At 72.5% G+C, this 57,531-nt stretch carries 49 protein-coding genes (2 of these 49 only partly in view); 29 read left to right on the top strand and 20 right to left on the bottom strand.

Annotated elements, in window-relative coordinates; genetic code table 11:
• The 10 genes from recN to ABZ860_RS19700 form a co-directional block, all read left to right on the top strand.
• Positions 1-1,388: the 3' portion of a DNA repair protein RecN gene (gene recN / locus ABZ860_RS19745; RefSeq protein ID WP_357222019.1), read on the top strand. It extends 382 nt beyond the left edge of the window; only the last 1,388 of its 1,770 coding nucleotides appear in the window; its start codon lies off the left edge, out of view; it ends in the stop codon at positions 1,386-1,388.
• A gap of 412 nt (positions 1,389-1,800) precedes the next feature.
• Positions 1,801-2,997 (top strand): putative cytokinetic ring protein SteA, encoded by a 1,197-nt coding sequence (gene steA / locus ABZ860_RS19740; RefSeq protein WP_357222058.1) that lies wholly within the window; start codon positions 1,801-1,803, stop codon positions 2,995-2,997.
• On the top strand, positions 2,994-3,971 hold the full coding sequence (locus tag ABZ860_RS19735) for a copper transporter (RefSeq protein WP_357222017.1): 978 nt from the start codon (positions 2,994-2,996) through the stop codon (positions 3,969-3,971). The genes steA and ABZ860_RS19735 overlap by 4 nt, the downstream gene beginning before the upstream one ends.
• 72 nt (positions 3,972-4,043) lie before the next feature.
• A complete protein-coding gene (locus ABZ860_RS19730; RefSeq protein WP_357222015.1) occupies positions 4,044-4,997 on the top strand; it encodes a hypothetical protein in 954 nt (317 codons plus the stop codon).
• Positions 4,998-5,055: 58 nt separating this feature from the next.
• Positions 5,056-6,759: a lipid II flippase MurJ gene (locus ABZ860_RS19725; protein WP_357222013.1), complete on the top strand. Its 1,704-nt coding sequence runs from the start codon at positions 5,056-5,058 to the stop codon at positions 6,757-6,759.
• On the top strand, positions 6,756-7,868 hold the full coding sequence (locus ABZ860_RS19720) for a glycosyltransferase family 4 protein (RefSeq protein WP_357222011.1): 1,113 nt from the start codon (positions 6,756-6,758) through the stop codon (positions 7,866-7,868). Before ABZ860_RS19725 ends, ABZ860_RS19720 begins: the two co-directional genes overlap by 4 nt.
• 295 nt (positions 7,869-8,163) lie before the next feature.
• Positions 8,164-9,177: a TerC family protein gene (locus ABZ860_RS19715; RefSeq protein WP_357222009.1), complete on the top strand. Its 1,014-nt coding sequence runs from the start codon at positions 8,164-8,166 to the stop codon at positions 9,175-9,177.
• Between the two features lie 138 nt (positions 9,178-9,315).
• A complete protein-coding gene (locus ABZ860_RS19710) occupies positions 9,316-9,975 on the top strand; it encodes a phosphatidylserine decarboxylase (protein WP_357222056.1) in 660 nt (219 codons plus the stop codon).
• Positions 9,962-10,801 (top strand): CDP-diacylglycerol--serine O-phosphatidyltransferase, encoded by an 840-nt coding sequence (pssA, locus tag ABZ860_RS19705; RefSeq protein WP_357222007.1) that lies wholly within the window; start codon positions 9,962-9,964, stop codon positions 10,799-10,801. Before ABZ860_RS19710 ends, pssA begins: the two co-directional genes overlap by 14 nt.
• 101 nt (positions 10,802-10,902) lie before the next feature.
• Complete coding sequence (locus tag ABZ860_RS19700; protein ID WP_030507339.1) at positions 10,903-11,199, top strand: hypothetical protein; 297 nt, start codon at positions 10,903-10,905, stop codon at positions 11,197-11,199.
• Positions 11,200-11,213: 14 nt separating this feature from the next.
• Here the strand turns inward: ABZ860_RS19700 and menC are convergent, their stop codons facing one another.
• The 4 genes from menC to ABZ860_RS19680 form a co-directional block, all read right to left on the bottom strand.
• Positions 11,214-12,314, bottom strand: a complete 1,101-nt coding sequence (gene menC / locus ABZ860_RS19695; RefSeq protein ID WP_357222005.1) for an o-succinylbenzoate synthase — start codon at positions 12,312-12,314, stop codon at positions 11,214-11,216.
• A gap of 66 nt (positions 12,315-12,380) precedes the next feature.
• Complete coding sequence (locus ABZ860_RS19690; RefSeq protein WP_357222003.1) at positions 12,381-13,775, bottom strand: gluconate:H+ symporter; 1,395 nt, start codon at positions 13,773-13,775, stop codon at positions 12,381-12,383.
• A 181-nt stretch (positions 13,776-13,956) separates the two neighbouring features.
• On the bottom strand, positions 13,957-14,601 hold the full coding sequence (locus ABZ860_RS19685; protein WP_357222002.1) for an MBL fold metallo-hydrolase: 645 nt from the start codon (positions 14,599-14,601) through the stop codon (positions 13,957-13,959).
• A gap of 12 nt (positions 14,602-14,613) precedes the next feature.
• Entirely contained in the window at positions 14,614-15,414 is an 801-nt protein-coding gene (locus ABZ860_RS19680; protein WP_357222000.1) for a maleylpyruvate isomerase family mycothiol-dependent enzyme, read from the bottom strand.
• A 272-nt stretch (positions 15,415-15,686) separates the two neighbouring features.
• On the opposite strand from ABZ860_RS19680, the gene uvrA reads away from it, so the two are divergent.
• Both uvrA and ABZ860_RS19670 read left to right on the top strand, forming a co-directional pair.
• Positions 15,687-18,527: an excinuclease ABC subunit UvrA gene (gene uvrA / locus ABZ860_RS19675; RefSeq protein ID WP_357221998.1), complete on the top strand. Its 2,841-nt coding sequence runs from the start codon at positions 15,687-15,689 to the stop codon at positions 18,525-18,527.
• Positions 18,528-18,692: 165 nt separating this feature from the next.
• Positions 18,693-19,136 carry a Rieske (2Fe-2S) protein gene (locus tag ABZ860_RS19670; RefSeq protein ID WP_357221997.1) on the top strand — a complete coding sequence of 148 codons (444 nt, stop codon included), beginning with the start codon at positions 18,693-18,695 and terminating at the stop codon, positions 19,134-19,136.
• Positions 19,137-19,276: 140 nt separating this feature from the next.
• Here ABZ860_RS19670 and ABZ860_RS19665 read toward each other — a convergent pair whose 3' ends face one another.
• Complete coding sequence (locus ABZ860_RS19665) at positions 19,277-19,969, bottom strand: TetR/AcrR family transcriptional regulator C-terminal domain-containing protein (RefSeq protein ID WP_357221995.1); 693 nt, start codon at positions 19,967-19,969, stop codon at positions 19,277-19,279.
• A 54-nt stretch (positions 19,970-20,023) separates the two neighbouring features.
• Here ABZ860_RS19665 and ABZ860_RS19660 point away from each other — a divergent pair, with 54 nt between their 5' ends.
• The 10 genes from ABZ860_RS19660 to ABZ860_RS19615 all read left to right on the top strand — a co-directional run bounded on the left by ABZ860_RS19660 (position 20,024) and on the right by ABZ860_RS19615 (position 30,748).
• Positions 20,024-21,220: an NAD(P)/FAD-dependent oxidoreductase gene (locus ABZ860_RS19660; RefSeq protein WP_357221993.1), complete on the top strand. Its 1,197-nt coding sequence runs from the start codon at positions 20,024-20,026 to the stop codon at positions 21,218-21,220.
• 122 nt (positions 21,221-21,342) lie between these two features.
• A complete protein-coding gene (gene uvrC, locus ABZ860_RS19655) occupies positions 21,343-23,361 on the top strand; it encodes an excinuclease ABC subunit UvrC (protein WP_357221991.1) in 2,019 nt (672 codons plus the stop codon).
• Positions 23,362-23,612: 251 nt separating this feature from the next.
• Complete coding sequence (rapZ, locus tag ABZ860_RS19650; RefSeq protein WP_079319418.1) at positions 23,613-24,482, top strand: RNase adapter RapZ; 870 nt, start codon at positions 23,613-23,615, stop codon at positions 24,480-24,482.
• A gap of 222 nt (positions 24,483-24,704) precedes the next feature.
• Positions 24,705-25,661 (top strand): uridine diphosphate-N-acetylglucosamine-binding protein YvcK, encoded by a 957-nt coding sequence (gene yvcK, locus ABZ860_RS19645; RefSeq protein ID WP_357221989.1) that lies wholly within the window; start codon positions 24,705-24,707, stop codon positions 25,659-25,661.
• A gap of 63 nt (positions 25,662-25,724) precedes the next feature.
• On the top strand, positions 25,725-26,705 hold the full coding sequence (gene whiA / locus ABZ860_RS19640) for a DNA-binding protein WhiA (protein ID WP_030507327.1): 981 nt from the start codon (positions 25,725-25,727) through the stop codon (positions 26,703-26,705).
• A gap of 293 nt (positions 26,706-26,998) precedes the next feature.
• Positions 26,999-28,003 carry a type I glyceraldehyde-3-phosphate dehydrogenase gene (gap, locus tag ABZ860_RS19635; protein WP_142559504.1) on the top strand — a complete coding sequence of 335 codons (1,005 nt, stop codon included), beginning with the start codon at positions 26,999-27,001 and terminating at the stop codon, positions 28,001-28,003.
• Positions 28,003-29,190: a phosphoglycerate kinase gene (locus tag ABZ860_RS19630; protein ID WP_357221986.1), complete on the top strand. Its 1,188-nt coding sequence runs from the start codon at positions 28,003-28,005 to the stop codon at positions 29,188-29,190. The genes gap and ABZ860_RS19630 overlap by 1 nt, the downstream gene beginning before the upstream one ends.
• Positions 29,191-29,970 (top strand): triose-phosphate isomerase, encoded by a 780-nt coding sequence (tpiA, locus tag ABZ860_RS19625; protein ID WP_357221984.1) that lies wholly within the window; start codon positions 29,191-29,193, stop codon positions 29,968-29,970.
• 124 nt (positions 29,971-30,094) lie between these two features.
• Entirely contained in the window at positions 30,095-30,325 is a 231-nt protein-coding gene (secG, locus tag ABZ860_RS19620; RefSeq protein WP_076441471.1) for a preprotein translocase subunit SecG, read from the top strand.
• 75 nt (positions 30,326-30,400) lie between these two features.
• On the top strand, positions 30,401-30,748 hold the full coding sequence (locus ABZ860_RS19615; RefSeq protein ID WP_079319880.1) for an RNA polymerase-binding protein RbpA: 348 nt from the start codon (positions 30,401-30,403) through the stop codon (positions 30,746-30,748).
• 138 nt (positions 30,749-30,886) lie between these two features.
• Here the strand turns inward: ABZ860_RS19615 and ABZ860_RS19610 are convergent, their stop codons facing one another.
• The 3 genes from ABZ860_RS19610 to ABZ860_RS19600 form a co-directional block, all read right to left on the bottom strand.
• The gene (locus ABZ860_RS19610; RefSeq protein WP_357221982.1) at positions 30,887-32,596 is read right to left on the bottom strand and encodes a hypothetical protein; all 1,710 of its coding nucleotides are present in this window, start codon (positions 32,594-32,596) and stop codon (positions 30,887-30,889) included.
• Positions 32,589-33,323 carry a hypothetical protein gene (locus ABZ860_RS19605; RefSeq protein ID WP_357221980.1) on the bottom strand — a complete coding sequence of 245 codons (735 nt, stop codon included), beginning with the start codon at positions 33,321-33,323 and terminating at the stop codon, positions 32,589-32,591. Before ABZ860_RS19605 ends, ABZ860_RS19610 begins: the two co-directional genes overlap by 8 nt.
• A 151-nt stretch (positions 33,324-33,474) precedes the next feature.
• A complete protein-coding gene (locus ABZ860_RS19600) occupies positions 33,475-34,362 on the bottom strand; it encodes a LysR family transcriptional regulator (protein WP_357221978.1) in 888 nt (295 codons plus the stop codon).
• 116 nt (positions 34,363-34,478) lie between these two features.
• Here ABZ860_RS19600 and ABZ860_RS19595 point away from each other — a divergent pair, with 116 nt between their 5' ends.
• Positions 34,479-35,372: an MBL fold metallo-hydrolase gene (locus tag ABZ860_RS19595; protein ID WP_357221976.1), complete on the top strand. Its 894-nt coding sequence runs from the start codon at positions 34,479-34,481 to the stop codon at positions 35,370-35,372.
• Positions 35,373-35,390: 18 nt separating this feature from the next.
• Here ABZ860_RS19595 and ABZ860_RS19590 read toward each other — a convergent pair whose 3' ends face one another.
• The gene (locus ABZ860_RS19590; RefSeq protein ID WP_357221974.1) at positions 35,391-36,032 is read right to left on the bottom strand and encodes a response regulator transcription factor; all 642 of its coding nucleotides are present in this window, start codon (positions 36,030-36,032) and stop codon (positions 35,391-35,393) included.
• A complete protein-coding gene (locus ABZ860_RS19585) occupies positions 36,029-37,942 on the bottom strand; it encodes a histidine kinase (protein ID WP_357221972.1) in 1,914 nt (637 codons plus the stop codon). The genes ABZ860_RS19590 and ABZ860_RS19585 overlap by 4 nt, the downstream gene beginning before the upstream one ends.
• Before the next feature lie 167 nt (positions 37,943-38,109).
• On the opposite strand from ABZ860_RS19585, the gene ABZ860_RS19580 reads away from it, so the two are divergent.
• Positions 38,110-38,712, top strand: a complete 603-nt coding sequence (locus ABZ860_RS19580) for a hypothetical protein (protein ID WP_357221970.1) — start codon at positions 38,110-38,112, stop codon at positions 38,710-38,712.
• A gap of 13 nt (positions 38,713-38,725) precedes the next feature.
• On the opposite strand, the gene ABZ860_RS19575 is transcribed toward ABZ860_RS19580, so the two are convergent.
• Both ABZ860_RS19575 and ABZ860_RS19570 read right to left on the bottom strand, forming a co-directional pair.
• Positions 38,726-40,330 (bottom strand): amidohydrolase, encoded by a 1,605-nt coding sequence (locus ABZ860_RS19575; protein WP_357221969.1) that lies wholly within the window; start codon positions 40,328-40,330, stop codon positions 38,726-38,728.
• Between the two features lie 10 nt (positions 40,331-40,340).
• Positions 40,341-41,738, bottom strand: a complete 1,398-nt coding sequence (locus ABZ860_RS19570; protein ID WP_357221967.1) for an FAD-binding oxidoreductase — start codon at positions 41,736-41,738, stop codon at positions 40,341-40,343.
• A gap of 196 nt (positions 41,739-41,934) precedes the next feature.
• On the opposite strand from ABZ860_RS19570, the gene ABZ860_RS19565 reads away from it, so the two are divergent.
• Entirely contained in the window at positions 41,935-43,011 is a 1,077-nt protein-coding gene (locus ABZ860_RS19565; protein WP_357221965.1) for a GNAT family N-acetyltransferase, read from the top strand.
• A gap of 71 nt (positions 43,012-43,082) precedes the next feature.
• Here the strand turns inward: ABZ860_RS19565 and ABZ860_RS19560 are convergent, their stop codons facing one another.
• The gene (locus ABZ860_RS19560) at positions 43,083-43,304 is read right to left on the bottom strand and encodes a hypothetical protein (RefSeq protein ID WP_357221963.1); all 222 of its coding nucleotides are present in this window, start codon (positions 43,302-43,304) and stop codon (positions 43,083-43,085) included.
• 57 nt (positions 43,305-43,361) lie between these two features.
• Between ABZ860_RS19560 and ABZ860_RS19555 the strand changes: the two genes are divergently transcribed.
• Complete coding sequence (locus tag ABZ860_RS19555; protein ID WP_357221961.1) at positions 43,362-44,243, top strand: hypothetical protein; 882 nt, start codon at positions 43,362-43,364, stop codon at positions 44,241-44,243.
• 85 nt (positions 44,244-44,328) lie between these two features.
• On the opposite strand, the gene pgl is transcribed toward ABZ860_RS19555, so the two are convergent.
• Genes pgl through tkt form a run of 6 tightly spaced genes read right to left on the bottom strand, consistent with a single transcriptional unit; the run spans position 44,329 to position 52,653 of the window.
• Complete coding sequence (pgl, locus tag ABZ860_RS19550; RefSeq protein WP_357221959.1) at positions 44,329-45,108, bottom strand: 6-phosphogluconolactonase; 780 nt, start codon at positions 45,106-45,108, stop codon at positions 44,329-44,331.
• The gene (locus tag ABZ860_RS19545) at positions 45,105-46,028 is read right to left on the bottom strand and encodes a glucose-6-phosphate dehydrogenase assembly protein OpcA (RefSeq protein ID WP_357221957.1); all 924 of its coding nucleotides are present in this window, start codon (positions 46,026-46,028) and stop codon (positions 45,105-45,107) included. The genes pgl and ABZ860_RS19545 overlap by 4 nt, the downstream gene beginning before the upstream one ends.
• Before the next feature lie 37 nt (positions 46,029-46,065).
• Positions 46,066-47,748, bottom strand: coding sequence for a glucose-6-phosphate dehydrogenase (gene zwf / locus ABZ860_RS19540; RefSeq protein ID WP_357221955.1), 1,683 nt, complete (start codon positions 47,746-47,748; stop codon positions 46,066-46,068).
• A gap of 46 nt (positions 47,749-47,794) precedes the next feature.
• Entirely contained in the window at positions 47,795-49,420 is a 1,626-nt protein-coding gene (locus ABZ860_RS19535; protein ID WP_357221953.1) for a glucose-6-phosphate isomerase, read from the bottom strand.
• A 7-nt stretch (positions 49,421-49,427) separates the two neighbouring features.
• Entirely contained in the window at positions 49,428-50,531 is a 1,104-nt protein-coding gene (gene tal, locus ABZ860_RS19530) for a transaldolase (RefSeq protein WP_357221951.1), read from the bottom strand.
• 10 nt (positions 50,532-50,541) lie between these two features.
• Complete coding sequence (gene tkt / locus ABZ860_RS19525; protein WP_357222054.1) at positions 50,542-52,653, bottom strand: transketolase; 2,112 nt, start codon at positions 52,651-52,653, stop codon at positions 50,542-50,544.
• Positions 52,654-52,904: 251 nt separating this feature from the next.
• Here tkt and ABZ860_RS19520 point away from each other — a divergent pair, with 251 nt between their 5' ends.
• The 3 genes from ABZ860_RS19520 to ABZ860_RS19510 all read left to right on the top strand — a co-directional run bounded on the left by ABZ860_RS19520 (position 52,905) and on the right by ABZ860_RS19510 (position 55,813).
• Positions 52,905-53,849 (top strand): heme o synthase, encoded by a 945-nt coding sequence (locus ABZ860_RS19520; protein ID WP_357222052.1) that lies wholly within the window; start codon positions 52,905-52,907, stop codon positions 53,847-53,849.
• A 93-nt stretch (positions 53,850-53,942) separates the two neighbouring features.
• On the top strand, positions 53,943-55,130 hold the full coding sequence (locus tag ABZ860_RS19515; RefSeq protein WP_357221949.1) for a sensor histidine kinase: 1,188 nt from the start codon (positions 53,943-53,945) through the stop codon (positions 55,128-55,130).
• Positions 55,127-55,813, top strand: coding sequence for a response regulator transcription factor (locus ABZ860_RS19510; protein ID WP_357221947.1), 687 nt, complete (start codon positions 55,127-55,129; stop codon positions 55,811-55,813). Before ABZ860_RS19515 ends, ABZ860_RS19510 begins: the two co-directional genes overlap by 4 nt.
• Here ABZ860_RS19510 and ABZ860_RS19505 read toward each other — a convergent pair.
• Positions 55,783-57,531 carry the 3' portion of an MMPL family transporter gene (locus ABZ860_RS19505; protein WP_357221945.1) on the bottom strand. 351 nt of this gene lie beyond the right edge of the window, so 1,749 of the gene's 2,100 nt are visible here — the last part of the coding sequence; the start codon falls outside the window, past its right edge — the gene reads right to left on this strand; the stop codon is at positions 55,783-55,785. The genes ABZ860_RS19510 and ABZ860_RS19505 overlap by 31 nt on opposite strands.

Here is a 57,531-nt window from a genome sequence, read left to right as displayed (position 1 = left end):
TGGTGGCCGTGCACGGACAGATGGACCAGCAGCGGCTGCTGCAGCCCGGCAGGCAGCGTGCGGCGCTCGACCGCTACGCCGGCGACGAGCTGGTCAAGCCCCTGCGGGCCTACGAGCAGGCGTACAAGCGGCACAAGCAGGTGGGCGAGCTGCTCCACGAGCTGACCGTGAAGGCCAGGGAGCGGGCCCAGGAGGCCGACGTGCTGCGGTTCGGCCTCGAGGAGATCGAGAAGGTCGAGCCCAGGCCGGGGGAGGACGCCGAGCTGAAGGAGGAGGCCGAGCGGCTCTCCCACGCCGACGCGTTGCGCACCGCCGCCACGACCGCGCACGCCGCGCTGCTCGGCGATCCGATGTCGAGCGCGCAGGACGTGCAGGACGCCGTGTCGCTGCTCGGTCACGCCAAGACGGCCGTGGAGTCGGTACGCGACTTCGATCCCGCGCTCGCCGGGCTCGCCGATCGCCTGGCCGAAGCCGGTTACCTGGTCTCCGACGTGGCGACCGAACTGGCCGCCTACGCCGAGTCGGTCGAGGCCGACCCGGCGCGGCTCGCGGCCGTGCAGGAGCGCAGGGCGGCGCTGAACGGGCTCATGCGCAAGTACGGCGAGGACGTCACGGCCGTGCTCGCATGGGCGCAGCGGGCCGCCGAGAGGCTGACGGAGCTCGAAGGCGACGACGAGCGCATCGAGGAGCTGACGCGGGAGCACGGCGAGCTCACCGAGCGGCTGGGCGAGCTGGCCGGTGAACTGACGGCCATCCGCACCGCCGCCGCCGACCGGTTCGGCCAGGCGGTGACCGAGGAGCTGACCGCGCTCGCGATGCCGCACGCGCGGGTGAGCGTGGCGATCACGGCCACCGACGGCTTCGGCCCGCACGGCGTGGACGAGGTCGAGCTCCGGCTGGCATCCCACCCGGGCGCGCCGCCGTTGCCGCTGACCAAGGGCGCGTCCGGCGGCGAGCTGAGCCGGGTGATGCTCGCCATAGAGGTGGTCTTCGCCGGCGCCGACCCCGTTCCGACATTCGTGTTCGACGAGGTCGACGCGGGCGTGGGCGGCAAGGCGGCCGTGGAGATCGGCAGGCGGCTGGCCAAGCTCGCCAGGACGGCGCAGGTCATCGTGGTCACCCACCTGCCGCAGGTGGCGGCCTTCGCCGACCAGCACCTCGTGGTGGAGAAGGCGAGCGACGGCAGGGTCGTCCGCAGCGGCGTCGTGACGCTCGACCAGGAGGGCCGCGAGCGGGAGCTGTCGCGGATGCTCGCCGGGCTGGAGGACTCCGAGCTCGGCCGGGCGCACGCCGCCGAGCTGCTGTCCATCGCCGCCGCCGACAAGGCCGCCTGGGAGAAGGCGTCCTCGGGGGCGGCCAAGCGCTCAGGCCGGCGAGCCGCCGGCTGAGGGCCGCAGACCCGCCGGGGCCGAGGTCCCGGTCCAGCCGGGCTGGGCTCTCCGGTCCAGTCGATCGGGGGTCCCCGGGCCCGCCGTGCCGGCGTCCGCCGGGCTGAGGCTCTCCGGGATGGGGCCGCCGCGCCCGCGTCGCCGGGTGAGAGCCGTGCGGGCCCGGCGACGCGCGTACACTCGGCGGGGCGCGCGCGGGGGTGACGTTTGGATCAGGGCGCGCCGGGAAGCAGTCAAGCCCCGGCAACGAGGGGGCGGAGGAACGGGGGCGGACGGCGTCACGGAAGGTGTGCGTTGGCTCGGCTGCCCCCGGTCGGCGCACCTCGGCAACATCCCTGACTTGCAGTGACAATTCAGACGAGCCGTGGGGTGTGGAAGCGTGGCGGTCGCCGCCTCTGGCAGGATGGTCATGATGAAGGTCCCGAGCTTGAATGTTCCGGGCCTCCGCCGCAGGAAGGCCGACGGCCTTCCCGGGGTGACGGCAGTGGCGAGAATCGACAGGCGGACGAAGAGGCTGACCAAGCGCCTCAAGCCCGGGGAAATCGCGATTATCGATCACGTCGACATCGACCGGGTCAGCGGGGAGGCCCTCGTCGCGTGCGGCGTGGCGGCCGTGGTCAACGCCGCCGCGAGCATCAGCGGCCGTTACCCCAACCTCGGGCCGCAGATCCTGATCGACGCGGGCATCCCCCTGATCGACAACGCGTCGCCGGAACTGTTCGAGCGGATCGCCGACGGCGACGTGATCCGCGTCCACGACGGCATGGTCTACCTCGGCGAGGAACTGGTCGGCAAGGGGCAGCCGCAGACCGCCGAGAGCGTCGAGGCGGCGATGACCGAGGCCCGCGCGGGCCTCGCCGTCCAGATCGAGGCCTTCGCCGCGAACACGATGGAGTACGTCCGGCGCGAGCGCGACCTCCTGATCGACGGGGTCGGCGTGCCCGACATCCGCACCACCCTGGAGAACCGCCACGCCCTCATCGTGGTGCGGGGATACCACTACAAGGAGGACATCGCGACGCTCCGGCCGTACATCCGGGAGTACCGCCCGGTGCTCATCGGCGTGGACGGCGGGGCGGACGCGCTCCTGGAGGCCGGGTACGTGCCCGACATCATCGTGGGCGACTTCGACTCCGTCTCGGAGAAGGCGCTGTGCTGCGGCGCCGAACTGGTCGTCCACGCCTACCGCGACGGGCGGGCGCCGGGGCTCGAGCGGGTGCGCAAGCTGGGCCAGGAGGCGGTCGTGTTCCCCGCGACCGGGACGAGCGAGGACATCGCGATGCTCCTGGCCGACGACAAGGGCGCCACGCTGATCGTCGCGGTCGGCACCCACTGGACGCTCGACGAATTCCTGGACAAGGGCAGATCGGGCGCGGCGAGCACGTTCCTCACCCGCCTGCGGGTCGGCAGCAAGCTCGTGGACGCCAAGGGCGTGAGCAGGCTCTACCGCAGCCGGATCTCCACGCCCTCCCTGCTGCTGCTCGTGGCCACCACGCTGGTCACGATCGGTGTGGTCCTGTCGGTATCGCCGATCGGCCAGGTGTGGCTGAACGGCCTGCGCGTGGCCTGGAACGGCTTCATCTTCTGGCTGGTCGGACTCTTCTCGTGATCGATTTCCGTTATCACCTCGTCTCGATCGTGGCGATCTTCCTCGCGCTCACGGTCGGCATCGTGCTGGGCAGCACCGTGCTCGAGCCCACGTTCTTCAAGTCGGCCGAGGAGATGACCGCGTCGCTGCGGCAGGCCAACGAGAAGTACCTGACGCAGATCTCGGAGCTGCAGACGCGTGAGGAGGGCGGCGACTCGCTGGTCACGACCCACCTGCCCGAGCTCGTGCGCGGCCAGCTCGCGGGCGAGCGCGTCGTGCTCGTCGAGGCTCCCGGCGCGTCGGCCGCCCTGCGCGACCCGATCGAGAAGCTCGTCAGGAGCGCGGGCGCCGCCTACACCGGCAGGGTCAGCCTGACGGAGAAGTTCCTCGACGCCGAGCAGGCGAGCGTGGTGGACGGGCTCGCCACCAACCTCGCCCCGGCAGGCACCACCTTCCCCGACGGGGCCACGCCGTACGACAAGGCCGCCGCGATGCTCGCCGGGGCGATCGTGACCAACGACCGCGCGCAGGCGGGCCGGGCCAACCCCGCGGCGACCGGCGTGCTGGAGGCGTTCCAGGCCGGCGACTTCCTGACCCTCAACGGCGACCCCGAGCAGCGCGCGACGATGGCCGTCGTGCTCGCGCCGGCCCAGCCGTACGAGGGGGAGGACGCGGACCGGCAGACGAACGCGATGGTCTCGGTCGCGGCCGGCCTCGACGGCGGCGCTCTCGGCACCGTCCTGGCGGGCACCGTCACCGCCTCCGCCAACGGCGGCGCCATCGCGGCGCTGCACGACACCGGCGGCGTGGCCTCGGCGGTCTCCACGGTCGACACCGTCGATTTCGCCGCGGGCCGTGTCGTGGTGGTCTACGCTCTGCGGGAGCAACTGGCCGGCCGTTCGGGCTCGTACGGCATCGGCAGCGGCGCGACGGCGTTCGAGCCCACGGTGACCGCGCCCAGCCAGACCCCCACCCCGGCGGCGAGCCGGGGCTGAGCCGCCGGTCGGCACATCACGCCGGACGAACACATAGAGCGCCTGACGAACACGTAGAGAAGGGCAACAGCCGTGGCCAGACGTCCCCAGGCCGGCACCCGCGCCGCCGCGGCGCTCGGGGCCGCCGTCGGCGCCGCGCTCGGCGCGGCCGCCGCGCGCGCCGCCTTCGCCGCTTTCCGGCGCCGCCCGCCGATCGGCGACGAGAAGACCGCCGACGAGTACTGGACCCGGGTCAACCACCGGGGCGAGCCGGTCACGCTGCTGGAGGGCCCCGCGTTCGCCGCCGGCGCCGTGGCCGCCTCCGCCCTGGCCCCCGGACTCCCCGTACGGGCCCGTGCGGCCGCCGTGCTCGCCGGCGCGGGCAGCGGCGTCCTCGGCGCGTACGACGACCTGTTCGGCACGACCTCGTCGAAGGGGTTCAAGGGCCACCTGGCCGCGCTCGCACGCGGCGAGGTGACCAGCGGAGCGGTCAAGATCCTCGGCATCGGCGCGACCGGGCTCGCCGCGGCGGCGCTCGCCCCCCGCCACGGCCGGGGCGGGAGCGTGGTGGCGCGCTCCCTCGACACGCTCGTCGACGGGGCGCTGATCGCCGGCAGTGCCAATCTGGCCAACCTGTTCGACCTGCGGCCCGGCCGTGCGATCAAGGTGGGGCTGCTCGCCGGGGCTCCTCTGCTGGCCGCCTCGATCGCCGCGCCGTACGGCCCGCGCTCCCGCCAGGCCGCCGCGCTGACCGCCGTCCCGCTGGGCGCGGCGGCGGCGCTGCTGCCGGAGGACCTGGGCGAGCGCGCGATGCTCGGCGACGCCGGGGCGAACGCGCTCGGCGCGCTGCTCGGCCTGGCGGCCACGGCCCGGCTGGGCAGGCCCGGCCGGATCGCCGCCCTCGGTGTCGTCGCCGCTCTCACCGCCGCCTCGGAGAAGGTCAGCTTCACCAAGGTCATCGCCGGCAACCGGGTGCTCAACCGCCTGGACATGCTCGGCCGCCGCGCTCCGCAGACCGCTCCCGGCACGCCGGGGTCGCACGGGTGACCTGGACGACCGGCAGGGCCGTCCGCGGGGGCGCACGGCACCGGCATGGATAAGCGGCATGGCTAGACGGCTCGGGGCGGGAATCGCGGGGGCGGCGGTCCTCATCGGGGTCATCACGGTCTTGGCGCGGGTGACCGGCTTCGCCAAGCAGCTGGCGTTCGCGCGCACGGTCGGCACGAACTGCCTGGCGACCGCCTACTACACGGCCAACAACGTGCCGAACATCGTCTTCGAGGTCGTGGTGGGCGGCGCGCTCGCCGGGATGGTCGTCCCGGTGCTCGCCGGCGCCGCCGCCCGTTCGGACGGCGAGGCGCGTGCGGAGGTCGGCCGGATCGCCTCCGCGCTGCTGACCTGGGTGATCGTGCTGCTGGTGCCGCTCGCGGCGCTGACCGCGCTGCTCGCGGCGCCGGTGGCGCGGCTGCTCGTCGCCTTCGGGGTCGGAGAATGCGACGTCGGCCAGGTCGCCGCCGTCGCCGCGCGCATGCTGGTCGTGTTCGCGCCGCAGATCCCGTTGTACGGCCTGGCCGTGGTGCTCTACGGCGTGCTGCAGGCCCATCGCCGGTTCTCGGGGCCGGCGCTGGCGCCGCTGGTGTCGAGCGCGGTGGTCATCGTCGCCTACCTGGCCTTCGGGCCGCTCAGCGGCGGCCACAAGGACCCCGCCACGGTGCCGGGACCGGCCGAGATCACGCTGTCTGCGGGTACGACGCTCGGCGTGCTGGCTCTGGTCGTCACCGTGGTCGGACCGACGTGGCGGCTCGGCCTGAGGTGGCGGCCCACGCTCCGCTTTCCCGAGGGCGTCGCCGTACAGGTGCGGCGGCTCGCCCTGGCCGGGCTGAGCGCGCTGGTCGCCCAGCAGGCCGCCGCGGCGATCCTGATTCCGGTCGCCAACCGTGTCGGCGGGGGCGTGCTGCCCGCCTACAACTACGCGTGGGCGATCTACCAGGTGCCGTACGCCGTGCTCGCGGTGCCCATCGCGACCAGCGCGTTCCCCGCGCTCGCCGCGCGGGCGCAGGCCGAGGACGAGGGCTTCGCGGCGCTGGCGGCGCGGACGACGCGCGCGGTCGTGCTGGTCTGCGGCCTGGCGGCCGGCGCGCTCGCCGCGGTGGCGATGCCGGTCGCGCACGTCTTCCTCGCCCAGGCCGACACCGAGGTCGCCGCGGCGGAGTTCGCCCGGGGGATCGCGCTGTTCGCGCCGGGGCTCGTCGGGTATGGCCTGGTGGCCCACCTCAGCCGGGTGCTGTACGCCGCGGGACAGGGCAGGGCGGCGGCCCGGGGACAGGTCGCCGGGTGGCTGGTCGTGGCCGTGGCCCAGGTGGCGTTCGTCCTCGTGCTCCCGGACGGCTGGGGGCTGGGCGGGCTCGCGCTCGGCCAGGCGACCGGCATGACGGTGGGGGCCGGACTGCTGCTGGCCTCCGTCGTACGGGCGCGAGGGGCGCGGTCCGCGCAGGGCGTTCCGCGGGCCGGTCTGGCCGCCCTGCTGGGCGGGGGCGCGGGCTTCCTCGCCGGCGCGGCGGCCGCCCGGCTTCCCCTGTCGGGCGAGGGCCCGTGGGGTGGCCTCCTGACGGCCGCTCTGGCCGGTCTGACAGCCGTGGTCGCGGGGGTCCTCGTCGCCGGGCTCGTGGACCGCGGGGACCTGACCGCCGCCCTGTCCGGAGTGAGACGCGGGAGAGGCGCGAGCCCGGCGGAGCCACCGATCGAGGAGGCGGGTATGAGCGAGCGGATCAGCGGGCCAGGCCGAGCCGGAGGCGAGGAGAGGGCATGAGTCGGGTCGTGCTCGTGCTGGGATCGAGCGTGGGGGGCGTGGCGCGGCACGTGCGGATGCTCGCCGCCGGACTGGTCACGCGGGGGCACCGCGTGCTGGTCGCGGGTCCAGGCAGCACCGAGGAGGCGTTCTCCTTCACCGGCACCGGCGCGGGCTTCGCCGAGGTCGAGATCGCCGATCGGCCGCACCCCGCGCACGACCTTCGGACCGCCCTGCGCCTGCGCGGGCTCGCCCGCGGCGCGGACGTCGTCCACGCCCACGGCCTGCGGGCCGGCGCGCTGGCCGCGCTCGCTCTGACGGGGTCGCGGGGATGGCCGCGCCTCGTGGTCACCCTGCACAACGCGGTCACGGCGGGCGGCGCGATCGGCGCGGTCTACCGGCTGCTGGAACGGATCGTCGCCCGGCGTGCGGACCGCGTTCTGGCGATCTCGCCGGACGTCGCGGAGCGGATGCGGGCCAGGGGCGCCCGAGGGGTCGACCTCGCGGTGGTGCCCGCGCCGCCGCTGGCCGAACCCGCCCGGCCGGCCGAGGACGTGCGGGCCGAGATCGCCGCCCGGCTGTCCGGGGCGGCGGACGCGCCGCAGGCCGCGCGGGAACGGCCGATCCTGCTCACGGTCGCCCGGCTGGCCCAGCAGAAGGGCCTGGAGACGCTGCTCGACGCGGCGGCCGGGCCTTACAAGGGGGATCCGGTCTTCGTGATCGCGGGCGACGGACCGCTGCGCGAGGAGCTTCAGGCCCGCGTCGACGCCGAGGAACTGCCCGTGGTCCTGTACGGCTGGGCCGAGCCGGCCGACCTGCTCCAGGTCGCGACGGCGGTGATCGTGCCCAGCAGATGGGAAGGGCAGCCGCTGAGCGTCCAGGAGGCGTTGCGGGCGGGCAGGCCGATCATCGCGACCCGGGTGGGCGGCGTGCCCGGGATGGTGGGCGAGGCGGCCCTGCTGGTGCCGCCGCAGGACCCCGGCGCGCTGAGCCGGGAGATCGGCCGCCTGCTCGGCGATCCCGCCCTGGCCGCCCGCCTGGCGGAGGCGTCCGTACGGCGGGGCCGCGAGCTGCCCGACGAGGAGGCGGCGCTGCGGGCGGTGCTCGCGGCGTACGGGCTCGCGTCGTAGCGGCGACCGGTGTGGCGGCGACCGGTGTGGCGGGAGGGTGCGACCACCCTCTCGGTCCGGTGACACAAGAGCGTCTGCCTGGTGAGCTGTCGCCTGTTCTCGCCGACGAGCACCGACATTCCGGCAACGATTAGGTGAGGCTAAGTCTGATCCATATACTGGACGGGTTGGGGGGGAGTATCCCTTCGCGGCGGTCCCGTCATCACGGTGTCAGCACCCGGGGCCGTCGGTCCGCCGTGCGCGTGCGGGCGGGAGAGACCTCCGGCAGTGTGTTCAGCGCGCGCCGGAGGTAATCGTGGTACATGCGCCCCTGTGGTTGTGGGCCCTGGTCATCGTGGGTCTTCTTGTCGTGGTCGCCATCGACCTGGTGATCGTCGATCGTGGTGAACCACGCGAGTTCTCCATGCGGCAGGCCGGCATCTGGGTGGGCTTCTACGTCTGCCTGGCCGTGTTGTTCGGCATCGGGTTAACGGTTTGGGCCGGTCCCGGGACGGGTGGCGAGTTCTTCGCGGGCTATCTGACGGAATACAGCCTCAGCGTCGACAACCTGTTCGTCTTCTACATCATCATGACCCGCTTCGGGGTGCCTCGGATCTACCAGCACAAGGTCCTGCTGGTCGGCATCGTCCTGGCGCTCGTCATGCGCGGGATCTTCATCGCCATCGGGGCCGCCGCGTTGAGCCGCTTCGGCTGGCTGCTGTACGCGTTCGGGGTCTTCCTCATCTACACGGCGTACACGCTGATCCGGGACCACAACAAGGAGGACGAGGAGTTCAACGAGAACATCCTCCTGCGCTGGGCCCGGCGGGTCTTCCCGACCACCCCCGACTACGTCGGCTCACGGGTGACCGTGCGGGTGGACGGCAAGCGCATGGTGACGCCCATGCTGATCGTCATGATCGCCATCGGCACCACGGACCTGCTGTTCGCCCTCGACTCGATTCCGGCCATCTTCGGCCTCACGAAGGCGGCCTTCATCGTGTTCTCCGCGAACGCGTTCGCCCTGATGGGACTGCGTCAGCTCTACTTCCTGCTCGGCGGACTGCTGCAGCGGCTGGTCTACATCAGCTACGGATTGGCGTTCATCCTCGGTTTCATCGGGGTTAAGCTGATTCTTGAAGCACTTCACGAGAACGACGTCCCCTGGGCTCCTCAGATCCCCATCTGGGTGTCGCTGGCGGTCATCGGCGTGACCATGGCCGTGACCACCGTCGCCAGTCTGATCAAGGCCCGCCGCGACGACAGGACCGTTACTCCGGCGGAAACATCTCAGACGGAGGCGTCGCAGGCGGAAGCCCCGCAGGGCTAGCAAAACGGGCACTCACCCTGTTTGCTTGTTCTCGTTGTGCCACGCATTGACTGCCGGATCGGTAATATCGATCGTTAGCTCGCATGCCGGTCCATAGTCGCCAGAAGAGTACAAAGGTCATCTGTGTCCAACGAATCGTTGCCCCGCGGCCCTGAATCCGGGCTCGCGGGAAGTGCCCGGGGCCGAGTCAGGCTCGCACGCGGGGTGTCCCCGTGGCTGGCTCCGACCGCCGCGGCGGCGGCCGCCACCGCCGTCCTCACCCGCAGGTCGCCCCGTTGGGCGCTGGCCGCGGCGCCGCTCGCCGCCCTCACCGGCGGGATGCTGTGGTTCTTCCGCGACCCCGAGCGCGCGCCCGGCGAGGGCAGGCTCATCTCGCCCGCCGACGGCGTCGTGCAGAGCATCGACCCGTGGCCGGACGGCCGCACCCGGGTCGCGATCTTCATGAGCCCGCTCAACGTGCATGTCAACCGGGCGCCCGCGGCCGGCACGGTCACCTCGGTCGAGCACGTGCCCGGCGGCTTCGTGCCCGCGTTCAACAAGGACAGTGACAAGAACGAGCGCGTCGTCTGGCATTTCGACACCGCGCTCGGGGACATCGAGATGGTGCAGATCGCCGGCGCCGTCGCGCGCCGCATCGTGCCGTACCTGTTCGCGGGCGCCAAGGTCGCCCAGGGCGAGCGGGTCGGGCTGATCCGTTTCGGCTCCCGGGTGGACCTCTACCTGCCCGAGGGCATCAGGCCGGCGGTCACCGTCGGCACCCGGACCGTCGCGGGGGTGACACGTCTTGACCACGTCTGACCTCGGGGCCGACGCCGCCTGGCCGGTGGAGGAGGTGGCCGATGAGCCGCGCGGGCCCGTCGGCAAGGCTTTCCGCCTGTCGGCCGCCGACTCCCTCTCGCTCGGCAACGCCCTCAGCGGGTTCCTCGCCGTCTGCGTGCTCGCCTGGTCGGCGATCAGCAACCTGCAGGCCGGCGTCAAGTTCGTCCCCGACCCGCGCTTCTTCGGCACCGCCGTGGTGCTGCTGCTGATCGGCGCGACCTGCGACCTGTTCGACGGCCTGGTGGCCAGGAAGTTCCGCGCGTCCGCGATGGGCGCCGAGCTGGACAACCTCGCCGACGTGATCAGCTTCGGCTTCGCGCCCGCCTTCATGGTGATGATCTGGGCCGGCTTCTCCGGCAAGCTCCCCCTGTGGCTGGTGCTGGTCGCGGCCGGATCCGTCCTGCTCGCCGGAGTCGTACGGCTGGCCCGCTTCGCCTGCGTGAAGACCAAGAGCGGCGACTTCATGGGCCTGCCGATCCCGATGGGCGCGATGACCGTGGTGTCGATCGTGCTGCTCTTCCAGCCGAACTACATCACGCTCGCCGCCATCTTCGCCGTGGCCTGGCTCATGGTCAGCCGCATCGAGTACCCCAAGCCGAAGGGCAACCTGGCCGCCGTCGTGCTGGCCTGGATGCTGATCAACGTGGCCTGCCTGACCATCTGGGCGGCCGGTCTGGCGGGCGGCGACCAGCTCATCAAGGTGGGCGCCACCATGCAGATCGCGATCGTGTCCGCCATTCCGCTTCGCGTTCTCATGTTCAAACAGCAGCAACGCAGGGAACGACGCTCGGAGAACGCGGGCTGACGTCGTCGCACGAACAGGGCCCCGGTCGGCTGGGGCCCGCCACCTTGGGCCCGGGCCAATCACGTGGAGAAAACGCCTAGTCCAATGGAGCCCTGGTCGCCATGCCTCGTGAGCACACCCGGACGTACTTCCTCGGCAAACTGGCCCGGGAGCTTGAGCTGCGGGGACTGGAGGCGTCCTTGCGCCCCGACCCGCCGTCGCTGAAGGTCCGCGACCCGGACGCGGCGCTGTTCACCGAGACCGTGGACTGCGTCGCCATGTCGGACGGCTGGTTCTACCGCTGGTCCTGGGGCGACGTGGTGGAGAGCGCGGAGGAGCCCGCTCTCGCGGCCGACCGCATCGTGAAGGTCTTCACCACCGGCGAGCCCCGCCCGCACCCTGCCCTTGGCGACGCCTGACCGGTGCGGGCCGTCTACAGCCGGATCCACTCCGTCGCCGTGGTGACCTCGTCCAGGACGTCCGGGAGGGGGTCCACGCCCAGCCCCGGGCCGTCCGGGACGTCGAGGTGCCCGCCGTCCAGCTCGAACGGCGGGGTCACGTCGGTGTGGAAGTAGCGGCGGGAGGCGGAGGTGTCGCCCGGGAGCGTGAAGCCGGGCAGCGCGGCCAGCGCGACGTTGGCCGCCCGGCCGATCCCGGTCTCCAGCATGCCGCCGCACCAGACCGCGACGCCGTGGGCGCGGCACAGGTCGTGGATGCGCCGGGCCTCCAGGTAGCCGCCCACCCGCCCCGGCTTGATGTTGATCACCGAGCACGCGCCGAGGCTGATCGCCGCCGCCGCGTGGGCGGCCGACTCGATCGACTCGTCCAGGCAGATCGGCGTGCGGATCGACCGGGCGAGCCGGGCGTGCTGCACCAGGTCGTCGTCGGCCAGCGGCTGCTCGATCAGCAGGAGATCGAAGTCGTCCAGCCGGGCCAGATGACGGGCGTCCGCGAGCGTGTAGGCCGCGTTGGCGTCCACCTGGAGCAGCAGCTCCTCCCCGAACCGCTCGCGGACCGCGCGGACCGGCGCCACGTCCCACCCCGGCCCGATCTTCAGCTTGACCCGTACGTACCCCTCCTCGACGTACGCCCCGACGGTGTCGAGCAGTTCGGCCACCGACCCCATGATCCCGACCGAGACGCCACAGGGGACGCGGTCGCGGGTGGCGCCGAGGTAGCGGGCGAAGGACTCGCCGGTGATCCGGAGCGAGGCGTCGAGGACCGCGGCCTCCAGCGCCGCCTTGGCCATCCGGTGGCCCTTGAACGGCGCGAGGGCGGGACCGACGGCCTGGGGGTCCGGCTCGCGGGGCAGCGCGGGGATCAGGAAACGCCGCAGCACGTCGGCCGCCGCGTCCACGTACTCGGAGGAGTACAGCGGCTCGGACATGGCCACGCACTCGCCCCAGCCCTCGGCCTGTGGCGTCACCACCCGGACCAGCAGGACGTCGCGGCTGGTCTCGGTGCCGAACGACGTCCGGAACGGCGCGACGAGCGGCATCGCGATCCGGCGCAGCTCGATTCCAGTGATCTCCATGAGGTGCCGGGCTCCAGGGGTGGGACGGTGTGCGCCGACCACTATACGGACGCCCTTTTCCGGTCCTCAGACCACCAGCCCGAGCAGGAGTACGCAGCAGAACGACACCACCGAGATGATCGCCTCCATGACCGACCAGCTCTTGACGGTCTCGCCCACGGACATCCCGAGGTACTCCTTGACCAGCCAGAACCCGGCGTCGTTCACGTGGGAGAAGAACAGCGACCCGGCGCCGATGGCGAGCACGAGCAGGGCGAGGTGAGCGGGGGAGAGCCCGGCCGCCAGCGGCGCGGCGATCCCGGCGGCGGAGATCGTGGCGACCGTGGCGGAACCGGTGGCCAGCCGGATCCCGACGGCGATCAGCCAGCCGAGCACCAGCACAGGCACGTTCGCGCCCTGCGCGGCCTCGCCGATGACCTTCCCGACGCCCGAGTCGACCAGGGTCTGCTTGAATCCTCCGCCCGCGCCCACGATGAGCAGGATCCCGGCGATCGGCGGCAGCGAGTCGGCGATCGCCGAGGAGATCCGGGTCCGGCCGAAGCCCGCCGCGCGGCCCAGCGTGAACATCGCCACGATCACCCCGATCAGCAGGGCGATCAGGGGAGTGCCGAGGACCTCGAACACGGTGCGCACCGCGTGGCCCTCCGGCAGGACGATCTCCGCGACGGCCCGGCCCAGCATCAGCACGACCGGCAGCAGGATCGTGGCCACCGTGACGCCGAAGCCCGGCCGGGGGCGGTCCGCCTCCTCCGGTGCCGTGTCCTCGGACTCCTGGGTCTGTCCGCGCTCGAGGCGCCCGGGCGGCGCCGGCCGCACCCATCGGGCGGCGAACCGGGCGAACAGCGGGCCGGCCACGATCACGGTCGGGATCGCCACCAGCAGGCCCAGCCCGAGCGTGAGCCCGAGGTCCGCCTTGAGCGTGTCGATCGCGACCAGCGGCCCGGGATGCGGGGGCACCAGGCCGTGCAGGACGGACAGGCCCGCCAGGGCGGGGACCGCGATCAGCAGCAGCGGACGGCCGCTGCGCCGGGCCACCAGCAAGATGACGGGGATCAGCAGGACCAGCCCGATCTCGAAGAACATCGGCAGCCCGATGAGCACCGCGATGAGCGTCATCGCCCACGGCAGGGCCCGGTCGCCGCTGCGGCGCAGGATGCCGTCCACGATCTCCTCGGCGCCGCCCGAGTCGGCCAGCAGCTTGCCCAGCATCGCCCCGAGGGCGATGAGCACGCCGACGCCGGCCACGGTCGAGCCGAGCCCGGAGGAGAAGCTGTCGATCAGCTTTTCCGGGGCCATGCCGGCCGCCAGGCCGAGCACGCCCGAGCCGAGCGCGAGGGCGAGGAACGGGTGGGTCCGCAGCTTGGTGATCAGCAGCACGATGACCGCGATGCCGGCCAGGGCGGCCACGATGAGGCGGGTGTCGTGGCCGCTCCACGCGGCCGCGCTCGCGAGGGGGGTCATTCCGGGGCTCCTCCGACGGTCGTGCGGTAGCCGCTGCCCCGCAGAAGCCCCCCGAATCACGCGAACCGGCTCACGCGCGCCCGACTGACGGTGACTACGACCGGGTGACGGAACCGGGGCGCCGGGACGAGCCGGCGGTCCGCTGCGGGACGCCGGCCGTCCGGGCGCGCGTCACGTCACGTCACCAGCCGCGGGCCTTCCACTCGGGCAGGTGCGGCCGCTCGGCGCCGAGCGTGGTGTCCCTGCCGTGGCCGGGGTAGACCCACGTCTCGTCGGGAAGACGGTCGAAGATCCGCTCCACCACGTCCGTGAACAGCTGCTCGAACCGCGCCGGGTCCTTCTGGGTGTTGCCGACGCCGCCGGGGAACAGGGAGTCGCCGGTGAACAGGTGGCGGTCCTGGTAGAGCAGGGCGATCGAGCCGGGGGTGTGGCCGCGCAGGTGGATGACGTCCAGCGTCACCACGCCGACCGTCACCCGGTCGCCGTGCTCGACCTCCCTGGTGACCTTCACCGGCAGTTCGGGGGCGTCGAGGGGGTGGGCGACGGTCTGCGCGCCGGTGGCCCGGGCGACCTCCTCCAGAGCCCCCCAGTGGTCGCGGTGCCGGTGGGTGGTCACGATCGAGCTGATCGGCATGTCGCCGACGAGGTCGATCAGCCGGTCGGGCTCGGCCGCCGCGTCGATCAGCAGCCCGTCGCCGGTCTCGGTGCACCGGAGCAGGTAGGCGTTGTTGCCGAAGTCGCCGACCTCGATCTTCGAGATCGTCAGCCCGGGCACCTCGCGTACGTCGGCGGGTCCGCCCTTGGTGACGTTTCCGGTATAGGCCATGATCGTTCCTCTCTAGCTCCCGGCGGGCGGCCAGGACGACGGTGGCTCGGCGGGCAGTCCCGCCGGGGACGGCTTCGGCCAGGGCGGCGGGGACGGCACCCTCCCGGCCTGCCGGAGACGCGCCTGTGGCGAAGCGAGTCGCAGGCCCGCGCCGTCGGTCCTGCCCGCGAGCCAGGCGAGCAGCTCGCGCGGCGTCCCCTCCACGGCCGGGCCGTCGCCGAGGCCGGTCCACGTCCTCAGGACCTCGCCGGTGGCCGGGTCGAGGGCGACGACCTCGCCCACCGGGCTCTCGTCGCCGAGCCAGAGCATCGTGTCGTACAGCTCTCGTCTCACGTACGTCTCGGGCCAGTCGGCCCATCCGTAGCCTGCCCCGAGGTCGGCGTGGTGCACCTCGACCTCTCTGAGCCGGCGGATCGGGACGTACCAGGCGGGGTGCTCGGGCGGGTTCATCCCCGAGACCGACGCGGTCCACGCCTCTGCGGGCATCCCTCTGACCGCCGTCGCGAACCGCTCCGCACTGTCGCGCAGGTCGGCGAGCTGCTCACCGGCCGGGCGGCCGGCGCCCGCCTCGATGCCGGCCTCGCGGGCCTGCGCCGACGCGTACTGCGGGGTGCGAATCCCCGTGCGCGCCCAGGCCAGCAGGTTGACGTAGCTGTCGGCGTTGCGGGCGACGTGCGTGAGCACGTGTCCCCTCGTCCACCCGGGCAGCAGGGACGGCGCGCGGAGATCCTCATCGGTGAGGCGGGCGGCGGTCGCCAGCAGGCGCTCGGTCGCCTCGGCCAGCTCCCGCTCGATCTCGTCGATAACGGACATGGAAAGAATCATGGACCCTGAAGCCTCCGGCCGCCGTCTCCGTGACCGCGCGGGAAGAGGAGGGCGCCCCAGGCGGTTTTATGAGCAGGGGTTTCGCGCGGATGCCGGGCACAGGTTTGACGAAGCTCATACCCTGGTTCACGGAGCGTGTCCCACGACAGCACGCGGGGCCGCCCCTTCCGGCCGCCGGACGACGCCCCCCGAAATTGTCGGTGGCTCTGGATAGCCTGCCCGTGCACCTCCATTCACCTCATCGACCTATCGGGACCACCGTGGCTGACCGCCTGATCGTGCGTGGCGCACGCGAACACAACCTGAAGGACGTCTCGCTCGACCTTCCGCGAGACGCTCTGATCGTCTTCACCGGGCTCTCGGGCTCCGGCAAGTCCAGCCTGGCCTTCGACACGATCTTCGCCGAGGGCCAGCGGCGGTACGTGGAGTCCCTGTCCGCGTACGCCCGGCAGTTCCTGGGTCAGATGGACAAGCCCGACGTGGACTTCATCGAGGGCCTTTCCCCGGCCGTCTCCATCGACCAGAAGTCCACCAGCCGCAACCCCCGCTCGACCGTCGGCACGATCACCGAGGTCTACGACTACCTGCGTCTGCTCTGGGCGCGCATCGGCAAGCCGCACTGCCCGCAGTGCGCACGCCCCATCGCCCGCCAGACGCCGCAGCAGATCGTCGACCGTGTGCTCGAGCTGGAGGAGGGCACCCGCTTCCAGGTGCTCGCCCCGATCATCCGCGGCCGCAAGGGCGAGTACGCCGAGCTGTTCCGCGAGCTGCAGACCAAGGGCTACGCCCGTGCCCGCGTGGACGGCACGATCGTGCGGCTGGAGGAGCCGCCCACCCTCAAGAAGTACGAGAAGCACGACATCGAGGTGATCGTCGACCGGCTGTCGGTCAAGGAGAGCGCGCGGCGCAGGCTCACCGACTCCGTGGAGACCGCGCTGCAGCTGTCCGGCGGCACGATCACGCTCGACTTCGTCGACCTTCCCGACGACGACCCCAACCGCGAGCGCTTTTACTCCGAGCACCTCTACTGCCCCTACGACGACCTGTCGTTCGAGGAGCTGGAGCCCCGGTCGTTCTCGTTCAACTCGCCCTTCGGCGCCTGCCCCGAGTGCACCGGCCTCGGCACCCGCATGGAGGTCGACCCCGAGCTCCTCGTGCCCGACCCCGAGCGCACGCTCGGCGACGGCGCGGTCAGCCCGTGGGCGAACGGCCACACCAGCGACTACTTCGTGCGGCTGCTCGAGGCGCTGGGCAACGCGCTCGGCTTCGACCTCGACACCCCATGGGAGCGGCTGCCCAAGAAGGCGCAGAAGGCGATCCTGCACGGCCACGACGAGCAGGTCCACATCCGCTACAGCAACCGGTACGGCAGGCAGCGGTCCTACTACACCGAGTTCGAGGGTGTGATCCCCTGGGTCCAGCGCCGGCACGCCGAGTCGGAGAGCGACGCCAGCCGGGAGCGGTTCGAGGGCTTCATGCGCGAGGTGCCGTGCCCGGCCTGCAAGGGCCGCCGCCTCAAGCCGGTCTCGCTGGCCGTGACCGTCGGAGAGGCCTCGATCGCCGAGGTCTCGGGCATGTCGATCGCCGACTGCGCCAAGTTCCTGTCCGGCCTGCGGCTGTCCGAGCGGGACATGCACATCGCGGAGCGGGTGGTCAAGGAGATCAACGCCCGGCTGGGCTTCCTGCTCGACGTCGGCCTCGACTACCTCACGCTCGACCGCGCCGCCGGCACGCTTGCGGGCGGCGAGGCGCAGCGGATCCGGCTGGCGACCCAGATCGGCTCCGGCCTGGTCGGCGTGCTGTACGTGCTGGACGAGCCGTCCATCGGCCTGCACCAGCGGGACAACCAGCGCCTGCTGGAGACGCTGATCCGGCTGCGCGACATGGGCAACACGCTGATCGTCGTCGAGCACGACGAGGACACGATCGCCGCCGCCGACTGGGTGGTCGACATCGGCCCCGGCGCGGGCGAGCACGGCGGCCAGGTCGTCGTGTCCGGCACCGTGCAGGACCTGCTCGCCAGCGAGGAGTCGCTGACCGGGGCGTACCTGTCGGGCCGCAAGGCGATCACCGCGCCGGAGATCCGGCGCCCGCGAGACAAGAAGCGGCAGCTCGTGGTGAAGGGCGCCCGTGAGCACAACCTGAAGGGGGTGGACGTCGAGTTCCCGCTCGGCGTCTTCACGGCGGTCACCGGCGTCTCGGGCTCCGGCAAGTCGACGCTGGTCAACGACATCCTCTACGCCGCGCTGGCCAAGGAGCTGAACGGCGCGAAGACCGTGCCCGGACGGCACTCCCGAGTCGTCGGCACCGACCTGGTGGACAAGGTCGTCCACGTCGACCAGTCGCCGATCGGCCGTACGCCGAGGTCCAACCCGGCGACGTACACGGGCGTCTTCGACCACGTGCGCAAGCTGTTCGCGGCGACGACCGAGGCGAAGGTCCGCGGTTACCTGCAGGGCCGGTTCAGCTTCAACGTCAAGGGCGGGCGCTGCGAGGCGTGCTCCGGCGACGGCACCATCAAGATCGAGATGAACTTCCTGCCGGACGTCTACGTCCCCTGCGAGGTCTGCCACGGCGCCCGGTACAACCGGGAGACGCTGGAGGTCCACTACAAGGGCAAGACGATCTCCGAGGTCCTCGACATGCCGATCGAGGAGGCGCTGGAGTTCTTCGAGGCGATCCCCGCCATCCGCCGTCACCTGCAGACCCTCAACGACGTCGGTCTCGGTTACGTACGGCTGGGCCAGCCCGCGACCACGCTGTCCGGCGGCGAGGCGCAGCGGGTGAAGCTCGCCTCCGAGCTGCAGCGGCGCTCGACCGGCCGCACGGTGTACGTGCTGGACGAGCCCACCACCGGCCTGCACTTCGAGGACATCAGGCGGCTTCTCGGCGTGCTCAACCGGCTCGTGGACGCCGGCAACACGGTGATCGTGATCGAGCACAACCTCGACGTCATCAAGACCGCCGACTGGATCGTCGACATGGGGCCCGAGGGCGGGTCCGGTGGTGGCAAAGTCATCGCCGCCGGCACGCCCGAGGACGTCGCCCGGGTCGAGGAGAGCCACACCGGCGCGTTCCTCCGCAAGATCTTGGGCGTATGAGTGTTCGTCTCATGATTTCTCCCTACTGTTCTCCTTCCGACCGCGTCACTCTGAACCGGCCACGGGGTGATGGCCGTACCTGAGGACACACAGGGTGACGCGTCGCGCAGGGGAAGGACCCGGGGCCGTGGACGTCCCGGGCCGCCGCATCAGGGAAGGATGAGCATGACGGATACCACACGCCGGGCCGTGATCTTCGGTGCCGGAGGCGCCGGACTGGCCGTGGCGCTGAGCGCGTGCGGCGCCTCCGACGGGGACGCCACGACGGCGTCGGCGGACCAGGACGGGTCCCAGAGCGACCAGTCTCAGGCCGCACAGGGCGGGGGCGAGCTCGCGAAGACCTCCGACATCCCCCAGGGCGGCGGCAAGGTCTTCAAGGACCAGGACGTCGTCGTCACCCAGCCTGAGGCCGGGCAGTTCAAGGCGTTCAGCGCGAAGTGCACCCACCAGGGCTGCCCCGTCGCGAGGGTCTCGAACAACGAGATCGTCTGCCCGTGCCACGGCAGCAAGTTCAGCGCCAAGGACGGCTCCGTGACCAACGGCCCGGCGACCAAGCCGCTCGCCGAGAAGAAGATCACGGTGAGCGGCGACAGCATCACCCTCGCCTGACGGGGAGCTGCCGGGCCTGCTGTTCGGGCAGGCCCGGCGCCCGGTGGCGGCAGGCGGGCGAGCCCTCCGTCGCCTGAAGGCGCCATGAGACCTCGCCTCGGCACCGCGGCGCCACGGATGTCACCCGGAAATCCTGCGCGTCACGCCGGCGGCCGGGCGAGTTTGGCGCCCACGGCGTCGAGGACCCAGTCCAGGCCGGTCGCGAAGGACACCTCGGCATCCACCTCCGTGCCGTCGTGCACGAACCTCGCCAGCGCCGGGAAGCGGCCCGTGGCCAGCATCCTCCTCACGTACGGTCCTGAGGCGCGCTGCCAGTCGCGGTCGGACAGGCCCGTGGCGCGCTCGGCCCGCAGGTTCGCGATCTCGCGCCTGATCGCGCCGGTGAAGTAGGCGCTGACGGTCTCCACAGCGCGCATGACGGTCTCGAGGTCGGCGAGGCCGTCGAAGGCGGCCAGCGTGGCCTCGGTCACGGCGAGGGCGTTCGGGCCCAGGGCCGGACGGCCGCCGAGCAGGTCGGCCAGCCATTCGTGACGGAGGGTGGCCTGCCTGGTGCGGTGGGCGAGGCTGCGCAGCATCTCCCGCCAGTCGCCGGGCTTCTCCTCGGGGAGGATCTCGGCGTAAACCTCGTCCACCATGAGGTCGAACAGCTCCTCCTTGGTGGAGATGTACCCGTACAGCCGCATCGGGCCGACGTCCAGCCGGGCGGCGACCTTGCGCAACGACACCGCCTCCAGCCCGCCCTCGTCGGCCAGCGCGACGGCGGCGGCGACGATTCGTTCCCGGTCGAGCGGCGCGGGGCGAGCCGGCGGCTCCGGCCGGTCCCACACAGTCATGCAGGCATCGTACCGGTTGTCATACAGCGTCTCAAGGCAATACAGTGTATCGATATGAGACAACGTATCGCGGTGATCGGAGCCGGCCCCGCCGGCCTTACCTTCGCCCGCGTCCTGCACCGTCACGATCACCCCGTCACCGTCCTCGAACGCGATCCCGCCCCCGACGCCCGTCCCCCGGGCGGCACGCTGGACCTGCACGAGAAGCTGGGCCAGCTCGCGCTGGACAAGGCGGGGCTGCTGGCGGAGTTCCAGGCGCTGTCCCGCCCCGAGGGGCAGGCCATGCGCATCCTGGACCCGGACGGGACCGTCCTCCGCGACTGGCGGCCCCGTCCGGACGACCGGGCCAATCCCGAGATCGACCGCGGGCAACTCCGTGATCTGCTGCTCGGCCCCCTGGACGTTCAGTGGGGCCGGAGTGTGACGGAGGTGGTGCCGGGGACCCGGGACGGCGTGCTGGTCCGCTTCGCGGACGGGCGGCAGGAGACGTTCGACCTCGTCGTCGGCGCGGACGGCGCCTGGTCCCGGGTCCGCCCGGCGGTCTCGTCCGCGACGCCGCACTACACCGGCGTCACCGTGGTCGAGACCTCCCTGGACGACGTCGACACCCGCCACCCCGACCTCGCCCGGCTGATCGGCGACGGTTCCGTGGCTGTGCACGGCGTGAACCGCGCCCTCGTCGCCCAGCGCAACAGCGGAGGCCACGTCAAGGTGTACGCGCAGTTCCGCGCGCCGCTGGACTGGCACACGAACCTGGACCGGCATCTGGGCCTGAACGGGCGCGCGGGCCTTGACGCAACCCTGGACGCGGGCCGGAGCCCAGGCCTGGATTGGGCCGACGTCGAGGCCGTGCGATCAAGCCTGCTGGCTCTGTTCGACGGCTGGGCCGCTCCCGTCCTCGACCTCCTCCGCCGCGGCACCGCGTTCGTCCACCGCCCCCTCTACGTCCTGCCCGCGCCCCACACCTGGACCCACGTTCCCGAGGTGACGCTGCTGGGCGACGCCGCCCACCTGATGCCCCCCTTGGGGGTGGGCGCGAACCTCGCGATGCTGGAAGGCGCCGAACTCGCCGAGTCCGTCGCCGCCGCCCCCGGCCCCGGCGATCTGGACGAGGCCGTCCGCGCCTTCGAGGAGCAGATGTGGGCACGGGCCGGCAAGTGGGCGGAGTTCACGATGGCCGGTCTGGAACGGCTCGTGAGCGCGGACCCCACCGAAGCCCTCGCCCTCTTCGACGAGGTCCAGTCATCCTGATCCGTCGAGCGCACCACCCGTCGGCGTGGAAGAATATTTGATCTACGCTGTAAAGGCTGCTTCGTCGTCCGACCATCCGCGAGGACGACGGGAATGTCGGCGGGGGCCAGTAGTCTTTGGGTGTGGCGGATCCGGCAACTTATCGACCGGCGCCCGGATCGATTCCTGAGTCGCCAGGCGTCTATCGCTTCCGCGACCCGGGCGGCCGGGTGATCTACGTGGGCAAGGCGAAGAGCCTGCGGCAGCGGCTCAACTCGTACTTCGCGGACTTCGCCGGCCTGCACCCGCGGACGCAGACCATGCTGACGACCGCGGCGTCCGTGGACTGGACGGTGGTCGGCACCGAGGTCGAGGCGCTCCAGCTCGAATACTCCTGGATCAAGGAGTTCGACCCCCGGTTCAACGTCAAGTACCGCGACGACAAGTCCTACCCGTACCTGGCCGTGACGATGGGGGAGGACTTCCCCCGGGTGCAGGTGATGCGCGGGGCCAAGCGGAAGGGCACCCGCTACTTCGGCCCCTACTCGCACGCCTGGGCCATCCGGGAGACCGTCGACCTGCTGCTGCGCGTCTTCCCCGTGCGGACGTGCTCGGCGGGGGTCTTCAAACGGGCGGGCCAGATCGGGCGGCCCTGCCTGCTGGGTTACATCGACAAGTGCTCCGCGCCCTGCGTCGGCAGGGTCACCCCCGAGGAGCATCGCGCCCTCGCCGAGGATTTCTGCGACTTCATGGCCGGCAACACCGGCCGCTTCATGAAACGGCTGGAGCGCGAGATGCGCGAGGCCGCGGCCGTGGAGGAGTACGAGCGGGCCGCGCGGCTGCGCGACGACATCCAGGCGCTGCAACGGGCCCTCGAGAAGCAGACGGTCGTGCTCGGCGACGACACCGACTGCGATGTGATCGCACTCGCCGAGGACCCGCTCGAGGCGGCGGTCCAGGTCTTCTACGTGCGCGGCGGCCGGATCCGCGGGCAGCGCGGCTGGGTGGTCGACAAGGTCGAGGAGGCCACTCCCGGAGAGCTGGTGGAGCAGTTCCTGCTCCAGATGTACGGCGAGGCGACGATCCCCCGCGAGATCCTCGTGCCGGCGCGGCCCCCGGACGAGGCCGCGCTGATCGAGCTGCTGAGCGAGCAGCGGGGTTCCCGCGTCGACGTGCGCGTTCCCCAGCGCGGCGACAAGAAGAGCCTCATGGAGACCGTGGAGCGCAACGCCAAGGAGTCGCTCGCCCAGCACAAGCTGCGCCGAGCGAGCGACCTGACCACGCGCAGCCGGGCCCTGCAGGAGATCGCGGACGCCCTCGACCTGGACCAGGCACCGCTGCGCATCGAGTGTTACGACATCTCGCACATCCAGGGCGAGAACGTCGTGGCCTCGATGGTGGTCTTCGAGGACGGCCTCGCCCGCAAGAGCGAATACCGCCGCTTCTCCATCAGGACCGCGGAAGGCGACGTCGCCTCGATCTACGAGGTCATCTGCCGGCGGTTCAAGCGCTACCTGGAGGAGCGGGCGGCGACGGGCGAGCTGGACGCGGAGACGGACGAGGCGGCAGGGCGCGACGGGGCCGAGTACGACGCGGCAGGGCGCGACGGGGCAGGGCACGACGGAGCCGAGTACGACGCCGCCAGGCACGGCGCGGGGACGCCGATCGACCCGGAGACGGGCCGCCCCCGCAAGTTCGCCTACCCGCCCAACCTCGTGGTGGTGGACGGCGGCCCGGCGCAGGCGGCGGCCGCCCAGCGCGCCCTGGACGAGCTCGGGATCGACGACATCGCGGTGTGCGGGCTGGCCAAGCGGCTGGAGGAGGTCTGGCTGCCCGGCGACGACCAGCCGGTGATCCTGCCGCGCAGCAGCGAGGGCCTCTACCTGTTACAGCGCGTCCGTGACGAAGCGCACAGGTTCGCCATCACCTACCATCGGACGAAGAGGTCGAAATCGCTCAAGGAGAGCGCGCTCGACCACGTGCCGGGCCTGGGCCCGGCACGCCGTCAGGCCCTGCTGCGGCACTTCGGCTCGGTGAAGCGGCTGCGGGAGGCGAGCGCGGAGGAGATCCGCGAGGTCCCCGGCATCGGCCGTGCGACCGCCGAGGCGATCGTCGCGGCGCTGCGCGGTGAGAGCCCGTCCCCGGCGGGGCAGGGGTCGTGAGGTGTTCGCGCGAGCACCTCGGTATGTCCCGTCCCGGCCAGGGCGGCAGGCAGGGCAGCAGGCAGGGCGCCGTCGGAGTCGCCCGGCGTGGCGGTGGCGCGATCAGGTGAAGAGGTGTCATGCTCCGGCACCAGAAGGTTCCTCCCGCGGGAGGCGGGCCCGGTCCCCGGCGGGCGGGCATCCCGGCGTGGACGGCGTACGGGGGCTGACGTTATGCGAGCTGACATGGGCGGCGAGGCGGTGAGCGGGCGATGAGCACGACTGAGCCGGCATTCGTGGTGATCACCGGAATGTCGGGGGCGGGGCGCAGCACCGCCGCGAAGGCTCTGGAGGACCTCGGCTGGTTCGTGATCGACAACCTGCCGCCGGGGCTGCTGTCGTCGCTCGCCGAGGAGGCGGGCCGGGTGAACATGGCGACCGACCGCGTCGCGGCCGTGGTCGACGTGCGCAGCCTCGCCTTCACCACCGACCTGAACGCGGCGATCGAGGAGCTCGACGGGCGCGGCGTCGGCGTCCGGGTGGTGTTCCTGGAGGCCAGCGACGAGGAGCTGGTCCGCAGGTTCGAGAACGTCCGGCGTCCCCACCCCCTCCAGGGCGACGGGCGGCTCGTCGACGGGATCGACCGCGAGCGGGGCATCCTGCGGGAGGTCCGCGCCAACGCCGACCTCGTCATCGACACGTCCCTGCTGAACGTTCACGAGCTCCGCAAGAAGATCGTGTCGTTCTTCGGCGGTGAGGACCGCCCGGGGCTGAAGGTGAACGTGGTGTCCTTCGGCTACAAGTACGGCCTGCCGGTCGACGCCGACCTCGTCGTGGACTGCCGGTTCCTGCCCAACCCCCACTGGGTGCCGGAACTGCGGCCCATGAACGGGCTCGACGCCCCGGTGCGCGACTACGTGCTCAGCCAGCCCGGGGCCAAGGAGTTCCTCGACGGCTACGAGGAGGTCTTCGGCGTCGTGGCCGCCGGATACACGCGCGAGGGCAAGGGCTACGCCACCCTCGCCGTGGGCTGCACCGGAGGCAAGCACCGCAGCGTCGCCATGGCCGAGCAGCTCGGCGCCCGCCTGCGCGAGCGCGGCATGGACGTCCAGGTCAGCCACCGGGACACAGGCCGGGAGTGACGGCACCCGCCCGGGCCGCCGGCGGGCCCGCGGGCGGAACCCCGTACGGCGAGCCCCGGCAGGCGCCGGAGCCGGGTCGATCAGCACGACGTGAGCGCCACGGCTCCGCAGAGCGGTGCTCGTGGCGAGGCGAGGAGGACGATGAAGGACCCCGCCCCGGAAGAACCCGCGGACCCCTCCGTCCCCGATCATTCCCGAGAGTCCCCCACCCCCGGCAGACCGATGCTTCCCCCGCACTCCGCCGCCGCGAGCGGCCCCAAAGTCGTCGCGCTCGGCGGCGGCCACGGCCTGTACGCCTCCCTGTCGGCCCTCAGGACCGTCACGGACGACCTGACGGCCGTGGTGACGGTCGCCGACGACGGCGGCTCCAGCGGGCGCCTCAGGCGCGAGCTGGGGGTTCTGCCGCCCGGTGACCTGCGGATGGCGCTCGCTGCCCTGTGCGGCGACGACGAGTGGGGCCAGACCTGGAGCGAGGTCGTCCAGCACCGGTTCAGAAGCGAGGGAGAGCTGCACGGCCACGCCGTCGGCAACCTCCTCATCGTCGCGCTCTGGGAGCTGCTGAACGACCCCGTCGTGGGCCTGGAATGGGTGGGCCGGCTGCTCGGCGCCCACGGCCGCGTGCTGCCCATGGCCTCCGTGCCGCTCGACATCCAGGCGGAGGTCGAGCTGGACGGGACGATCACGACGGTGCGCGGGCAGGTCGCCTGCGCGCTGACGCCCGGGCGGGTGCGCTCGATCTCGCTGGTGCCGTCCGACCCGCCCGCCTGCCCCCAGGCGATCGAGGCGATCGAGGCGGCCGACTGGGTGGTGTTCGGGCCGGGCTCCTGGTTCACCAGCGTGCTGCCGCACCTGAAGGTGCCCGAGCTCGCCGGGGCGCTGCACGGGACGAGTGCCAGGCGGCTGGTGATCCTCAACCTCGCGCCGCAGGCGGGGGAGACCGACGGCTTCTCGCCGGAACGGCACCTGGAGGTGCTCAGAGAGCACGCCCCCGAACTGGTCGTCGACGCGGTGGTCGCCGACGGCGGTGTGGTGGCCGACCCGAGGGCGCTGGAGAAGGCGGCCGGGTCGATGGGCGGGCGGGTCGTTTTGGCCGATGTGGCCGCCTCTGACGGATCTGCACGCCACGACGGACCACGTCTTGCCGCTGTCCTGGATGAGATTTTCCGTGAGAAGCGGTGATTGCGTGCTCGCCAGGTGCGAGAGACTGACGGGCAGAGTCTGTCTGGGGGAGGACACGAGCTGATGGCCATGACGGGTGTGGTGAAAGACGAGCTGAGCCGCCTTCCGGTGCTCAAGCCCTGCTGCCGCAAGGCGGAGGTCTCGACGCTGCTGCGGTTCGCCAGCGGGCTGCACCTGGTGGGCGGGCGCATCGTGATCGAGGCCGAGCTCGACACCAACGCCACCGCCCGCAGGCTGATCAAGGACATCGGCGAGGTCTTCGGCCACAAGGCAGAGGTGCTGGTGCTGGCCCCCGCGGGGCTGCGCAAGGGGTCGCGCTACGTCGTGCGCGTCTACAAGGACGGCGAGGCGCTGGCCCGGCAGACCGGCCTGATCGACAACCACGGGCGTCCGGTGCGGGGGCTGCCCCGGCAGGTCGTCTCCGGGGCCACCTGCGACGCCGAGGCGGCCTGGCGGGGCGCGTTCCTCGCGCACGGCTCGCTGACCGAGCCCGGCCGGTCGATGTCGCTGGAGGTGACGTGTCCCGGGCCGGAGGCGGCGCTGGCCCTGGTCGGCTCGGCCCGGCGGCTCAAGATCCACGCCAAGGCCCGTGAGGTGCGCGGCGTCGACCGCGTGGTCGTGCGCGACGGCGACGCGATCAGCGCGCTGCTGACCCGGCTCGGCGCCCACGACAGCGTGCTGGCCTGGGAGGAGCGGCGGATGCGCCGCGAGGTGCGGGCCACGGCCAACCGCCTGGCCAACTTCGACGACGCCAACCTGCGCAGGTCGGCCAGGGCGGCCGTCGCCGCCGGCGCGAGGGTGCAGCGGGCGCTGGAGATCCTCGGCGACGAGGCCCCCGAGCACCTGGTGATCGCCGGCCGGCTGCGGGTGGAGCACAAGCAGGCGTCCCTGGAGGAGCTCGGCCAGATCGCCGACCCGCCGCTGACCAAGGACGCCATCGCGGGGCGCATCCGGCGCCTGCTCGCCATGGCCGACAAGCGCGCCCAGGACCTCGGCATCGCCAACACCGAGGCCAACCTCACCGCGGACATGCTCGCGCAGTAGCGACGCCGTCCCGATGGATCGCGTTCCCGCCGGGCGCCGGGACGGCCTGCGCATGCGCTCTGGGCCGCCCGGCGGCGCGTCCGCGGGTGCCCGGGCGAGTGCCGGGCGGAAGGGGTGCGGCGGGGTCGCCGTCGCAGGGGAAGGGCCCGCTCACCGGCTCGTCCGGCCTGACACGCCGTCAAAGCACGGCCCGGTGGTCTACACCAATTTGGGTCCGATAAGGTCTGTCATTGAGGTTTAACACAGCCCTGGCGCCGGTACCCCGGCGCACGACGTACGAGGAGATCGGATCCGTGAGCATCCGCGTAGGCGTCAACGGCTTCGGCCGTATCGGCCGCAACTTCTGGCGCGCTGTGGCGGCCAGCGGCAAGGACATCGAGGTCGTGGCCGTCAACGACCTCACCGACAACGCCACGCTGGCCCACCTGCTGAAGTACGACAGCATCCTGGGCCGCCTGCCGTACGAGGTCAAGGCCTCGGCGGACGAGATCACCGTTGACGGCAAGGCGATCAAGGCGTTCGCCGAGCGCGACCCTGCCAAGCTGCCCTGGGGCGACCTCGGCGTGGACGTCGTCGTCGAGTCGACCGGTCTGTTCACCGACGCCACCAAGGCCAAGGTGCACGCCGACAACGGCGCGAAGAAGGTCATCATCTCCGCTCCGGCGAAGAACGAAGACGTGACGATCGTCATGGGCGTGAACCACGAGAAGTACGACCCGGCCGCTCACACGATCATCTCCAACGCCTCCTGCACCACCAACTGCCTGGCCCCGATGGCCAAGGTCATCAACGACACCTTCGGTATCGAGAAGGGCCTGATGACCACCATCCACGCCTACACGCAGGACCAGAACCTGCAGGACGGCCCGCACAAGGACCTGCGCCGCGCCCGCGCCGCCGCGCTGAACATCGTCCCGACCTCCACCGGCGCCGCCAAGGCCATCGGCCTGGTCCTGCCGGAGCTGAAGGGCAAGCTCGACGGCTACGCGCTGCGCGTGCCGATCCCGACGGGTTCGGCCACCGACCTCACGGTCGAGGTCGGCCGCGAGACCACCGTCGAGGAGGTCAACGCCGCGCTGAAGGCCGCCGCGGAGGGCGCGCTCAAGGGCTACCTCAGCTACACCGAGGACGAGATCGTCTCCAGCGACATCGTCACCGACCCGTCGTCCTGCATCTTCGACGCCGGCCTCACCAAGGTCATCGGCAACCAGGTCAAGGTCGTCGGCTGGTACGACAACGAGTGGGGCTACTCCAACCGCCTCGTGGACCTCATCGAGTACGTGGGCGCCTCCCTCTGATGATCGGAATCGACGAGCTCGACGTGAAGGGCCGGCGCGTGTTCGTGCGTGCCGACCTCAACGTCCCCCTCGACGGGGAGACGATCACCGACGACGGTCGCATCCGGGCGTCGGTGCCGACGATCAAGAAGCTGATCGAGCGCGGTGCGAAGGTCGTCGTCGCGGCCCACCTCGGCCGGCCCAAGGGCTCCGTCACGCCGAAGTACTCGCTCGCCCCGGTCTCCCGGCGGCTGGCCGAGCTGCTCGGCGAGAACGTGGCGTTCGCCACGGATGTGGTCGGCGAGTCCGCGCAGAGCGCGGTGGCGGGCCTGCAGGACGGGCAGGTCGCCCTCCTGGAGAACCTGCGCTTCGAGCCGGGCGAGGAGTCCAAGGACGACGCGGTCAGGGGCGAGTTCGCCGACAAGCTGGCCGCCCTCGCCGAGCTCTACGTCGGCGACGGCTTCGGCGCGGTGCACCGCAAGCACGCCAGCGTCTACGACCTGCCCAAGCGGCTGCCGCACGCGGCGGGCGACCTGGTCCTCGCCGAGGTCGAGGTGCTGCGCAAGCTGACCGAGGACCCGGCCAGGCCGTACGTCGTCGTGCTGGGCGGCGCGAAGGTCTCCGACAAGCTCGGCGTGATCGCGAACCTGCTCTCCAAGGTGGACCGCCTGCTCATCGGCGGCGGCATGGCCTACACGTTCCTGAAGTCCCAGGGCCACGAGGTGGGCAAGTCGCTGCTGCAGGAGGACCAGATCGACCAGGTCAAGGGCTTCCTCGAGGAGGCGGCCTCCCGCGGGGTCGAGCTGGTGCTGCCGGTGGACGTGCTGGCCGCCACGGAGTTCGGCGCCGACGCGCCGTACGAGGTCGTGGACGCCACCGCGATCCCGGCCGACCGTGAGGGCCTGGACATCGGCCCCCGCACCCGGGAGCTGTTCGCCTCGAAGCTGGCCGACGCCCAGACCGTGTTCTGGAACGGCCCGATGGGCGTGTTCGAGTTCGACGCGTTCTCCGGCGGCACCCGCGCGGTGGCCGAGGCGCTGGTGAGCTCCAAGGCGTTCACCGTGGTCGGCGGCGGCGACTCGGCGGCGGCCGTGCGCAAGCTCGGTCTGCCCGAGGACGGCTTCTCGCACATTTCCACCGGTGGCGGCGCGAGCCTCGAGTACCTCGAAGGCAAGACGCTGCCCGGACTCGCGGCGCTGGAGGAGTAGATGGCTCGCAAGCCGCTGTTCGCCGGCAACTGGAAGATGAACCTCAACCACCTCGAGGCCATCAACCTGGTGCAGAAGCTGGCGTTCACGCTGACCGACCGCGACTACGACAAGGCGGACGTCGCGGTCATCCCGCCGTTCACCGACCTGCGCAGCGTGCAGACGCTCGTGGACGCCGACAAGCTCCGCATCGCCTACGGCGCCCAGGACCTGTCGGCGCAGGACTCCGGGGCCTACACCGGGGAGATCTCCGGCGCCATGCTGAGCAAGCTCGGCTGCACGTACGTGCTGGTGGGGCACTCGGAGCGGCGGCAGTACCACGGCGAGGACGAGGCGCTGTGCAACGCCAAGGTCAAGGCCGCCTACCGGCACTCGCTGACGCCCATCCTGTGCGTGGGCGAGGGGCTGCCGGTGCGCCAGGAGGGCCGCCACGTCGAGCACACGCTGGCGCAGCTCGACGGTGCGCTGGAGGGCGTGCCCGCCGAGCAGGCGAAGTCCATTGTGATCGCGTACGAGCCGGTCTGGGCGATCGGCACCGGCGAGGTCGCCACGCCGAAGGACGCCCAGGAGGTGTGCGGCGCCATCAGGACGCGACTCGCCGAGCTTTACGGTGACGATGTGGCCTCTGTTGTCCGTATCCTTTACGGTGGCTCGGTGAAGTCGGACAACGTCGCCGGCATCATGGCGGAGGCCGACATCGACGGCGCCCTCGTGGGAGGGGCCAGCCTCGACGCGGGAGAATTCGCCAAGATCTGCCGATTTGGCGAGACCGCCGGCTAGCTGAGCCGTTTGGGGGGTGCGACTTGACATCAGGTCGTACCCTCAAAGAACACAATTGAATCGTCACGCCGATGGCATCGTGCACAACGCGTCGTGCACGCCCGGACATAGGAACAGGTCTACGGTGACAATCGGAATCTCCATCGCCCTCATCCTGTCGAGCGCTCTGATGGTGCTGCTCGTCCTGCTCCACAAGGGCAAGGGCGGCGGCCTGTCCGACCTGTTCGGAGGCGGGTTCTCGTCCTCCTTCGGCGGTTCGTCGGTGGTGGAGCGTAACCTGGACCGTCTCACCATCATCACCGGCATCGTCTGGTTCGTCTGCATCATCGCGCTGGGCCTGCTGCTCAAGCCGTAGCGGACGGCCTCCGGCCACGCGTGACAGAGATTCACCTCCCCCCGTCCGCGGGGCGATCGAGCAAGGAGTTCATCGGTGGGTAGTGGCAACGCGATCCGTGGCAGCCGAGTCGGCGCCGGCCCCATGGGAGAGGCCGAACGCGGCGAGGCCGCCCCCCGTGTGCGGGTCTCGTTCTGGTGCGCGAACATGCACGAGACGCGCCCGAGCTTCGCCAGTGACGCGGCCGTCCCCGAGTTCTGGGACTGCCCGCGGTGCGGACTGCCGGCCGGGCAGGACCAGTCGAACCCGCCTGCTCCGCCGAAGAACGAGCCGTACAAGACGCACCTCGCGTACGTGAAGGAGCGCCGCAGCGACAAGGACGGCGCGCAGATCCTCGCCGAGGCGCTGGAGCGGCTGCGCTCCTCCTCCCGCCCGATCTACTGAGGGCTTCTCGGTCAGGGCCCTTCCCCGCTGCCGGCGGGGAAGGGCCCTGACGCTTTTCTCCGCATCGGTTGTGCCGTGGACAATCGGCGAGTGTGAGCTCGGCGCAGGCGGAGCCCGCTGAGCTGAGTGGCGGACATGTCACTCACGCAAGGTCGCCAGACGACCCCGGACGAGGGCGAGGCGGCGTTCGATCTCGGGGACGAAGTCGGGATCGAGCAGGTGGCGGTGCGCCCTGACGCGCTCGGACGCCTCGTTCACCGCGTCCTCGACCAGTCGCAGCACGTCGCTTCGGCCGGTCGCGAAGCCCGCGGCGGCGGCCGCGTCGTGAGCGCGTGTGACGGAGTCCGCGAAGGCGAGGGTGTCGTGGTCGAGCAGGTCGCGCAGCCCGGACGCGCCCGCGGTCAGGGCGAGCGGCCACACGAGGGTCGACAGGTCGGCGAGGGAGACGGCGTGCGGCAGCAGCCACGCGCAGCCGCACACCACGAGGAGGAGGAAGCCGACCGCGACGGCGCGCCGGCGCGGGGCGATGTCCCGCAGGTACATCGCCGTCAGCGGGCCGGTCCAGAGCAGGAAGTGCAGGAAGGGCAGCCTGGTGAGCCCTCCGGCGCTGACGTTGCCGAGCAGCGTGGTGGAGATCGCCGCGTCCAGGGCGCCGTAGCCGAGCGCCGCCCCGAGCACGGCGCCGTGCGCGGCGGTCCCGCGCCGGGCGACCAGAATGTGCGCCCAGCAGGCCAGGCACCACGCGAGCAGGGCGAGGGGGACGGTCGCGGCGAGGGGCACGCCGTCCATGTCCGGCCAGGAGTGCGCGAGCGAGCCCGCGCCTCCGATGGCGATGATCGGTGGGCCGAGATCCAGCGGCGGCACGGAGGGCCGCCCGTCGGCGGGCAGGACCACGCGCCGCCCGGCCACCCGCAGGATCTGCTCCCCGCCCAGCGGAGACGCCCGCATCACCGCCACCTCCACCCGGCCGGACGGTCCCAGGGCGTCCAGGGCGGCGCCGAGCGCGGTCACCTGCGGGGGCGTCAGCAGGAGGCCACCGTCCGGCGCGGGCGGGAACTCGACGTCCCGGGAGAGGTCGGGGCTGGACGCGTTGTGGCGCTGTTCCCAGCGAAGCAACGCCGTGCGAAGGTATTCGGCGTGATCCGCCGTCTCCTCGGCGAGGCGCCGCCGCCAGGCGGACAGCGGGGAGCCCACCGGCCGGCCGGGCACGGCGAGCAGCGGCCAGGTGCGAGTCAGCACGTCCACGATCGTGTCGGCTCCCACGGCGACGCTGTTGCGCCCGGCGAGCACGGCCTGGCTGTGGGCGGCCTCACGCTCGGCGGCGGCGGCGCGGAGCCGCCTGTGCACCCGTCGTTGCAGGTAACGGGCGAGCAGCAGCCCCTGAACGAGGCCGAACGCGGGCCAGACGAAAGGCGCGAGCGACTCGGGACGACCCCCCAGACGCAACGTCACGGACGTCACGCCACCCACGACCAGCGGCACGAGCACGCCGGCCGCCCCGCGTTCGATCACCGCCTCGGCGGCGAGCGGCGCGGCGAGGAGAGCGGGGGCGTCCAGGGGACGGCCGAGCGCCAGGGCCCAGGCGGCGACGTCGGCCGAGTCCAGGGCCAGGCGGTAGCGCAGCCGGATCCGGCCGCCCCGGCGGAAGAAGCGGAAGGCCACCAGATCGTAGGCGCAGCACACGGCTCCGGCGGCGCAGGCGACGGCGGGCGGCAGCGTGCCCATGGTGATGCTCATCATCACGCAGGCGACCCGGCAGGCCAGCCGGATGTTGAGGGACACGCGCCGCAGGCCGTACGGGATCGAGCCGGCCGCCACCTCGCCGATCGGGGGCAGCGGTTCAGCCATCGGGCGGGGGCCGCCGGGTCTTCACCCGCGTCGCCCACGTCAGGAACCGGGAGATCTGCGGCAGCGACGGCGTGTCCTGCGGCCGGTCGGGCAGCCGGCCGTCGGATGTCATCGCCTGGAGGCGGGCGTGCCGGTTGAACTCCCGGCGCAGCCGTTCCCAGGCGCGGGACCGGGGGTTGGCCCGCTCGGCCAGCCGGTCGGGCAGGCCCTCGGCCAGCGCGTGCGCGACGGCGGCGTTGACCCGGCTGTGCGGCGAGACCCCGAGGCGGATCTCCTCCTCGGGGTCCTCCGGTTCGGGCACCGGCCGGCCCGCGCGGCGCAGTACGGCGGCCCGCAGGGCGGCGGCGTCGGCCAGCTCGCTGCGGTGGTAGAAGAAGTCGGCCCCGGCCTCGCGGACCCGGCGCCGCACGGCGCCGTCGAAGAAGTGCCCGGTCAAGACGATGACGCGGGTCTCTCGCCGGTCGCGGTGGTGGCGCACGGACTCGACGACGGAGACGCCGGGGAACTGGTCGTCGTTCCTGCGCTCGTCGGCGGCGTCCACCAGGACGACGTCGACGTCACGCCACTGCTCGCCCCACGCCGTCGCGGCGGGATGGTCGAGGGAGGCGACGATCTCGAGGCCCTCGACCGCCGAGAGGATGGCCGTGATCCCGGCGCGGCTGATGTCGTCGTCGTCCACGACGACCAGCCGGACTCCGGCGTGCGGCGCGTGCTCGGTCCCGTTCACGTGGCCCCCGGGGGACGGATGCACGCAAATCATCACCGGCCAAGATCGGGTCGGTCAAGTGCGCCTGTGAAGCTCCCAGATCATGAAAACCGCCGCCAGATCGCCCTGGCCGGCGGCTGGAAGACCGGCGAGGACGGCGGCCTCAGGGCCGTCACGGACGCGCCGGCTCCCGGCTCGCGGAGCGGTAGACGGCCGTGGCGATGTGGGTGAACGAGCGGATCAGCGGGTTGGCGTCGGCGCTGTTCCAGGCGAGGACGAGGCGGCTGGGCGGCATGTCGGCCAGCGGCACCGACGTGAGCCCCTCGGGCAGCGCGTGAGCCGCCGGCGCCAGCCCGACCGTGCCGTTCCACAGGACGGCCTGCAGGCATTCGTGGACGGTGCGCACCACCGGGCCGTCCCTGAGTTCGCCGCCGGGCGTGGTGGCGTTCCAGTAGGCGCGCCAGACGGGATCGGTGCCGTCGGGCAGGCGGAACCAGGGGCGATCGGCGAGATCGCTCAGCCGCAGCATCTCGCGGCGTGCGAGCGGATCGTCGGCCCGCAGGACCACCCCCATGGGGTCGGAGCGCAGCAGGCGGGTGGTGATCCCGGTGTCGTCGAACGGCTCCCTGGTGAGGGCGACGTCGACGAGGCCGGCCCGAAGGCCCGTGGTCGGATCGGTGAAGTCGGCTTCACGGACGCGGACCTGGACCGCGGGATGACGCCGGCGGAAGGCCGCGGCGAGCCGGGCTCCGGCCTGTTCGGCGCTGTCCGCGAGAGTGCCGATGGTCAGGGTGGCGGCGCCGGCCGCGGCGGCGACCCGGGCACGCACCCGTTCGGCCTGCTCCAGCAGTGCGCGTGCCTCGTCGTAGAGCGCGGCGCCGGCGGTGGTCAGCGTGACGCCGGTGGGCGACCGGTGCAGCAGGAGGGCGCCGAGGTCGGTCTCCAGTTGCCGGATGGCGCGGCTCAGCGGCGGCTGGGTCATGTGCAGGCGTGCGGCGGCCCGCCCGAAGTGACGCTCCTCGGCGACCGCCACGAAGTAGCGCAGCGAGCGTAGGTCCATCACCGGCGACGATACCGGCACGGTATCGGGCGTGCGCAACCGGTGTTGGACGCCGCAGAACATCCCGTAATGGACTGGAGCGGCCCGATTGTCAGGCTCTCCGAGGAGTGGACGTCATGTCTGAACACGTGCTGCCCGAGCCCGTCGTGCGGATCGAGGAGGTGCGGGAGCTCGCCCGTGACCTGGTGGTGATCCCCAATCGCCGGGTGCAGCTGGTGCCCAACATCGGTGTCATCGGCGGCACGCATTCCGTGCTGGTCGTCGAGACCGGAATGGGCCCGCGAAACGCCGAGACCGTGCTCAAGTTCGCGGCGGAGTACGCGGCGGGTCGCAGGCTGTACCTGACCACGACGCACTTCCACCCCGAGCACGCGTTCGGGGCGCAGGCGTTCACCGGGGAGGCGACGTTCCTGGTCAACCGGGCGCAGGCCGAGGACCTGGCGGCGAAGGGGGCCGCCTACCTCGACATGTTCAGGGGGCTCGGCGAACCGGTCGCGCGTCAGCTGGAGGGCGTCGAGATCGCCACCCCGGACGTCGTCTACGACGACGCGTACGACCTCGACCTGGGCGGCCGGGTGGTGCGGCTGCGGGCCACGGGCCGGGCGCACAGCAGGGGCGACCAGGTGATCACGGTCCCCGACGCCGGGGTGATGTTCACCGGCGACCTCGTGGAGGCCGGGCAGTTCGCCATCTTCCCGTGGTTCCCGCCGCACGACACCGACGTGTCCGGCACCCGGTGGATCAGCGTGATGCGGCGGCTGGCCGACGCGTCGCCGCGGGTGGTGGTGCCCGGCCACGGCGACGTCGGCGGCCCGCAACTGCTCGCCGACGTCCGCGACTACCTCGAACTGCTGCGCGACGAGACCTGGGCGCGCCGGGACTCGGCCGTGGGCGAGCAGACGATCGTCGAAGAGGTCAGGGCCGTCATGATCGAGCGGCACCCGGAGTGGGCCGGCCGGGAATGGATCGAGAAGGGCGTCGGCTGCCTGTGCGCCGAGCACCCCGCGTGACGCATGCGGGGGAGCGCGTCAAAGGCCGCATTCGTAGGCCAGCACCACCGCCTGGATCCGGTCGCGGGCCCCCAGCTTGGCCATGATCCGGGAGACATGTGTCTTCACGGTGGCCTCTCCGACGAACAGTTCGGCGGCGATCTCGGTGTTCGACAGGCCCCGGGCCACCAGCCTCCAGACCTCGACCTCTCGCGGTGTCAGCCTGTCGGCGCCCGGAGGCAGGGCGGCCTGAGCAGGAGGACGCCGCGTGTACGCCTCGATCAACCGGCGCGTGACCGACGGAGCGAGCAGGGTGTCCCCGCGGACCACCGTGCGCACGCCCGCCACGAGTTGCTCGTCCGGAAGGTCCTTGACGAGGAAGCCGCCGGCTCCCGCGCGCAGTGCCTCGTAGACGTACTCGTCCAGGTCGAACGTGGTCAGCATGATCACGTGGACGTCGGGCATTGAGGCGAGGATCTGGCGGGCGGCGGCGAGCCCGTCGAGCCCCGGCATGCGGATGTCCATCAGCACGACGTCCGGCCGCAGGTCGCGGGTGAGCACGACGGCCTCGTGACCGTCCCGCGCCTGGCCGGCGACGTCGATGTCGGGTTCGGCCGACAGAATGGTGCGCAGCCCGGTCAGCACCAAGGGCTGGTCGTCGGCGAGCAGGACGCGGATCACGTTACTTCCTCCAGGGGGAACACGGCGCGAACGCCGAAGCCGCCGCCGGGCCGGGGGCCGGCCGCGAACGTGCCGCCGCAGGCGGCGCTCCGCTCGGCCATGCCGCTCAGGCCGTGCCCGCCGGAGGTGGACAGCGCCGGCCGGTCGGCGGGCGGGGTGTTGCTCACCTCGATCGCCAGGGTCCGCTTCGTGCGCGTGATCCTCACGCGCACGAACGCGCCGGGGGCGTGCCGGGCCGCGTTGGTCAGCGCTTCCTGGGCGATCCGGTAGGCGGCCGCGTCCACCGCACGCGGAAGCGGCGCCCCCGTGCCTGGGTCCGGATCCACTTCCAGGGCCACCCGCAACCCGCAGCCGCTCGCTCTTTCCGCGAGCGTGGGCAGGCCGCCGAGCCCGATCGTGGCGGGGACGTCGGCGAGTGCAAGCGAGAGCAGGAGCGGGCGCAACTCGCCGAGCGCCTCGGCGAGCGTGCGGCGCAACACGGCCACGTGCTCGCCGGCCAGGTCGGGGCGAGTCTCCCAGACCCGCCGCGCGGCGGCCGCCTGCAGCACGATGACGGTCATCATGTGCCCCGCGGCGTCGTGGAGGTCCCGGGCGACGCGGGCGCGCTGTTCGTCCAGCGCGGCGGCCGCCCTTCTCCGGTTCTCCTCGGCGGCGGCGATGGTGGCCCGCGCCCGCGCGGCCAGCGCCTCGGCGCCGCCGCGCAGCACCCGGCCCGCCGCCCAGCACCCCACGATCACCGCGACGGCCCCGGCCGCCTCCGGCGCCGTGACCACCGCGGCGGGACTGGCCAGGCCGACGGCCGCGCAGCCGAGCAGGCAGAGCGCGAGCCCGGCCAGCGCCCGGCGGATCGGGCAGGCCACACCGAGGATGAACGGCGACACGACGAGGACCCCGCAGGGCACCAGACCGTCGAAGGGATCAGGGCTCGCGGTCGCCGCCGTGTAAGCCGGGGTGACGACCAGGCAGATCACGGCGCAGCTCAAGGGATGCCGCCCGGCCCATGTCAGTGGCGCCGCGACGCCGGCCGGAGCCGCGTCCCGCCATCCCGAGGAGGCCAGAGCCCACCGGCCGGCGGGGCGCAGCCCGCTCCAGTGCGTGTCGGGCAGGTTCGCGGCGGCCAGCGCCTCCCGCACCTGCGTCCGCAGCTCCGCGACCTCGCGGACCGGACGCCTGCCGTCGGAGCTCGGCGCCCGCAGCTCCCCGACCAGGGCACGCATCCGGGTCAGCAGGTCCCGGGCGATCCGTTCCAGAGCGGTCACGTCCGCCAGCCCGGTGACGGCCGCGTGCCGCCTGGTCTCGTCCAGGCCGCCGAGCAGAACCTCCAGGGCGGCGAAGACCCGGCGCCGTTCGCGTGCGAGCTCCTCCGCGATCCGCTCGTGCCGCGCGGCCCGCAGCCGTTCCGTCCCCGCGTCCAGCCGCCGCCCGAGCCGGTCGCGCGCGCCCACGACGCCGCCGACGACCCCCGGAGCCAGCACCAGCGACGCCACCAGGAACAGATCGGCGGAGGCGCGTGAATACCCCTGCGAGGGCCCCAGATACTGGGCGGTCGCCACCCCGGCGGTGGCCAGCGCCAGGCCCGCGACGAGCGGCCAGGTCGACGCGTACGCGCCGAGCGAGTACGTGGCGACCATGATGGCGAGGAACGCCGGAGCCGTGCTGGCCTGCGGGGAGGCGACGACCTCGGTCACGGTGGCCACGATCACGACGGCGACCACCGTGGCCGGACGGCGGCGCCGGTGAGCGAGGACCAGCAGCCCGCCCGCGGCGACCACCGCGCCCACCCGGCCGCCGAGGGTCGCCGGCCCGTCCAGGGCGGCCGCCGCGGCCATGACCAGCGCGAGCGCGGCCGCGAGCAGCAGATCGCCGCTGACGGCCGTACCCCATCGGGATAACGGGAAGTGCCGGTCCATCGCCCGAAGACTAGGCCCCCGTCCGTGCCGTGTCGTCCCACCACGGGCGGACTTCCGGCTCACACGGCGGGCGGACGGGATTTCCCCGCGCGGCCGGACGACCGGCGGCCACCCGGTTTCTAGTGTCGTCGCCGACCGTCGGATCACCGCATCGAGAGAGGACACCGATGACGACATCGGCCCCCCAGGCCCACACCGGACCCGCTCGCCTGCCGTACGGGCTGGCCCAGACCGGCCTCCTGACGGGCGCGGCGTCGGCCGCCGCGCTCGCCCTGCTCGACCTGTTCACCTCCGTGCCGCAGCACGACCGGCTGATCGACCTCGCCGACTACGTCTTCGCCGCGGACGGGTTCCCCCTCGCTCTCGGCATGCTGGTGTCGGCCGCGGCGATCCACGCGCTGCACGGCGGCCGGGACGGCCGGCTCGGCTCGGTGGCGCTCGTCCTCACGACCGTCGGCATGCTCGGCTTCCTGCCTCCGCTCGTGGCGTCGCTCGTCAGCGGCGACACGGAGGCGCTGGGCCCGGTCTACCTCCTGTCCATGCTCGCCTCGCTGATCGGGCTGGCGCTCTTCGCCATCGGGCTGCTTCGCGCCGGGATGCTGCCCTGGTGGGCCGGTCCTTCGCTGGTCGTCGGCTGGGTGGTGGGCGGCCCCGTCGGAGAGGACGGTCCGCTCGGCTTCCGCGGCTCGGCGCTGCTGCTCGCCGCGGCCTGCCTCGCCGTGGCGTTCGCCGTGTCCCGGCGCCGCCCCGCCCTCGCCGGGGACCGCTGAAGCGCCGTTCCGGTCAGCCGTGCACCTGCTCGCCGTCGAGGAACGTCATGGCGACCTCGGTCGTCCAGATGTCCTTCGAGTCGAGCGTGAAGGGGTCGCGGTCGAGCACGACGAGGTCGGCCGGGCGGCCCTCCTCGATCACCCCGGCGGGGGAGCGGTTGATCCAGGCCGAGCCCTCGGTGTAGGCCGTCATGATCGTGCGCAGGTCGAGGCTCTGCTCGGGCAGGAACGGGGTCTGGGCCGTGGGGTACGTCGCGTGGACGGAACCGCCCGGCTCGGTGCGGTTGACCGCCACGTGCATGGCCTCCAGGGGGTTGGCCGAGGAGACCGGCCAGTCCGAGCCCCCGGCGAAGCGGGTGCCGTGCCGTACGAGGTCGGCGAAGGGGTACTGCCAGGAGGCGCGCTCCTCGCCGAGGTAGGGGATGCACAGCTCGTCCATCTGCAGGTGGTGGGTGGCCCACAGCGCCTGCAGGTTGGCCGTCACACCGAGCTCGGCGAAGCGCGGCACGTCCTGCGGCGTGATGATCTGCACGTGCGCGATGTGGTGCCGGTTGGCGGGGTCGGTGCCGGTCAGCGCGTCGAGCGCCTCGCGCACGGCCCGTTCGCCGATGGCGTGGAAGTGCACCTGGAAGCCCAGGGCGTCGAGCTCCTTGACGTAGCCGTCGAGCAGGGCCGGCTCGATGTACGACAGCCCGGTGCCGCCGCAGCGGCAGTAGGGCTCGATGACGGCGGCGGTGAAGTTCTCCGGGATGCCGTCCTGCATGATCTTGACCGAGGTCGCCCGGAACCGGTCCAGGCCCTCGGCCATCGTGCGCCGCTCGACCAGGCTCGCGATCTGCTCCGCGCCCTGCGTGCGGTCCCACCACAGGGCGCCGACCACGCGCGCCTTCAGCCGTCCCGAGGAGGCCGCGGAGAGATAGGCGGGCAACTGGTCGTCCGACCCGGCGTACGACCCGACGATGGCGTCCTGCCAGCCGGTGATGCCCAGCGAGAACAGGTGGGCCTGCGCGTCCATCAGGGCGGCGTCGACGTCGGCCGGGGTCGGGCGCGGGGTGAGCAGTCCGACGAGGTCCATGGCGCCCTCGTGCAGCACGCCGCTCGGCGTGCCGTCAGGGTCGCGCTCGATGCGGCCGTCCGCGGGGTCGGGGGTGTCCTTCGTGATCCCGGCGAGCTCCAGCGCGCGCGTGTTGACCCAGGCGGCGTGGTGATCGCGCTGCACGAAGTACGCCGGCCGGTCGAGGAAGTCGATCAGGGACCGGTGGGGGAGGCCGCCGGGGAAGGCCGACATGTCCCAGCCGCCGCCGTCGATCCACTCCTTGCCCGGATTTCTCGCGGCATAGTCGGCGATCTTGGCCGTGTAGGCGTCGAGCCCGTACACCTCGGCCAGGTCGCACTTGGCCCGCTCGAGACCGGCCTGCACCGGGTGGACGTGGGCGTCGGTGAACCCCGGCGTCAGCAGGCCGCCACCGAGGTCCACCGGTTCGGCGTCCGGCGACAGCCGTACGAGGTCGGACTCGGCGCCGACGGCGGCGATCACGCCGTCGCGGACGAGGACCGCCTCGGCGAAGCCGCCGGGAACGAAGACGCGGCCGCCGCGGAACAGGAGGGAGGAACTCACGTGATGCCTTTCAGTGCCCGGTGATCTTGTCGGCGATCCTGGCCAGTACGGACGTCCTGGTCATGCCCCTGCTCTCGCGGGCGTCGGCCAGGCGGTAGAGACGGTACATCGAGTGGACCCCGAGCCAGCGCAGCGGCTCGGGCTCCCAGGCGCGCACCCGCCGGTCCACCCACGGCATCCGGGTCAGGTCGCTGTCGCGGCGCAGCACCAGGTCGCACAGCGTGCGCCCGGCGAGGTTGGTGGTGGTCACGCCGTGGCCCGTGTAGCCGCCCGCCCAGCCGAGGCCGGTCGCGGGGTCCACGTGGACGGCCGAGCACCAGTCGCGCGGCACGCCGAGAACGCCCGACCAGGCGTGCTCCACGCGCGACCCGGCGACGGCGGGAAAGAAGGAGACCAGCAGGTCCCACAGGGCGTCCACGGTCCAGTCGTGCGTGTGCCCCCGCTCGTCGACCCTCGACCCGTACAGGTAGGGCCTGCCGCGCCCGCCGAAGGCGATGCGGTCGTCGGCCGTCCGCTGGGCGTACATGTAGTAGTGCGCCATGTCGCCGAGCAGCTCGCGGCCCTGCCAGCCGATCTCCGCCCAGACCTGCTCGGGCAGCGGCTCGGTGACGATCATGGAGCTGTTCATGGGCAGCCAGTCGCGGTGGTGACCGGCGATGGTGGCGGTGAACCCCTCGGTGCAGCGCAGCACGTGGTCCGCCCGCACGGTGCCGTACGGCGTGACCGCCCGGCCGGGCGCGATCTCGGTGACGGGGGTCCGCTCGTAGATCTCGACGCCCAGGTCCCGTACGGCCCGCGCCAGGCCGCGGACGAGCTTGGCCGGCTGGATCCTGGCGCAGTGCGGGCTCCAGGTGGCCCCGGTGGCGCCCGCCACACGCAGCCGGTCGTTCATCTCGTCGGTGGTCAGCAGCCGGACGTCGCCGGCGTCCCAGCCCCAGGCGCGCTGGCCCGTCAGCTCCTCGCGCAGCCGCAGGTCCTGCGCCGGGCCGCGGGCGACGGTGAGCAGCCCGCCCTTGACGATGTCCGCGTCGATGCCCTCCTCGCGGGCGACGCGGATGACCTCGTCGATGGCCTCGAACATCGCGCGCTGCAGCCGCCGGGCCCCGTCCCGTCCGTGGGTCTTCGCGTACCGCTCGGGTGAGCCGGCCAGCGCGCCGGTCAGCCAGCCGCCGTTGCGTCCCGACGCGCCGAAACCGGCGAACTCCTTCTCCAGCACGACGACCCGCAGCGACGGGTCGGCCTTCTTCAGGTAGTAGGCGGTCCACAGTCCGGTGTAGCCCGCGCCCACCACGGCCACGTCGGCCTGCAGGTCGCCGCCGAGCGGCTCTCCGGGCGCGGGCACCCCCAGCGACCGGTACCAGAAGGACACCTCGCCGTTGACGAAACCGGGGGACAGGGGAGCGGTCATGGTGCACATCCTGCTATATCCGTGCTCATCTCGCGATTCGCCGACGGATGTCGTGGAGATCCGTGGAGACGCATGCGGATAACCGTAGTCGTAACGTGCTCAATCGAAAGGAAACGATCGGCTCACTGCTGTGTAGCAAACGCGTAACAGCGCTCCGGCACCCTGAAGACCAGCGCGATGGAGGGAGCGGGTAGCGATGGGGTTCTTCCGGATCCGTACGACGGTGGACGAGCGGCCTGGGCGGCTGGCGTCGCTGGCGACCGCCCTGGCCGACAAGGGCGGCAACATCCTCGGCCTGTCGGTGCAGCCCGACACCGACGGCACGGTCGACGAGTTCGTCACGGACATCCCCGCCTCCCCGGAGGCCGTACGCGAGGCGCTGGAGGCCGCGGGCGGGAGGCGGGTGCGGATCGTGCCCGCCACCGCGCACGAACTGACCGACGAGCCGACGCGTACGCTGCTGCTCGCCGCCCGGCTGCGCTCGGCTCCCTGGCGCCTGCCGGAGATCCTGGGCGAGCTGCTGCGCGCCGACGACGCCCGCTGGGTGTACGGCGCGACCGCCGTACGCTCCCGGAACGAGGAGGGCGAGCGGGACGAGGGGGAGGCCGTGGAGCTGCCCGACCCGACCCTGCTCGTGGTGCCCGTGGCGCCGCGCCGGTCGATCCGGCTGCGCCGCTCCGGGCTCCCGTTCACCCTGACCGAGGCGGCCCGCGCCGCCGCGATGGTGAGGCTGGCGCAGCCGCCGGCTGAGCCGTCCGCGGCCGAGGGGCCGGTGCGGCTCGCCGACGGCGCGGAGGTGCAGGTCAAGCCGCTGACCTCGCTCTACCGCGAGGCGCTGCGCGACCTGCACGAGCGCTGCTCACCCGAGACGCGCAGGTTCCGCTACTTCACCGCCAACCCCAACCTGCCGTCGCGCGTCTTCGACCGGCTGTGCGACCGGGCCCGCGGCCAGTCGCTCGTCGCGGGGCACGACGGCCAGGTCGTCGCGCTCGCGTCGCTGATGTTCACCGCCGACCCCGGCATCGCCGAGATCGCCTTCCTCGTGGAGGACCGCTGGCAGGGGCGGGGGCTCGGCGGCCGGCTGGCCGGGATGCTCCTCGCCCAGGCCAGGGACCTCGGCTTCGCCGAGGTGCGCGCGACCCTCCTGTACGACAACACGCGCATGCGCAGGCTGCTGAACTCCCTCGGCGCGACGCTCACCCACACCGAGGATCCCGGTGTGATGGAGGCGCGGATCGCCGTGGGCGTGATGGCGACGGCTTCCCCGAGCTGACGTCCTCACGGGTGATCCTCCTGGTCCGGCGTAGCTCAGGGCGCCGGACCAGGACGGAACGCCGCGGTTCGTCACCGCCGCCCGCCGAACTCCCAGTCGTGGACCTCGATGCCGGCGTACCTGTCCCGGGTCAGGACGGCGCGTGCCGTGTCCGGATCAGGCGCCCGGACCAGCGCCGCCGTGCCCAGCCAGGCGGCGCCGTCGTCGGACAGCAGTGGCCCATAGGCGATCAGCTCGCCCTCGTCGGACGGCGGAACGAGATCGGCGGCCTCCCCGCAGCCCAGGCCCAGCACCAGATATCGGTTGCCGCCACGGTGGAACGCCAGGAGGAACTCGGGTACACGTGGTCTGTGGACTTCGACGAGGCGGCCGACCGGCTCTACGGCATGGTGCCCGAGGAGTTCACCTCGGCCCGCGACGCGCTGGCCAAGGAGGCGAAGGCGGCCGGCGACGCCGCCCTGGCCAAGCGGATCAAGGCGCTGCGCAAGCCCACCGTCGTGGCGTGGGCCGTCAATCAGGCGTCCCGGCGCGAGGGGGAGCTGGATCCGCTGCTCGATCTGGGCCGGCGGCTGCGGGAGGCCTGGCGGGCCCAGGACGCCGACGCGCTGGCCGAGGCCGGACGCGAACGCACCCCGCTCGTCGCCCGTCTCGTCCGGTCCGTACGCGAGGAGGCCGAGGCGGCGGGGCATCCGCTGGCCGCCGCGGCCGATCTGGAGATCGAGCAGACCCTCGACGCGGCCGTGGTGGACGAGGACGCGGCCGAGCAGGTTCGCCGGGGCCGGCTGACCCGCCCCCTCAGCTACAGCGGCTTCACCCCCGCCCCCGTCGTGCGGCCCGCCCCCGGACCGGCGGCGCGCGAGCGGCCCGCGCCGAAGGCCGAGCGCCGGGAAGCCGAGCAGGAGCGCGAGAAAGCGGAGCGGGAGCGCCGGATCAAGGAGCTGGAAGACGCCCTCGCCGAGGCCGAGCGGGCCGCGCAGGAGGCGGAGCGGGGCCGCGCCGACTGGGAGGCCGAGCGGGCCGAGGCCGTACGCGAGCACGAGCGGCGCACGGCCAAGGTCGAGACCCTGACGGCGAAGCTCGCCAAGGCCAAGGACAGGCTGAACGCGGCCGGACACCGGCTGGAGGTCGCCCGCCGTGAGGAGACGAACGCAGAACGCGCCGCCCGATCCGCCCGCGTACGCCTTGAGGAGGCCCGTTCGGCCCTCGACAAGGCCCGCTCCGGCCAGGAATGAAGGCCGCCGGGACGCGGAACGGCCGGGCGGGGGAGTGCCCCGGCCCGGCCGTTCCGCTGTTCCGCTATTTCGCTGTGATCTCCCGTCAGGGGGAGGCGATCCGCCCCAGAGACGGCGGGATCTTGTGCGCGGCGGCGCGGTCGAGCAGGAACAGCGTGCGCTGCCGCCCGCGCGCTCCGGCGGCCGGCACCTGGAACGGTCCGGCGTCGGACAGCGCCATCCTGACCGCCTGCGCCTTCTCCTCGCCCGCCGCGACGACCCAGACCTCCCTGGCGGCCCGCAGCGCGGGGAACGTCAGCGACAGCCGGGTCGGCGGCGGCTTGGGGGAGCCGTGCACGGACACGACCGGCCGCTCCTCTTCGTAGACGGCCGGCTGGCCGGGGAACAGCGAGGCCACGTGGCCGTCGGGGCCCATGCCGAGCAGCAGCACGTCGAACGACGGCACCGGCCCGTGGTCCTCCGGCCTGGCCGCCTTGGCCAGCTCCACCGCGTAGGCGTCGGCGGCCTCCTCGGCGGTCATCCCCGAGTCGGGGCCGGGCATCGGATGCACCCGCGCCGGGTCCACGTCGACGTGGTCGAGCAGGGCCTGGCGTGCCCCGGTCTCGTTGCGCTCGGGATGGCCGGTCGGCAGGAACCGCTCGTCGCCCCACCAGATGTCCAGCGCCCGCCAGTCGATGGCGTCGTGCGCCGCCGTCCCCGCGAGTGCGGCCAGCGTCGCGATGCCCACGGTGCCGCCGGTCAGCACCAGGTGCGCGGAACCGCGGGCCGCCTGCGTGTCCACCAGCCGCGTGATGAGGCGGGCGGCCACGGCCTGGGCCAGCAGTTCTGCGTCCCGGTGGACGATGACGGTCGGAACGCCGGTCACGCCCGCCCCCGCCCCTTCATCTCCGCCAGGCGGCGGATCGAGGCGGCGTAGATGTCGTCGGGGTCGAGCCTGCGCAGCTCCTCGGCCAGCAGCTCCGAGGTCGGCCTGCGGGCCAGGGCGACCCGCCGGTCGGGGTTGCCGGGCCGCGACAGCGTGGCGAGCCTGGCGTCGGTCCTGCTCACCGTCAGCTCGCCGCCGCCCTCGATCGTCAGCCGCACACCCGTCAGGCCGGGGCCGCCGGAGGCGGCGACCTCGATCGGCGCCTCCAGCCGGTCGCACAGCCAGGCGGCCAGCAGCGGCGCGCTGGGGTTGCCCGCAGCGGCCTCCACCACACCCCCGGTGATCTTCCCCATCGGCTGGTCGAAGGCGGCGGCCAGCAGGCTGCGCCACGGCGTGAGCCGGGTCCAGGCCAGGTCGGTGTCGCCGGGGACGTAGCTGCCCGCTCGCGAGGAGATGGCGGCGACCGCGTCTCCGGCCGACCTGGCGTCCATGATCCGGCGGCTGCCCAGATGCCCGACCGGGTGCTTGGCGGGAATCTCCGGGCACTCGCCCGGCCACCACACCACCACCGGCGTGTCGGTGAGCAGCAGCGGCGTGATCACCGAGTCGGCGTGCTCGGTCAGCTCGCCGTACAGGCGGAGCAGGACGACCTCGCCCGGCGCCGACTCGCCCACGCGGATCTCCGCGTCCAGCCGGTTGGGCTCGGCCGGGTCGCGGTTGATCACCAACAGGATGCGCGAGGGGTGCTCGCGCGCCGCCTCGGTGGCCGCGCGCAGGGCGTCGTACTGCCCCGCCTCGTCCACCACCACGACGAGGGTCAGCACCATGCCGACGGCGGGCGCGCCCATCTGGTGTCGCAGGCGGGTGAGCGTCGAGGAGATCTTCGACGCGGTCGTCTCGGTCAGGTTGAAGGTCGTCACACCGCTCTCCGCTCGCTCCACCCCAGATGCGCCGCGCTCACAGCCGCCTCCAGGCGCGTCCGTCCCTGGCCAGCATGGCGTCGGCCGAGGCGGGACCCCAGGAGCCGGACGCGTACCCCTCGGGCTGGCCCTGGGAGGCCCAGAACTCCTCGATCGGGTCGAGGATGTTCCACGACAGCTCCACCTCCCGCTGGTGCGGGAACAGCGGCGGGTCGCCGATGAGCACGTCGAGCAGCAGCCGCTCGTACGCCTCCGGGGAGGACTCCATGAACGACTCGCCGTAGGCGAAGTCCATGTTGACGTCCCTGACCTCCATGGCCGTGCCCGGAACCTTGGAGCCGAAGCGCACCGTGATGCCCTCGTCCGGCTGGACACGGATGACCAGCGCGTTGTGCCCGAGGATCTCGGTGTCGTCCTTGCTGAACGGCAGGTGCGGCGCCCGCTGGAAGACGACGGCCACCTCGGTCATGCGGCGGCTGAGCCGCTTGCCCGTGCGCAGGTAGAACGGCACCCCCGCCCACCGGCGGTTAGCCACCTCCAGCTTCACGGCGGCGTACGTCTCGGTGGCGGAGTCGGGGGAGATGCCCTGCTCCTCCAGGTAGCCGACGACGGGCTCGCCGCCCTGCCAGCCCCGGACGTACTGACCGCGGGCGGTGCCGGTGGCCAGGTCGGCGGGCAGCTTGACGGCCCGCAGCACCTTCTCCTTCTCCCGGCGCAGCGCGTCGGCGTCGAAGGAGGTGGGGTCCTCCATCGCGACCAGCGCGAGGAGCTGGAGCAGGTGGTTCTGGATCACGTCACGCGCCGCGCCGATGCCGTCGTAGTAACCGGCCCGGCCGCCGATGCCGATGTCCTCGGCCATCGTGATCTGGACGTGGTCGACGTACCCGCGGTTCCAGATCGGCTCGTACAGCGTGTTGGCGAAGCGGAGCGCCAGGATGTTCTGGACGGTCTCCTTGCCGAGGTAGTGGTCGATCCTGAAGACCGAGCTCTCCGGGAACACCGCGCTGGTGATCTCGTTGAGCTCCCTGGCGCTCTTCAGGTCGTGCCCGAACGGCTTCTCGATGACGACCCGGCGCCAGGAGCCCTCGGGACCCTTGGCCAGGTTCGTCCGCTTGAGCTGCTCGATCACGACCGGGAAGAACTTCGGCGGCACCGACAGGTAGAACGCGTAGTTGCCGCCGGTGCCCCGGGTCTCGTCGATCTCCTTGAGCATCATGGCGAGCACGTCGAAGGCGCCGTCGTCGTTGAACTCGCCCGGGCAGAAGTGGATGCCCTCGCTGAGCTGCTTCCAGACCTCCTCGCGGAACGGCGTCCGCGCGTGCTCCTTGACCGCCTCGTACGTGACCTGGGCGAAGTCCTCGTGCGCCCAGTCGCGGCGGGCGAAGCCGACCAGGGAGAAGCCCGGGGGCAGCAGCCCCCGGTTCCCCAGGTCGTAGATCGCCGGCAGCAGCTTTCGCTTGGCGAGGTCGCCGGTGACGCCGAACAGCACGAGCACGCACGGCCCGGCGACCCGGGGCAGGCGCCGGTCGCGCGGGTCGCGCAGCGGGTTGGCGGCCACGGTCAGCTCGGTGGTCGCGGTCGTGGCGGCCTGAGCGGCGGCCAGGACCGCCCGCTCCACGACCGTCAGCTCGTCCCCCGCCTGCTGCGTGGCGCCGCCGGGCGCCTCCGGCGCCTGCCTGGCGTCGTCGGCGGGGGCCTGCGGCTCCTGTTGCTCCGTCATGTGTCCTCCCTGCGGACGGGCCCTTCGCCAGTAACGCATCGCATGGTCAGAGCTCCTCCGCCACGGAGAGCAGGTGCCTGACCCCGGCGACGCGGTCGGTGAGGTGCAGGCGCACGGCCGGCCTGCCGCGGGAGGTCAGGGCTCCCAGGTCGCCCAGGGCCTGCGCGAGCTGCAGCCTGCCCAGCGTGTAGGTCTTGCCCGGGACCTCGACGTCGTCGGTCACGGCCCCGGTGATCTGCAGGAACACACCCGACGCCGGCCCGCCCTTGTGGTACTGGCCGGTCGAGTGCAGGAAGCGCGGGCCCCAGCCGAACGTGACCGCGTGGTCGGTGCGGTAGTCGAGCAGCGCCCGCAGCGTGGCGACGTCGGCGCTCGCCCAGGTGTCGGTCATCTCCTCGAAGGACGCGTCGCCGACGACCGCCGCGTCGAACGCGGCCTCGCGGTCGAGGTAGGCCATGACCGCCAGGTAGCCGCGCTCGGGAATCGCGCGCAGCAGCCAGGTGAGGACGTCGGCCAGGTTCTTCAGGTCGCCGGGCAGGTCGCCGTACACCTCGACCGGGCCGTCGGTGAGCACCGGGGTGCCGGTCGGCAGCGGGCCGTCCCCGGCCTCCTGCAGGATCCGGGTGGTGTTCTCCTTCGACTCGGCGACGTTGGGCTGGTCGAACGGGTTGATCCCGAGCACCCGGCCCGCGATCGCCGTGGCGTACTCCCAGACGAGGAACTGCGCGCCGAGCGGGCCGTCGACGGTCGTACCGCTGTCGGGCCCGATGGTGACGAGGAACTGGTCGTCCGCCTCGGCGGCCTCGGCGCCGACGACGGGCAGGATGCCCTTGCCCTCCTTGCCGGTCGACTCGGCGATGAGCTGCTCGATCCAGTCGGGCAGGCCCGTGATGTCGGACGGCGCGTCGCGCAGGATCAGCTTGTCGCGCCCGCGCAGGGCCTGCGCGCCGAGCAGCGCGCCGAGCTCCAGGCCCGGGTTGCCCTCGTCCTGCGCGAGCAGCGGCGCCACAGCGGCGGCGTCGTCGAGCAGCTTGGCCACGTCGGCGCCCGCGAGGGCGCTCGGGACCAGGCCGAACGCGGTGAGCGCGCTGTAGCGGCCGCCCACGTTCGGGTCGGCGAGCACGACCGGGTATCCGGCCTCGATGGCCGTGCGCTCCAGCGGAGAGCCGGGGTCGGTGACGACCACGATCCGCTCGGCCGGGTCGATCCCCGCGTCGCGGAACGCCTGCTCGTAGACGCGCCGGTGGCTGTCGGTCTCAATTGTGCCGCCGCTCTTGCTCGCCACCACGACGATCGTGCGGTCGAGCCGGTCGGCGAGCGCGCGCCGCACCTGGTGCGGGTCGGTCGTGTCGAGGACGGTCAGCGGAACGTCCTCGGTGGCGCAGATCACCTCGGGAGCGAGGGAGGAGCCGCCCATGCCGGCGAGCACCACGTGGTCAAGGCCCTCGGCACGGGCCCGCTCCACCAGCTTGGCGATCTCCGGCAGCAGCTCCCGGCTGCTGTGGGGCAGGCCGAGCCAGCCCAGCCGGATCGCGGCCTCGGACTGCGCCTGCGGGCCCCACAGCGCGGAGTCGCCCGCGGCGAGGGCCGCGGGCACCCCCTCGGCCACGAGCTTGTCCTTGACCGCCTTGACGGCGTCCGCCTCGTCGCCGAGGGTCACCTCGATTGTCATGTGCAGCTCAGGCCTTCCGCAGCTCGCCGTCGACGGTTTCGAGAAGCTCGTTCCAGGACGTCTCGAACTTCTCGACGCCCTCCTCCTCCAGCGCGCGGACGACGTCGTCGTAGTCGATGCCGGCCTGCTTGAGCGAGGCCATGACGTCCCACGCCTGCTGGTAGAAGGGGCGGATCGTGTCGCCCGAGATCCGGCCGTGGTCGGCCGAGGAGTCCAGCGTCTTCTCCGGCATGGTGTTGACGACCCCGGCCGTGACCAGCTGCTCCACGTACAGGGTGTCGGGGTAGTCGGGGTTCTTCACGCCGGTGGAGGCCCACAGCGGGCGCTGCGGGTGCGCGCCGGCCGCGCGCAGCGCCTGCCAGCGCGGCGAGTTCATGACCTCCTCGTACGCGGCGTACGCCAGGCGGGCGTTGGCCACGGCGGCCTTGCCCTTCAGCTCGGCGGCCTCCGGCGTGCCGATCTTGTCGAGGCGCTTGTCGATCTCGGTGTCGACGCGGCTCACGAAGAACGACGCGACCGACTCGATCGTGGCCAGGTTGAGGCCGTTGGCCTTCGCCTTCTCCAGCCCGCTCAGCCAGGCGTCCATCACCTGGCGGTAGCGCTCGAGCGAGAAGATCAGCGTGACGTTGACGCTGATGCCCTCGGAGATGGCCTGGGTGATCGCCGGCAGGCCCTCGACGGTCGCCGGGATCTTGATGTGCACGTTGGGCCGGTCGACCAGCCACCACAGCGCGCGGGCCTCGGCGATCGTCGCCTCGGTCTTGCGGGCCAGGCGCGGGTCCACCTCGATCGACACGCGCCCGTCGACGCCGCGGGTGGCGTCGAAGACCGGCCGCAGCACGTCGGCCGCCCAGCGGATGTCGAACGTGGTGATCGCGCGTACGGCCTCCTCGACCGTCACGCCGCGGGTGGCGAGGTCGCGCAGCTGCGCGTCGTAGGCGTCGCCCTTGCTCAGCGCCGAGGCGAAGATCGTGGGATTGGAGGTGACCCCCGTCACGTTCTTGTCGCGGATCAGGGCGGCGAGGTTGCCGGAGCGCAGCCGCTCCCTGCTGATGTCGTCGAGCCAGATGGAGACTCCGGCGTCCGTCAGCCGCTTCAGATTCTCATTCATCCTTCGTCCCTCAGTTTCCGGTCGTCTCGCCCTTGTCGGCGCCCGTCTTGGCCAGGCTGGCCTTGGCGGCGGCGACGACGCGGTCGGCGGTGAGGCCGAACTGCTCGTAGATCGTCTTGTACGGCGCGGAGGCGCCGAAGTGCTCGAGACCCAGGACCTCGCCCGCATCTCCCACGAACTCACGCCAGCCCAGCGTGATTCCCGCCTCGACCGCGACCCGGGCCTTGACGGCCGGGGGCAGCACGGTCTGCTTGTAGGCGGCGTCCTGCGCCCGGAACCACTCCACGCACGGCATGGAGACCACGCGGGTCGGAATGCCCTGCGACTCCAGGATCGTGCGGGCCTCGACGGCGAGCTGGACCTCGCTGCCGGTGCCGATGATCACGACCTCGGGCTGGCCGTTGGACGCGTCCTGCAGGACGTAACCGCCCCGCGCGACGGCGTCGGGGTCGCCCGTGCCGTCCAGGGTGGGGACGTTCTGCCGGGTCAGGGCGAGGCCCGCCGGGCGGTCGTTGTTCTCCAGGACGGCCTTCCACGCGGCCGCCGTCTCGTTGGCGTCGGCCGGGCGGACGACGTCCAGGCCGGGGATCGCGCGCAGCGCCCACAGGTGCTCGATCGGCTGGTGGGTCGGGCCGTCCTCGCCGAGACCGATCGAGTCGTGCGTCCAGACGTAGGTCACCGGCAGCTTCATCAGCGCGGCGAGCCGCACCGACGGCCGCATGTAGTCGCTGAAGACCAGGAACGTGCCGCCGTACGGGCGGGTGCCGTTGTGCAGCGCGATGCCGTTCAGGATCGCGCCCATGCCGTGCTCGCGGATGCCGAAGTGCAGCGTCCGGCCGTACCGGTTCCCCGGGAACTCCTTGGTCTGGTACTCGTCCGGGATGAAGGACGGCTCGCCCTTCATCGTGGTGTTGTTGGACTCCGCGAGGTCGGCCGAGCCGCCCCACAGCTCCGGCAGCACCGGCGCCAGCGCGCTCAGCACCTCGCCGGACGCCTTGCGGGTGGCGACCTGCGAGCCGATCTCGAACGACGGCAGCGCCTTGTCCCAGCCCTCCGGCAGCTTGCGCTTGGAGATGCGGTCGAACAGCTCCGCCCGCTCGGGGTTGGCCTCGCGCCAGCTCTGGTAACCCTTGTCCCATTCGGCGCGCAGGGCCCGGCCGCGGCCGACGACCTCACGCGCGTGGTCGAGCACCTCGGCGGGAACATCGAAGCTCTTGTCGGGGTCCATGCCGAGGACGCGCTTGGTCGCGGCGACCTCGTCGGCGCCCAGGGCCGAGCCGTGGATCTTGCCGGTGTTCTGCTTGTTCGGCGCCGGCCAGCCGATGATCGTGCGGAGCTTGATGAACGTCGGCCGCTCGGTCTCGGCACGGGCCGCCTCGAGCGCGTCGTACAGCGCCCGGACGTCCTCCTTGTACTCGCCGGTGGCGGTCCAGTCGACCTCCAGGACGTGCCAGCCGTACGCCTCGTAGCGCTTGACGATGTCCTCGGACAGGGCGATCTGGGTGTCGTCCTCGATGGAGATGTGGTTGGAGTCGAAGACCACGGCCAGGTTGCCGAGCTTCTGGTGACCCGCGAGGGCGCTGACCTCGTGGCTGATGCCCTCCTCGAGGTCGCCCTCCGAGGCGAAGCACCAGATCATGTGGTCGAACGGCGACGCGCCGGGCGCGGCGTCCGGGTCGAACAGGCCGCGCTCGCGGCGGGCCGCCATGGCCATGCCGACCGCGTTGCCGATGCCCTGGCCGAGCGGGCCGGTCGTGGTCTCCACGCCGGCCGTGTGGCCGTACTCGGGGTGGCCCGGAGTGAGGCTGCCCCACTGCCGGAGCGCCTTGAGGTCGTCCAGGGTCAGGCCGTAGCCGGACAGGTAGAGCTGAATGTAGAGCGTCAGGCTCGAATGCCCGCAGGAAAGGACGAACCTGTCTCGTCCCGCCCACTTGGGATCCGAGGGGTCATGACGCAGGACCCGCTGGAACAGAAGGTAGGCAGCGGGGGCGAGGCTCATCGCGGTGCCGGGGTGACCCGATCCCGCCTTCTCCACGGCGTCCATCGCCAGGGCCCGCACGACGTCGACCGCCTGCCGGTCAAGATCATTCCACTCAAGGCTTGCGCTGCTCAACTGCTCGATCCCCTCTTGTTTTCGCGCCGTTCTGGCATTTCCCGCCCACAGGGGACCCTAACGGGTTCCTCGTAATACCGTTTGGTAGCCACCTCGGTAACGGTGCCTGCGGCTTCGGCCCCGGTTCGGGGACCACCGCCGGTGGCGACTACAGTGATTGACCAAGTGCCGGCTGCTGCCCGGAGACCGGCTGCCCGGAGATCCGCCCTAATCAGAGGTTACGCGTTGACCCCGCACGTGTTGGAAGCGCCTTGACGGTCCTGACGAACAAGCAGACGGTGACCCCGCTCGGGTCCACCGCGACGGCCACGGCTCCCCGCTCCATCGGGGCGCTCGTGAAGGCCTATGTGGCGCTCACCAAGCCCCGGATCATCGAGCTGCTGCTGATCACGACCCTGCCGGTCATGTTCCTCGCGGCGCACGGCCTGCCCGACCTGTGGACCGCGACCGCCACCATGGTGTTCGGCACCCTGTCGGCGGGCAGCGCGAACGTCCTCAACTGCTACATCGACCGGGACATCGACCGGACGATGCGGCGCACCCGCAGGCGGCCGCTCGCCAAGCACGACGTGTCGCCGATGGGCGCGCTGATTTTCGGTGTGATTCTCGGCACTCTTTCCACGCTCGGGCTCGCGCTCACGGTCAACGGACTGGCCGCCGCGCTGTCGCTGGGCGCCATCCTGTTCTACGTCTTCGTGTACTCGCTGGTGCTCAAGCGGCGCACCTCGCAGAACATCGTGTGGGGCGGCATCGCGGGCTGCATGCCGGTGCTGATCGGCTGGGCCGGCATCACCGGCGGCCTGTCGTGGGCCCCGGTCGTGCTGTTCGGCGTCGTGTTCTTCTGGACGCCGCCGCACACCTGGACGCTCGCCATGCGCTACCGCGAGGACTACGCGGCGGCCGAGGTGCCCATGCTCCCGGTGGTGACCACCGAGCGCCGGGTCGTCCAGCAGGTCGTCGCCTACACCTGGGCCACCGTGCTGTGCTCGCTGCTGCTGTGGCCGATCGCCGGCACCTCCCTGCTCTACCCGGCCGCCGCGCTCGTGCTCGGCGCGGTCTGCCTGGTGGAGGTCTACCGCCTGCTCGGCCGGGTCAACGCCGGCAAGACCGGCGTCGATCTGCGCCCGATGCGGTTCTTCCACTGGTCGAACATCTACCTGGCGCTGCTGTTCCTCGCCGTCGCGCTCGACTCCCTGCTCGTCTGATCCTTTCCCGCCCGGCCCGCCTACGTCCGGTGTGCCGCCGGAATACGTCACAGCGCTGATGCCGTCCGACGCGTCCTTGCGTACGTTCGAGCCATGGAACGGATGGCGGCGTTGCGCGCCGCGTGGGCGCGGCCCGGCGGCGAACCTCGCCGGGTGGAACCGGTCGACGCCCTGTTCGCGGCCGTCCTCGGCGTCCTCGCCGCGCTGGGCTCTGCGTCCGCCCTGTCCGAGCGCGGCCTGCGGCTCGACGCGGCCGGGTACGCGCTGGTCGCGGTGGCGGCGGCCGGGCTCGTGGCGCGGCGGGCGTGGCCGCTCGCGGCCCTCGCGGTGACCTTCACGGCGACGATCGCCTTCCTGGCCCGCGGCCATCCGTACGCCCCGGCGCTCGAACTGACCTCGGTGGCGGTGTACTCGGTCGCCGCCTGGCGCCCCGAACGGGTGTCGGCGGCGGCGCTGGTGACGGTGACCGTCGCCTACCTGTCGTTCTCGTCCTGGACGGCGGCGCCGGACGCGCCGGAGATGGGCGTGCCCGCGCTGGCCGCCCTGTGGCTCCTCGCGCCGTGGGCGGCAGGGGCGGCCGTCCGCGCGTACCGCAGGGTCAGAGCGCGGGCCGCCGAGGCCGAACGCCTGGGCCACATCCAGGAGGAGCGCCTGCGGATGGCCCGGGAGGTGCACGACATCGTGGGCCACAGCCTCGCGGTCGTCAACATGCAGGCGGGAGTGGCCCTGCACGTGCTGCACAGACGGCCCGAGAGGGCCGAGGAGTCGCTGCGGGCCGTGCGGGAGGTCAGCGCTCAGGCGCTGGAGGAACTGCGGGCGGCGCTGCGGACGCTGCCGGGGACCGCGGACCCGGGCCTGGCCCCGGCGCCGGGACTGGAGCGGGTGCCGGAACTCGTCGACGCGATGCGGCGGGGCGGCCTGCCGGTGGACCTGGTCGTCGAGGGAGCGCGGCGCCGGGTGCCCGTGGCGGTGGACCTGGCCGGATATCGGATCGTGCAGGAGTCGCTGACCAACGTGGTGCGCCACGCCGGTGCGTCCCGGGCGGACGTGCGGGTGACGTACGGGCCGGACACGGTGTCGGTGACGGTGACCGACGACGGGACCGGTGACCTGGGGTATCAGGGTGGCGGGCAGGGCGGCGGGCACGGCCTGCCCGGCATGCGGGAGCGCGCGGCGTCGGTGGGCGGGACGCTGGAGGCCGGTCCGTGCCCGGGAGGCGGCTTCCGGGTCCTGGCCGTCCTGCCCTGTGGGCCGCGCCCCGGCGGGGTGATCCGCGGATGAGGCCGGCGGGGGACGGGCCCGGTCCCGTCATCCGGCTGGCCGTGGTGGACGACCAGGCGCTGGTGCGCATGGGCGTGCGCCTGCTGGTGGAGGACGAGCCGGACATCGACCTGGTGGCCGAGGCGGCGGACGGGGCCGCCGCGGTGGCCGCCGTCCGCCGGTGGCGTCCCGATGTGGTCCTCATGGACATCCGGATGCCGGTGCTCGACGGGATCGGGGCGCTGCGGCGGATCGTCGCGGAGGCCCCCGCGACCCGGGTGGTCATTTTGACGTCGTTCGACCTGGACGATCACGTGTTCGACGCGTTGCGGGCGGGCGCGTCGGGCTTCCTGCTGAAGAGCGCGGAGCCCGACGAGATGCTGCGGGCGGTGCGGGTGGTGGCCGAGGGCGAGTCCCTGCTGTCGCCCGCCGTCACCCGGCGGGTGATCGCGCGGTTCGCCGGGCGGCCGGGGCCGCCCGGCGAGGTCAGGGCTCGGCTGTCCGTGCTCACCGAGCGCGAGCGCGAGGTGGTCGGGTGGGTGGCGGCGGGCCTGTCCAACGACGAGATCGCGCGCAGGCTGGTGGTCAGCGCCGCCACCGTGCGCACGCACGTGGGCCGGGCGATGACGAAACTGGGCGCGCGGGACCGCGCCCAGCTCGTCGTGTTCGCCTATCAGGGCGGGCTGCCGATCCCCGAGGGCTGACTACGCGGACGCGGTGCGGGCACGGGACGGGCGGGCCACCAGGTCGCGGGGCCGATGTCGAGGGCCAGGGCGGGGACCAGGAGCGTGCGCACCACGAACGCGTCGACGAGCACGCCGAGCGCGACCAGCAGGCCGAGCTGGATGTTGAGGACCACCGGGGTGATGGTCAGGACCAGGAACGTCGCGGCGAGCACGACACCGGCACCGGTGATGACACCCCCGGTCGCGACGAGCGCGGTCACCGTTCCCTCCCGGTGACCACGCCGCGCGACCTCCTCGCGCGCCCGGGCCATGAGGAAGATCGTGTAGTCCACGCCCAGCGCGACCAGGAACAGGAAGCCGAGCGTGAGCGCGGTCTGGTCGGTGCGGGGGAACCCGAGGGCGTGGAACAGCAGCGTGGACAGGCCGGTCGCCGCGCCGGACGAGAGCAGGGCGCAGCCGAGCAGCAGCAGGGGCGCCACGACCGCGCGGAGCAGGACGCCGAGGACGAGGGTGACGACACCGATGACGAGAGGGGCGATCACCGCGAGGTCACGGTCCATCGCGGCGTCCCGGTCGATCAGCGCCGCGGTCTGGCCCCCGACCAGCGTGCCGGGCGCCGCCTGGGCGAGCCGGGCGCGCAACCCCGCCAACGACCGCCTGGCCGGCTCGCTCGCCGGGGCGTCGGCGAGCACGGCGGTGATCCGCACCCAGCGGCCCGAAGCGGAGGTCTCGGCCGCGCCGGTGGCGGCGATCCCGGGAGCCGTCCTGACCAGGGCGGCGACGGGTGCGGCGGCCCGCGCCGGGGCGTAGACGAGGGCGGGTGCGGTGGTGCCGCCGGGGAAGTGCGCGCGGATGATCTCCTGTCCGGCCGCCGACTCGGGCTTGCGGGTGAAGTTGTCGCCGCCGTCGAGGGCGCCGACCCGCAGAACGGCCGTGCCGCAGGTCAGCGCGGCGAGCGCGAGCCCGGCCAGGACCCAGGCGCGGCGCGGCCGCCGGGAGACGAGCGCTCCGATCCGCTGCCAGATCCGCGCCGCGCGGGCGCCGGGAACCCGGCGGCGGGGGATCGCGGGCCAGAAGACGCCCCGGCCCGCCGCCGTCAGGAGCGCCGGCAGCAGGGTGGTCATCGCCAGCAGCGCCGCCACGACGGCGACCGCGGCGAGCGGGCCGAGCCCCTTGGTGGAGTTCATGCCCGCCGCGAGCAGCGCCAGCGCGGCGAGGGCCATCGTCGCGGCGGAGGCGGCCACGGACGGCGCCGTGCGCCGTAGTGCGAGCGCCATCGCGTGGTGCCGGTCGGCATGCTCCGCCAGCTCCTCCCGATAGCGGGAGATCAGCAGGAGCGCGTAGTCGGTGCCGAGCCCGAAGACCAGGACGATCATCAGGATCGAACCCGAGCCGCTGACCACGGCGCCCGCCCTGCCGGCCACCACGGCGCCGGCCTGCGCGGTCACCGCGCCCGCCGCCACGCAGGCGAGGGGGACGAGCGGCAGGACCGGGCTGCGGTAGGCGACGAACAGGAGGAACGCGACCACCCCCACGGTGACCAGGGTCAGCGTCCCGTCGATCCGCCCGTTTGCGTCCGTCGCGTCCGCGCGGAAGGCGGCGGGCCCCGTGGCGGCCGCCGCGAGCCCGGCGGGCAGTCCGGCCCGGATGATCTGCCGGGCCCGGGCCACGATCTCCCCGGCCTCGCCGGTCTCCATGGCGCGGGCCGGCACCGGGACGGTCAGCGTGAGAGCCTC

Origin of the sequence: Microbispora sp. NPDC046973 (assembly GCF_040644495.1) — a bacterium.
In the GTDB taxonomy this organism is placed as follows: Bacteria; Actinomycetota; Actinomycetes; order Streptosporangiales; family Streptosporangiaceae; genus Microbispora.
The sequence above is the reverse complement of the archived record's forward strand: the minus strand, read 5'-3'. Positions and strand labels throughout refer to the sequence as shown.

What these genes read in the sequence shown, in the direction of transcription:
- menC (WP_357222005.1), bottom strand. Translation starts at nt 12,314, where the DNA reads ATGGAGATCACTGGAATCGAGCTGCGCCGGATCGCGATGCCGCTCGTC.
- yvcK (WP_357221989.1), top strand. Translation starts at nt 24,705, where the DNA reads ATGCTTCCCCCGCACTCCGCCGCCGCGAGCGGCCCCAAAGTCGTCGCG.
- ABZ860_RS19580 (WP_357221970.1), top strand. Translation starts at nt 38,110, where the DNA reads ATGACGACATCGGCCCCCCAGGCCCACACCGGACCCGCTCGCCTGCCG.
- ABZ860_RS19665 (WP_357221995.1), bottom strand. Translation starts at nt 19,969, where the DNA reads ATGACTGTGTGGGACCGGCCGGAGCCGCCGGCTCGCCCCGCGCCGCTC.
- ABZ860_RS19700 (WP_030507339.1), top strand. Translation starts at nt 10,903, where the DNA reads ATGCCTCGTGAGCACACCCGGACGTACTTCCTCGGCAAACTGGCCCGG.
- tpiA (WP_357221984.1), top strand. Translation starts at nt 29,191, where the DNA reads ATGGCTCGCAAGCCGCTGTTCGCCGGCAACTGGAAGATGAACCTCAAC.
- tal (WP_357221951.1), bottom strand. Translation starts at nt 50,531, where the DNA reads ATGAATGAGAATCTGAAGCGGCTGACGGACGCCGGAGTCTCCATCTGG.
- ABZ860_RS19565 (WP_357221965.1), top strand. Translation starts at nt 41,935, where the DNA reads ATGGGGTTCTTCCGGATCCGTACGACGGTGGACGAGCGGCCTGGGCGG.
- ABZ860_RS19660 (WP_357221993.1), top strand. Translation starts at nt 20,024, where the DNA reads ATGAGACAACGTATCGCGGTGATCGGAGCCGGCCCCGCCGGCCTTACC.
- rapZ (WP_079319418.1), top strand. Translation starts at nt 23,613, where the DNA reads ATGAGCACGACTGAGCCGGCATTCGTGGTGATCACCGGAATGTCGGGG.
- ABZ860_RS19515 (WP_357221949.1), top strand. Translation starts at nt 53,943, where the DNA reads ATGGAACGGATGGCGGCGTTGCGCGCCGCGTGGGCGCGGCCCGGCGGC.
- whiA (WP_030507327.1), top strand. Translation starts at nt 25,725, where the DNA reads ATGGCCATGACGGGTGTGGTGAAAGACGAGCTGAGCCGCCTTCCGGTG.
- ABZ860_RS19595 (WP_357221976.1), top strand. Translation starts at nt 34,479, where the DNA reads ATGTCTGAACACGTGCTGCCCGAGCCCGTCGTGCGGATCGAGGAGGTG.
- ABZ860_RS19680 (WP_357222000.1), bottom strand. Translation starts at nt 15,414, where the DNA reads ATGTCCGTTATCGACGAGATCGAGCGGGAGCTGGCCGAGGCGACCGAG.
- ABZ860_RS19720 (WP_357222011.1), top strand. Translation starts at nt 6,756, where the DNA reads ATGAGTCGGGTCGTGCTCGTGCTGGGATCGAGCGTGGGGGGCGTGGCG.
- ABZ860_RS19630 (WP_357221986.1), top strand. Translation starts at nt 28,003, where the DNA reads ATGATCGGAATCGACGAGCTCGACGTGAAGGGCCGGCGCGTGTTCGTG.
- ABZ860_RS19610 (WP_357221982.1), bottom strand. Translation starts at nt 32,596, where the DNA reads ATGGCTGAACCGCTGCCCCCGATCGGCGAGGTGGCGGCCGGCTCGATC.
- ABZ860_RS19690 (WP_357222003.1), bottom strand. Translation starts at nt 13,775, where the DNA reads ATGACCCCCCTCGCGAGCGCGGCCGCGTGGAGCGGCCACGACACCCGC.
- ABZ860_RS19535 (WP_357221953.1), bottom strand. Translation starts at nt 49,420, where the DNA reads ATGACAATCGAGGTGACCCTCGGCGACGAGGCGGACGCCGTCAAGGCG.
- ABZ860_RS19685 (WP_357222002.1), bottom strand. Translation starts at nt 14,601, where the DNA reads ATGGCCTATACCGGAAACGTCACCAAGGGCGGACCCGCCGACGTACGC.
- ABZ860_RS19600 (WP_357221978.1), bottom strand. Translation starts at nt 34,362, where the DNA reads ATGGACCTACGCTCGCTGCGCTACTTCGTGGCGGTCGCCGAGGAGCGT.
- ABZ860_RS19510 (WP_357221947.1), top strand. Translation starts at nt 55,127, where the DNA reads ATGAGGCCGGCGGGGGACGGGCCCGGTCCCGTCATCCGGCTGGCCGTG.
- ABZ860_RS19585 (WP_357221972.1), bottom strand. Translation starts at nt 37,942, where the DNA reads ATGGACCGGCACTTCCCGTTATCCCGATGGGGTACGGCCGTCAGCGGC.
- ABZ860_RS19670 (WP_357221997.1), top strand. Translation starts at nt 18,693, where the DNA reads ATGACGGATACCACACGCCGGGCCGTGATCTTCGGTGCCGGAGGCGCC.
- zwf (WP_357221955.1), bottom strand. Translation starts at nt 47,748, where the DNA reads ATGACGGAGCAACAGGAGCCGCAGGCCCCCGCCGACGACGCCAGGCAG.
- ABZ860_RS19570 (WP_357221967.1), bottom strand. Translation starts at nt 41,738, where the DNA reads ATGACCGCTCCCCTGTCCCCCGGTTTCGTCAACGGCGAGGTGTCCTTC.
- ABZ860_RS19725 (WP_357222013.1), top strand. Translation starts at nt 5,056, where the DNA reads ATGGCTAGACGGCTCGGGGCGGGAATCGCGGGGGCGGCGGTCCTCATC.
- steA (WP_357222058.1), top strand. Translation starts at nt 1,801, where the DNA reads ATGAAGGTCCCGAGCTTGAATGTTCCGGGCCTCCGCCGCAGGAAGGCC.